The following is a 57,671-nucleotide window of genomic DNA, read 5'->3' as shown; positions in this document are numbered from 1 at the left end:
TTTGCCGAGGAGAAAAAACTGGCGCTGACGGTTCACACCGATATTCAAGCCAGCGTCCAGGGTGACCGCGACCTGCTGTTCGAGGCCATCGCCAATCTCGTCGACAATGCCGTGAAATACACGCCGGAAGGCGGCCGGATCGATGTCGCATTGGCATCAGAAGGCGGCCACACGGTCATCCGCGTGCGCGACACCGGGCCGGGCATTGCCGAAAACGAACGTGAACTGCTGGCCCAGCGTTTCTACCGCTCAGACCGCAGCCGCCACACCAAGGGACTTGGCCTCGGCCTGACGCTGGTGGCGGCAATCGTCAAGCTGCACGGTTTTCGTTTCGAGATTAAGTCGGGCGGAGGATTTGTCGCGGGGATCGTGGTGCCGCAGGATGGGGGTTGAGCGCGGAAACGGATGAGTTTTCTCTGCGCTCCCTTCGATCTCCCCCCATGTGGGGGAGATGTCACCGAAAGGTGACAGAGGGGGGTATGCGACGGCGCGGCATATGACAGAAAAGCGGTATTTGCGCCAGGATTATCCCCCTCTGCCCTGCCGGGCATCTCCCCCACATGGGGGGAGATCGGATGGGCGCACCCTTGATATTCCCACTTCAATTCTACCGCGAAAACTCCATCACCATCTCATGCCAGGCCAAGCCGCCATGGTCCGACTCCGATGGCTTCACATAACGATAGCCGAATTTTTCATAGAGCCCGACATGGCTGTCACGGCACATCAGATGAATGGTCTTCTTGCCCATCGCCCGCATGCGCGCGATGAACTCCCGCATCAGCAGCGTCGAATATCCCTGCCCCTGAAAAGCCGGATCTACCACCACCGACATGATCACCACATTTTCCGCATCCGGATCGTGCCCGACCAGTTCCTTGAACGCCTCATCCGCCATCACGACGTTGTCCGCGCCGCCGCTATTGATGAAACCGACGATGCGGCCACCGAGCTCCAGCACCAGAAACCCTTGCGGATATTCACCGATCCGCAACGCGATCTTGTCCAGCGTCGCCGCCTCGTCGCCCTCGTAAGCGGAAATCTCGATCTCGTAACAGCGCGCCGCATCCGCCGGCACGGCATCGCGAAACAGCGGTTCGGGCGTCATTTGCCGACCAGAATGCCGGCCTCGACGGCGGCGGCGACAAAGGCCTGACGCGCGTCCTCGTCCGGGCGCTTGCCCTTGGAGACATCGGCAAAGATCAAAAGCGCCTTGTCCAACGCCGGTTCGTCCTCGATCGGCCAGTCCTCGATCATCGCCCAGGAGGCCGCCTGTGTCGTGTCGATCGACGTTTCGACCGGCGGTTCGCCGATCATTACCACGACCGGTTTGCTCCAGGGTTTCTGCATCATCTCAAGTCCCGTTCTGAAAGTCGCCCCTCTTAGAGCCTTTCAGCGGAGAATGTAATCGGGAAACTCGGCGCTGATCACATCGATGATCGACAGCGTGCCGGACAGGTGTTTTCGAAGCGCCGCCGTCGCCACATCGGCCTTGCCGGAGCGAACGCCTTCGACGATCGCCTCGTGATCGGAAAGCACCGTCTGCATCTTGCCCGGCATCGGCAGGTTCAGCCGCCGCAAACGGTCGAGATGCACGCTCTGGCGCCGCACATTCGCCCATAGCTGCTCGATGCCCATGCGCTCAAAAAGATGCCGGTGGAATTCGCGGTCGATCTCGTCGAACCGGTCATAGGTTTCCGGCGTCGCCACGGCCCGCTGGCGCAACAGGATTTCGGAAAGTTCCGCCGCCGTTGCCTCCGGGCGATCCTCCGTCAGTCGCCGCACCGCCTCCAGTTCGATCGACAGCCGCAAGAACTGCGCCTGGCGCGCATGGCCGATATCGATCTTGGCGACCACGGTGGCATATTGCGGATAGACATCGACCATGCCCTCCTCCTGCAGCCGCATCAGCGCATCACGCACCGGCGTCTGGCTGACCCCGAATTCCATTTGCAGGCTGGAGCGCGACAGGACCGTGCCGGGCACCAATTCCACTTTCAGGATGCGCTCCCGCAGGATTTCATGCACCTGCAAGGCCACCTGCCGCGACCGATCCAGCTGCCCGCCCCTCACCATTCCACTCATGCTGTCGATCCACCCTTTCTCTAGTCACTTGCATTAAAACACAGTTTTCGGGTTGATGCACTGATGTTTTAGTGCTTCAATGCCGTTATTCGCTTTGGGAGAGGCGAGAACCGGGCCGGATCTTCATCCGCGTCCGCACCGTGGAGGAGGAACCATGCGACTGCTGATATGCGGCGTCAACACGCCAGTCACGACCGCCCACGCGCCCTAGCAGGCGCCCGCCATTCACCTTCCAGATCATTGTTAGACGGCCCCTCGAAGCGGGCCAAGCCGGAAAAGGCGCGGACCTTTCACGGCACCTAAAAAGGTCGATTGCCATGCCAGAAAGCCCCCTGCCCAAGACGAAAACGCCCGAAACCTTGAGAAGCGCCCGCTGGTTCGCGCCCGACGACCTGCGCTCTTTCGGCCACCGCTCGCGCATGATGCAGCTCGGTTATTCGGAGGAAGAGTTTCGCGACAAGCCGGTGATCGGCGTGCTCGACACATGGTCCGAACTCAACACCTGCCATGCGCATTTCAAGGAACGCGTGCAGGATGTGAAGCGCGGCGTGTTTCAGGCCGGCGGTTTTGCCGTGCAGATGCCGTCGCTGTCGCTGGATGAAAGCTCACTGAAACCCACATCGATGCTTTACCGCAACATGCTGGCCATGGAGACGGAAGAGATGATCCGCGCCCATCCGCTCGATGGCGTGGTGCTGATGGGCGGCTGCGACAAGACCACACCCGGCCTCGTCATGGGCGCGATCTCGGCCGGCGTGCCGATGATCTACCTGCCCGCCGGCCCGATGTTGCGCGGCAATTACGCCGGCAAGATTCTGGGCTCCGGTTCGGACGGCTGGAAATACTGGGACGAACGCCGCGCCGGCAATATTACCGACGAGGAATGGCTGGGCGTGCAGGGCGGTATCGCCCGCTCGGCCGGCACCTGCATGACCATGGGCACCGCCTCGACCATGACGGCGATTGCCGACGCCATGGGCCTGACGCTGCCCGGCGCGTCCTCCATTCCGGCCGTCGATGCCAACCACCAGCGCATGGGCGCCGATTGCGGCCGCCGCATCGTCGACATGGTCTGGGAAGACCTGACGCCGGATAAAATCGTCACCGACGCCGCCTGTCGCAATGCCGCGATCGTCGCCATGGCTACCGGCTGTTCCACCAATGCCGTTGTACATCTGATCGCCATGGCCCGCCGCGCCGGTGTTGACCTCACGCTCGACGATCTCGATGCGCTCGGCCGCGTCACGCCTTTGATCGCCAATGTCCGCCCGTCGGGCAAAGACTATCTGATGGAGGACTTTTTCTATGCCGGCGGGTTGCGGGCACTGATGAAACAGATGGAAGACCGGCTCGACCTATCGGTCATGACCGTCACGGGCCGCACCATGGGTGAAAATCTCGAAGGCGCAAAAGTCTATAACGACGACGTCATCCGGCCGCTCTCCAACCCGGTCTATCACGAAGGTTCGCTTGCGGTGGTGCGCGGCAATCTCTGCCCCAACGGCGGCGTCATCAAACCGGCCGCCTGCGACCCGAAATATCATGTGCATCAGGGCCCGGCCATGGTGTTCGACAGCTACCCGGAGATGAAGAAGGCGATCGACGACGAGAACCTCGATGTCACGCCCGACCATGTTCTGGTGCTGCGCAATGCCGGCCCGCTCGGCGGCCCCGGTTTTCCCGAATGGGGCATGCTGCCCATCCCCAAGGCACTGATCAAGAAGGGCCATCGCGACATGCTGCGCATTTCCGATGCCCGCATGTCCGGCACATCCTACGGCGCCTGCGTGCTGCATGTCTCGCCGGAAAGTTTTATCGGCGGGCCGCTGGCGCTCCTGAAAAACGGCGACATCATCCGTCTCGATCTGCCCAATCGCTCACTGGACATGCTGGTGAGCGACGAGGAACTGGCGCGCCGCAAGGCCGAATGGAAGGCGCCCGAACCGCGTTTCCAGCGCGGCTATGGCTGGATGTTCTCAAAACACGTCACCCAGGCCGATCAGGGCTGCGATTTCGATTTTCTGGAAACCGGCTTCGGCCAAAAGGCCGGCGAACCGGACATCTATTGAGGAGGAAAATTATGACCGATTACGTGCTGAGCGAAACAACACGCGAGAAATTCAAGAAGATTTCCACCGCATCACTGGCCACCGCCATGTTCAAGCGCGGCTTGCGCAACCAGTTCATCCAGGGTGTCGTGCCGGTTTCGCCGAAGACGGAAACCATGGTCGGACAGGCGTTTACGCTGCGCTACATCGTGGCGCGTGAGGACCGCAACCCTATCACCGTGTTCCGCAATGCCGACCATCCGCAGCGCGTCGCCATCGAAACCTGCCCGGCCGGCCAGGTGCTTGTCATGGACAGCCGCAAGGACGCCCGCGCCGCCACGGCCGGCTCGATCCTGATCACCCGGCTGGCGCTTCGCGGTGCCGCCGGTGTCGTCACCGATGGTGGTTTTCGCGATGCAGCCGGCATCGGCGCGCTCGACATGCCGTCCTATCACGCCCGCCCGTCGGCCCCGACCAACCTCACCCTGCACGAGGCGATCGACATCAACGTGCCGATCTCCTGCGGTGATGTCGCGGTGTTTCCGGGCGACGTTCTGGTCGGCGACAATGACGGCGTGATGGTCATCCCAGCGCATCTGGCCGAGGAACTGGCGGATGAATGCACGGCGATGGAAAGCTACGAGGCTTTCGTGCTCGAACAGGTCAATGCCGGCACGCCGATCATCGGGCTTTACCCGCAGACCAAGGACGAGTTCCGCGACAAATACGAGGCGTGGCGCAAGGCAAACGGCCGCTGACCACACCGCCTGCTCCGCGACACAGACGAGAAACGCATGGCCCTCCCGGCCATGCGCTTCTTGCGTTTCAGGCACCCGACAAACACCGGAACTCCCGAAAAAGCTGTAATTCCAACAGCCTCACACGTCCGTCCGAAATTGCGTATATGCAAACCGTAATTTGTCATACTGATCCGCACGGAATATTGACATCTAAGCGTTTTTTAGTGGTATAAAGATTACAACATAAAACTGGTACCATGACATGCTCGCCATTCTCGCAGACGATCTGACCGGCGCGCTGGACTCCGCGGCCCCCTTTGCCGGACGTGGTCTGCGCACCGAGGTGGCTTTGGCCCGCGAAGCGATTGCCGGCATCGTCGCGGATAGTCCCGACGTCATCTCCATCAATCTCAACACCCGCGAGATCGGCGCGGATGAAGCCCGCGAAACAACCGCTGCGGTGATCGCCCTGCTGCCGCCGGGCACGCGCCTGTTCAAGAAGGTCGATTCCCGCCTCAAGGGCAATATCGTCGCCGAACTCGACGCCACTCCGTTTTCGCGCGCGCTGGTCGCCCCCGCTATCCCGGAATTCGACCGGATCGTCGAAGGTGGTGCCGTTCGCGGTTTCGGCGTCGACACACCGATCGTCATCGCCGAAAAGCTCGGCCCCCATGCGGCCCACGCAACGACACCCGGCACAGGCACATCCGCCGACATGGATGCCGTGCTCGATGCCGCACAGACAGACGGCACCGACCTTTTGATCGGCGCACGTGGCCTTGCCGAAGCGCTGGCCCGCCGCATGACGCAAAAGCCCGAGGCAAAACCGGCAAACATCCCGACCGGCCGCGCCACCTTTGTCATCGGCTCGCGCGATCCGATCACGCTTGCCCAGATCGATGCATTGCGCGCCGGCCATGATCTTGATTACCGCGCGGCGCCGAATGGCCGGATCACCGACACACCGAATGCCGATGCGGCACTGACGCTGGTTCAGGCAACACCGGGCGCGAGCGACATCAATCCGGCGCTGGTCTCGGAAGCACTGGCCGAGGGCCTCAAGAACAGCCTTTCGGATTACAAGGGCACGCTGCTTCTTTCCGGTGGCGCCACCGCCGAAGCGGTCATGCGTGCGCTTGGCGTTACCCGTTTCACCCTGCATGGCGAATGCCTGCCAGGCCTTGGGCTTGCGTCGAACGAGGGACGCTGCATCATCGCCAAATCGGGAGGATTTGGCGGGCCGGAGACGTTGAAGAGGATTGCGGACATGGTCCTGGGGAGGGCAATTTGAAGATGGGACTGGAAACGGGAACCGCCCGCAAGGGCTTGGCCGATATCGTGTTCGAACGCATGCTGCGCGCCATCAAATCCGGCGCCTACAAGCCGGACGAACGCCTGCCGACCGAACATGATCTTGCCGCCGAATTCGAAGTATCGCGCCCGGTCATCCGCGAGGCGCTGAAACGCCTGCGCGACCAGAGCCTGATCTATTCCCGCCGTGGCGCCGGCAGCTTTGTGCGCTCCGTGGGCCTGCGCAATCCGCTCGGTTTCGGCCAGCTGGAAAACGTCGCCGATCTTTTGAACTGTTACGAGTTCCGCCTGACGCTGGAACCGGCCGCCGCCGCGGCCGCCGCCACCCGCCACGATGCCGACAGCCTGAAGGCGATCCGGCAGGCACTGGAACTGCTGCGCGACGCCACAAACCGCCAGTCACACCGCGAGGATGCCGACTTCAAGTTTCACCTCGCCATCGCCCGCGCTGCCCAGAACAACTATTTTTCGACCGCCATGGAAGCGCTGAAAGACCACATCGCCGTTGGCATGAAGTTTCACGGCGCCTCGATCAAGCGCGAGGCCTCCGGCCTGACGCGTGTGTTCGGCGAACACGAAGCGATTGCCGCAGCCATCGCCAACCGCGATGAGGATGAGGCGCGGCGCCTGATGCTGGAGCATTTGAAGGGGTCGCGCGAACGGCTGTTTCAGTCGTCGCATCAGTAGGATTGACCGGCGAACAAGGACCGCTAAAGCCCCTCCGCCGTCATCCCAGGGCTTGTCCCTGGGATCTAACCACAGCGCAACAAATTCAACGCGGCAGATGCTCGGGACAGGCCCGAGCATGACGACCATGGGTGGGTAGGCGCCTTTTCCCCCTCTCCCCAAAAACCAAAAAGGCGGCACGATCGCTCGCACCGCCTCCCTCCTCCAAACCAGCTCCTTAGAAGCTGGCCCGGTAAATCGCCAGAACGTCCTCGACGCTCATATCGGCAGGATTGTTGTCCATCAGCCGGCGGATGGCATGCGCATCGGCGGCAAAGCGTGGCAGGTCGGCTTCATCAGCACCATGTTTGGCAAGCGACATCTCGATGCCGAGATCGGCACAGAATGCATGTGCCGCACCACTGAGATCAGCCTGCGACAGGCCTTTTCCAAAACCAAGCGCTTCCGCCACTTCCGCCGTCTTGTCCGCCACGACCGGCTGATTGAAGGCCAGAACATGCGGAAAGACGATGGCGTTGGCCAGCCCATGCGGCAGATGTAGAAGCGTGCCGAGCGGATAGGCGATGGCATGGCCGGCCGCCGTATTCACCGGCCCAAGGCAGATGCCGCCGTAATAGGAGGCCAGCATCAGCCCTTCGCGCGCTTCCCGATCCGATCCATCCTTGACCGCGCGGGCCAAAAATTTGCCGACGAGCGAAAAACCCATACGGGCAAAACCGTCGATCATCGGATGCGCGCGTTTGCTGGTAAATGCCTCGACGCAATGCGCCATGGCGTCGACACCGGTTGCGGCCGTGACGGCCGGCGGAACCGAATAGGTGAGTTCCGGGTCGAGTACCGCAAGGTCAGCGATCAGATGCGGGCTTTCGACCGCGATCTTGTTGCCCTTGACCGGATCGGTGATCAGCGAGCGGATGCCTGCTTCCGAGCCGGTTCCGGCCGTGGTCGCCACCTGCGCCAGTCGCGTACTTCTCCCCGCCACCTTGTTGGGGCCGGCAACATCGGCCAGCGTCTGTTCGCCATCCCAAAGGGCGGCCACCAGCTTGGCGACATCCATGACCGAGCCGCCGCCGAGACCGACGACGAGATCCGGCTTCGCCGCCCGCGCCGCAGCCAAAGCCGCATCAAGCGTGGCGATTTCCGGCTCGCCAGGAATGGCGTCGAACAGGGTGACCTTGCCCGGCAGTTTCAGCCGATCGACAAATCCGGCGGTGATCGGCGTCGCAATCACCAGCGTCGAGGAAACCTCGCCGGCCCAGGGACCGACTTCACCGACCGTGCCGGCACCGACGATCAGCCGCTTGGGCTGATGCAGGATGATGACGGGGGCGCTGCTCATGCCTTGCCCCCCTTGCCGCCGGTTACCAGCTTGCGGGCATAGGCGATCGCTTCCAGCATGTTGCCATGGTTGGCGATGCCCTTGCCGGCAATGTCGAAGGCGGTGCCGTGGTCGACCGAGGTACGGTCGATCGGCAGGTCGACGGAGACGTTGACCGCCGTATCGAAGGCGACGAGCTTGATCGGGATATGCCCCTGATCGTGGTACTGCGCGACCACCAGATCGAAGGCGCCGGAATAGGCGCGGTGGAACACCGTGTCGGCCGAAATCGGACCATAGGCATCGATGCCTTCGGCACGGGCTGCGGCAACGGCCGGTGCGATCTGCTCGTCATCCTCGGTACCAAAAAGGCCGTTTTCGCCGCAATGCGGGTTGATGCCGGCAACCGCGATGCGGGGTGCTGCATAACCCGTGCGCTTCAGGTGGTCATTGCCGGCCTTGATCGTCGCCAGCACCCGCTCGGTGGTGGCGCGGCGGATGGCCTCCTGCAGCGAAACGTGCGTGGAAACATGGATGACCTTCAGTTTTTCCGAGGCCAGCAGCATGTAGGCCGCTGCCGATTTCGTCAGGCTGCGCAGCATGCCGGTATGGCCGTCGTAATGATGGCCGGCAAGGTTGAGCGCTTCCTTGTTGATCGGTGCCGTGACGACGCAGCCGATCACGCCGGCTTCGGCATCGCGCACCGCCTTTTCGATGAAACGGAAAGCCGCATCGCCGGCAACCGGCGACAGCGTGCCCCAGGGCAGCGGCGCGCCTTCGATCGGCAGATCGACGACGTAAGGTGTCAGATCGATATCGACGCCCAGCGCCTTGCGGGCCGCTTCCAGCGTCGGCAGGTTGCCGTAGATACGGGTTGCGGCGCGGTCCGCGTCGCCCATTTCGGCCAGCGCCCGCACCGTGATTTCCGGTCCGACGCCGCAGGGGTCACCCATGGTGATGCCGATGATATTGCTCATGATTATTCTCCCACTGCGGTACTGGCCCAGCCCGGAGCCAGACGAACATATTTAATAGCGCGCCTGTAATAGGTGTAGGCGATGTGAAGACTGCCGTCGGTGCCCTCCAGCAGCCACGGATAGGACATTTCCTTGTTGTGACCGTCGATGGAATTGTTCGACAGGCAGGTGCCCGGACCATCCTCGATGAGGATCCGCTGCGAAAAACTTTTTGCCCCGTCATCGGAAATGCAGACGGAAACCGGTGCGCGCGGCACGCCCCAGATCGGCACGCAGCCGCCATCCGGATTGGCATCCGGCCGGTCGTCATCCTCGCCCAGCTCATCGTAAAGCGAGGCGCGGCGATCGCTCGACATCTCGGCATTCACCGGGTTGCAGATCATCGCGATGCGGCCGTCCTTGAGGCGGGTCGCGGCAACGGAAGAATTGTTGTTGGGCACATCCGTCGCCTGCGGCACGGACCATGTGCGGCCACCATCGGTGCTTTCCGTGCGATAGACGAAATCGGCCTGACGGCGGCGGAACACGGCTGCCAGCCTGTTATCACCGAGCGACACCGGCCCCATGTGTACGCAGCCCGTCGATTGATCGAGATCTTCCAGCACCCAGCTCTTACCGCCATCCTGCGAAATGCCGACCGCGGCGCGGTCATGGCTGCCGTTCCACTTCTGGCCCGGCCGTTGGATGCAGCGAAAGATCGGCAACAGCCATGCGCCATCGTCGCGAATGGTCAGCGGCGCACGAACGAAACAGCCGCGCGGCAGATCGAGATACTCTCCCTCGCCTGCCGTCAGCTTGGTCGGGTCGGCGGCATCGCGCGAAATTTCGGCCATGCGGATGCGGCATTCATCCTGATTGCCGGAGGGCTGCGAGGTGTGGAACAGCACGAGCCTGCCATCGGGCGCGGCAAACAGAACCGGGTTCTGCTCGGAATGTTTTGGGTCAAAGCTCAGCCGCTGCGGTTCACCCCATTGCTCGGAGCCGCCGATCAGAACAGAGGCGAAGACGGAAATATCCGACTTTCCTTCGAGCGTGCCGCCGAACCAGGCGCAGATCAGTGCGCCATCCTCGGTCAGGTGCAGGAAGGATGCGTGGTTCTGGATCATCGGCGAGGCCAGCATGGCCTCATGTCGTCCGCGGCCAACGGCTTTCACCGCACCGGTCATCACGGTTGCAATCTCTTCAGGCGTCATCAGGGTCTCCTCTTACCCACATGAAAATCACCCAAATAACAAAGTTGTCAAGTTTGAAAAATTCGGCAATTTGCCATTGACGATCCAAACTTACGATACATGTACTTGAAATTAAATCGTTTTATGAAAGACAAATTTGTACAAATTGGCAGTTCCGAATATTTAATTTGACAAACTTGCCGAGACATCCGATGGTTTGCGCCAGCCCGCTCATGGCGACGTTAAGGACGGAGGCATCCCGACCGACGCACAGGGCTTTAGGAGGAATGCCTTCGAAATCGCGTGAGCCGAACAGGCCGGAGCGAGACGAACAGCAAGCGGTGCGACCCGCACCAAGAGGGAGGAGAATGACATGAAGACTTCGCATTTGCTTGGAGCCCTGCTGGGTTCTGTCCTCGCACTCGGCACCGGCATCAGCCCGGTTCATGCCGCATCGACGGATATCAAGATCGTTCTGCCGGAAGAGGCCGACCTGCTCGAGCCCTGCATGGCGACGCGCTCCAATATCGGCCGCGTCATCATGGAAAATGTCAGCGAAACGCTGACCGAACTCGACGTGCGCGATAAAAAGGGCGTCATGCCCCGCCTCGCCGAAAAGTGGGAACAGACAGCTGACGGCACATGGCGCTTCCACCTGCGTCAGGGCGTCAAATTTTCCGACGGCAAGGCGTTTGGCGCCAAGGATGTCAAATTCAGCTTTGACCGCATTTTCAGCGACAAGAACATCTGCGAATCCCGCCGTTATTTCGGCGGCATGAAATTCGACGTGAAGGTGGTTGACGAAAACACCATCGATTTCAAGGTCAATCCGGTCCAGCCGATCCTGCCGCTGCTGCTGTCGCTCGTCACCATCGTACCGGAAGGCACGCCGCTGGAATTCGTGCGCGAGCCGGTCGGCACCGGTCCTTACAAACTGTCCAACTGGACACCGGGCCAGCAGATCGTTCTCGATGCGCGTGACGATTATTGGGGCAAGAAGCCCGCCGTCACCAAGGCCACCTACCTGTTCCGCTCAGACCCGGCGGTTCGCGCCGCCATGGTTCAGGCCGGCGAAGCCGATCTTGCACCGTCGATCTCGCAGGTCGAAGCCACCAACGACAAGACCGACTTCTCATACCTCGACAGCGAAACCGTCTATCTGCGTATCGATGGCAATATCGCGCCGCTCAACGATGTCCGCGTCCGCAAGGCGCTGAACCTCGCGATCGACCGTCAGGCCTTCATCGGCACGCTGGTGCCGGAAGATGCCGTTCTCGCCACCGCGCTGGTGCCGCCAACGACGCTTGGCTGGAACCCGGATGTGAAGGTGTTCCCATACGATCCGGATCAGGCCAAGAAGCTGCTTGAAGAAGCCAAGGCTGCCGGCGTGCCGGTCGACACCCCGATCACCGTGGTTGCGCGTACGGCCAACTTCCCGAACGTCACGGAAATCATGGAAGCCGTCCAGGCACAGTTGCAGGATGTTGGTTTCAAGATCGACCTGAAATTCGTCGAAGTCGCCGAACACGAGGTCTACTATTCGAAGCCGTTTAAGGAAGGCCGTGGCCCGACGATTGTTGCTGCCATGCACGACAATTCCAAGGGTGATCCGTCCTTCACCATGTTCTTCAAGTATGACTCGAAGGGCACCCAGTCCGGTTACGCCGATCCCAAGGTCGATGATCTCATCGCCCGCGCTTCGGCCGCCACCGGTGACGAACGTGCAAAACTCTGGTCGCAGCTGATCGCCTATGTCCACGACGATCTCGTCGCCGACGTCGCGCTCTTCCACATGGTCGGTTATTCGCGCGTGTCCGAACGTCTGGACTTCAAGCCCAGCATCGCCACCAACTCCATGCTGCAGCTCTCCGAGATCGGCATCAAGAAGTAACCCACCCATAACCTTAGGGCGATCCTGCACCGACAGGGCCGGGATCGCCCCAATCGAAGCGAAATGGACGACGGTTTCGCGGCCGTCCATTCCAGCAAGATCGAGGTCACCATGCTCAGTTTTATCCGCAAGCGCGCCTTCGCCAGTCTCATCTCGCTCATCGGGCTGCTGGTCATGGTCTTCTTCCTGTCCCGTCTGACGGGCGACCCGGCATCGCTCTTCCTTCCCGTCGAAGCCTCCGCCGAAATGAAGGCAGAGTTCCGCGCCCTTCATGGCCTTGATCAGCCGCTTCTCGTGCAGTTCGGCCAGTATGTCGGCAATGTCGTCACCGGCGATCTCGGCGAGAGCCTGCGCAAGGCCCGCCCTGCCCTTGATGTCGTGCTCGAAGCCTTCACCTGGACGCTCTGGCTCGCCGTCATCACCATGACGCTGGTCACCGTCTGCGCCATCGTCGTCGGCTCGCTCGCCGCCTTCCGCACCGGCGGCTTCTTCGACCGCTTTTCCTCGATGGTCTCGCTGATCGGCGCCTCCGTGCCGGATTTCTGGCTCGCCATCGTCGCCATCGTCGTCTTCGCCATCCAGCTCTCCTGGCTGCCGACCTCCGGCACCGGCTCGCTGTCGCACTGGATCCTGCCGATCTGCGTGCTGTTCGTGCGCCCCTTCGGCATTATCGTTCAGGTGGTGCGCGGCTCGATGATCTCGGCCCTCTCCTCGGCCTACGTGAAGACGGCCCGCGCCAAGGGCGTCAAATCCGGCCCGATCATCTTCGTTCACGCGCTGCGCAACGCCATGCTGCCGGTCATCACCGTCATCGGCGACCAGGCGGCCAGCCTCTTGAACGGCGCCGTCGTCATCGAAACCATTTTTGGTTTCCCCGGCGTCGGCAAGCTGATGATCGACAGCATCCTGCAGCGTGACTTCAACGTCGTGCTGGCGGCGATCCTCGTCACCGCTTTCGCCATCTTCCTCATGAACCTCGTGATCGACATGGCCTATGCCCTGCTCGACCCGCGCATCCGCTACTGAGGATCGATATGACCATGGCCATTCAATCCACACCCACCGCCAAGGAAACCGTTGCCGAGGAGCCGAGCGCCGTCGTGCGCATGGCGCGGATGCTCTGGGCCGACAAGTTCGCCCTCTGTGCCGCCATCTTCCTCGTCTTCGTCATCATCATGGCCATCATCGGCCCCACCCTGCTCGATGATCTCGCCACCAAGCAGAACCTGCGCGGCCGCAACCTCGCGCCTTTCATGTTCGACCGCGAATGGTTCATGTGGCTCGGTGCCGATGCACTTGGCCGCCCGCTCTGGCCGCGCATCATCGTCGCCACCCAGAACACCATCATGGTTGCCGCCGGCGCCGTGCTGATCTCGGCTGTCATCGGCACCCTGCTCGGCCTGATCGCCGGCTTCGCGTCGGAACGCACCAGCCAGATCATCATGCGTCTCGCAGACGTCATCATGTCCTTCCCATCGCTGCTGGTCGCGGTGATCGTGCTTTATATCCTCGGCTCTTCCATCCTCAACCTGATGCTGGTCCTGTCGATCACCCGTATTCCGGTCTATCTGCGCACCACCCGAGCGGAAGTTCTGGAAATCAAGAGCCGCATGTTCGTACAGGCGGCCCGCGTCATGGGCGCATCGTCGAAACGCATCCTGTTCCGTCACATCCTGCCGGTGGTGTTGCCGACGCTGACGACGCTTGCCACGCTCGATTTTGCCTATGTCATGCTGGCCGAAAGTGCGCTTTCCTTCCTCGGCATCGGCATCCAGCCGCCGGAAATCACCTGGGGCCTGATGATCTCTCAGGGTCGCCAGTACCTCACAAACGCGTGGTGGCTATCCTTCTGGCCGGGCCTGGCCATCATTCTCACCACCCTCTCGCTCAACCTTCTGTCCAACTGGCTGCGTATCGCGCTCGACCCCGTCCAGCGCTGGCGCCTGGAAATGAAAGGACCGAAAAATGGCTGATCATCTTCTCGAAGTCCGCAACCTCTCGGTCGATTTTCACACCGCCACCGGCACCGTCCACGCCGTGCGCAACATCTCCTATCATCTCGACCGTGGCGAAACGCTCGCCATTCTCGGCGAGAGCGGCTCCGGCAAGTCGGTCTCGTCCTCGGCGATCATGAACCTGATCGACATGCCGCCCGGAAAAATCGCGTCGGGCGAAATCCTGCTCGACGGCAAGGATCTGTTCAAGATGAGCAGCGAGGCCCGTCGCGAGGTCAACGGCCGCCGCATCGCCATGATCTTTCAGGACCCGCTCAGCCACCTGAACCCGGTTTATACGGTCGGCTGGCAGATGCGCGAGGCATTGAAAACCCACGGCAAGGGCAATAGCGAAGCCCAGGCCGAAGCCCTGCGCCTGTTCAAGCGCGTCGCCCTGCCGGAGCCGGAAAAGGCGCTCGACAAATACCCGCACGAATTTTCCGGCGGCCAGCGCCAGCGTGTCATGATCGCCATGGCGCTTGCGCTCAAACCCGATCTGCTGATCGCCGACGAACCGACCACTGCGCTCGACGTGACGGTGCAGGCGGAAGTGCTGCTTCTCCTCAAGGAATTGCAGCGTGAAACCGGCATGGGCGTGCTGATCATCACCCACGATCTCGGCGTCGTTTCCGAAGTCGCCGACCGCGTCGTTGTGATGGAAAAGGGTCAGCTGGTCGAAAGCGGCACGGTGCGCGACGTCTATCGCAACCCGCAGCATGCCTATACCAAAAAGCTGATCGCCGCCGCCCCCGGCAAGGGCGACATGCACGAACCGGCGACGTCAGGCGAGCCCATCCTCAGCGTCAAGAATGCCAAGAAATTCTACGGCGGCTTCGAAGCTTTGAAAGGCGTCTCCTTCGACCTCAAGGCAGGCGAGACCGTTGCCGTCGTCGGTGAAAGCGGCTCGGGCAAATCCACCCTCGCCCGCATCCTCCTGCGCCTCGAGGAAGCCGATGGCGGCACCGCGGAATGGAAGGGCAAGGACCTTTTCACCATGTCGCCGGGCGATCTGTTCAAGCTGCGCCGCGACCTGCAGATGGTGTTTCAGGACCCCACCCAGTCGCTCAACCCGCGCATGACGGTTTACCAGCTGATTTCGGAGGCCTGGGTCATCCACCCGGAAATCCTGCCCAAGGCCAAGTGGCGCGTGCGTGCTGCCGAACTGCTCGATCAGGTCGGCCTGTCGCCGGAACATATGGGCCGTTACCCGCACCAGTTTTCCGGTGGCCAGCGCCAGCGTATCGCCATTGCCCGCGCACTGGCGCTCGAACCAAAGCTGATCGTCTGCGACGAGGCCGTCTCGGCGCTCGACGTTTCGGTACAGGCGCAGGTGATCAAGCTTCTCGACAAGCTGCGCAAGGAAATGGGCATCGCCTTCATCTTCATCGCCCACGACCTGCCGCTGGTGCGCGATTTCGCCGATTACGTGATGGTCATGCAGAAGGGCGAAGTGGTCGAATTCGGCACTGTTACGCAGGTCTTCGACAACCCGCAAAAACCCTATACCCAGGCGCTTCTCGCCGCCAGCCTTGATCCCGACCCGGACGTGCAGGCCGCAAACCGCAACGCCCGTCTGGCAACAGCATCCTGATTTGATTGATACCGGAGTAGAATGATGACCAAGAAAGCCTTTGTCGCGATCGTGACATGCTTCAACGACGACGAAACGATCAATTACGAAGCGACCCGCGCGCAGGTGCGCCGTCAGGTGGCGGCCGGCAACAACATCATGTGCGCCGGCACCAACGGCGATTTCTCCGCACTCACCTTTGGCGAAAAGGTCAAGCTTCTCGAGGAAGTTGTCGATGAAGTCGGCGGCAAGGTCGATGTCATCGTCAATGCCGGCATGCCCGCCACGTTCGAAACGCTGCAGCTGGCCAAGGAATTCGACCGTATCGGCGTCACCGGCATCGCCGTCATCACGCCCTTCTTCATCGCCTGCACGCAGGACGGCCTGATCCGCCATTTCTCCACCGTCGCAGACGCCGTCAAAACGCCGGTCTATCTCTACGACATCCCGGCCCGCACCCAGAACCACATCGAGCCGGAAACTGCGCGAAAACTGGCCACCCATGGCAACATCGCCGGCATCAAGGACTCGGGCGGCGCGCAGGAAACGCTTGCGGCCTACCTGCAGGTCTCGAAAGAGGTCGAAGGTTTCGAAGTCTATTCCGGCCCGGACCATCTGGTCCTGTGGTCGTTGCAGAACGGCGCTGCCGGCTGCATTTCCGGTCTCGGCAATGCCATGCCGGACGTCCTCGCCGGCATCGTCGGTGGCTTCAACTCGGGCAATATTGCTGAAGCCGAACGTCAGCAGGACATCTACACGGCCTTCCGCACCGACCTCTACCAGCACGGTTTCCCACCGGCCATGGTCAAGCGCGCGCTCTATCTGCAGGATAGTTCCGTCGGCGCCAGCCGCCAGCCGGCTTTGCTGCCGAATGCAGAGCAGGATGCGAAAATTGGCGAGACGCTGAAGAAGTTCGGTTTGTTGTAAGCAGCTAGACAAGACCCAATGAAAAAGGCGCTGCGGATGTCTCCGCAGCGCCTTTTTCAATATCTCATCTCTCTCGGTGGTCATCCTCGAGCCTGACCCGAGGATGACGACCCTGCATCAGGCAGCACTCGCCGCCTTCTTCGCGGCGACACGTGCCCGGATCGATTCCACATCAGCCTTCGGCGTCGCCTTGAACAGGGTCTGCGTGTATTCGTGCTTCGGCGCCGAAAACACCTCGTCGCGCGTGCCGTATTCGACCGCCTCGCCGAAATACATCACCATCACCTCGTCGGCGATGTAACGCACGACGGACAAGTCGTGGCTGATGAACACATAGGTGAGGTTGAACTCGTCCTGCAGGTCGGCCAGCAGGTTCAGAACCTGTGCCTGAACCGAAAGGTCGAGCGCCGAAACAGGCTCGTCCAGCACCAACAGCTTCGGGTTCATCATCAGCGCGCGCGCAATGGCGATGCGCTGGCGCTGACCGCCGGAGAACATGTGCGGATAACGGTTATAGTGTTCCGGGCCGAGGCCGACCTTGATCAGCATTTCGGTGGCGCGGTCACGGCGATCGTTTGCCGACATGTCGGTGTTGATCAGCAGCGGCTCGCCCAGAACATCGCCGATCTTCTGACGCGGGTTGAGCGAACCGTAAGGGTTCTGGAAGACGATCTGCACCTTCTGGCGCATTTCCGAGGTCAGATGACCCGGACGCGTGTCCATCTTCTGGCCGTCGATGATCAGGTCGCCCGCCGTCGGCTCGTCGATGAAGGTGATCATCCGCGCCAGCGTGGACTTGCCGCAGCCACTTTCGCCGACGATTGCCAGCGTCTTGCCGCGCTCCAGCTTGAAGGAAACGCCCTTCACCGCATGGATGGTCTTTTTCGGCTTCATGAAGCCGCCCGGCAGTTCGTAATCGCGCTTGATGTCGCGCACTTCGAGCATGGTATCGGTGCTCATGCATTCACTCCCGTCGCACTGGCAGTAGGTGCCGGTTCCGGATTGCCGTCGAAGAAGTCGGAAACCGTGGTCAGGCGGTCGCCAGTGGCATTTTCAGGCAGGGCAGCCAGCAGCGCCTTGGTATAATTGCTCTGCGGGTTTTCGAAGAGGGAAAGCACGTCGGCCTCCTCCATCTTGCGGCCCTTGTACTGCACGACCACACGGTCGGCGGTCTCGGCCACAACGCCCATGTCATGGGTGATCATGATCAGGCCCATGCCGGTGCGTGCCTGCAGGTCCATGATCAGGTCGAGGATCTGCTTCTGGATGGTCACGTCGAGCGCGGTGGTCGGCTCGTCGGCGATCAGCAGTTTCGGGTCGCAAGCGATCGCGATGGCGATCATCACGCGCTGGCACTGGCCACCGGACATCTGGTGCGGATAGGCGTTGAGGCGCTCTTCCGGGTTAGGCAGGCCAACCAGCTTGAACAGCTCGATGGCGCGGGCGCGGCGGGCCTTTTTGTCCAGCCCGAGGTGAATGCGCAGCACTTCCTCGATCTGGAAACCCACCGTGAAGCACGGGTTGAGGCTGGCAACGGGCTCCTGGAAGATCATTGCGATATCCTTGCCGATCAGCTTGCGGCGTTCGGAGCCGCTAAGCTTCTGGATATCCTGCCCTTCGAACAGCATGCGGTCGGCGGTGATCTTGGCCGTTGCCGGCAGAAGACCCATCACGGCCAGCATCGAAACAGACTTGCCGGAGCCGGATTCACCGACGATGGCAAGCACTTCGGCATTGTCGACGGAAACCGAAACGCCATCGACGGCGCGGAACCAGCCGGTCGAGGTTTCGAATTCGACGGTGAGATTGTCGATTTGTAAGAGCGACATGATCAGGACCTCTTCAGCTTCGGATCAAGCGCATCGCGCAGGCCGTCGCCCATCAGGTTGATGGCAAGAACGGTGATGAGGATTGCAAGGCCCGGGAAGGTGACGACCCACCAGGCGCGCAGGATGAATTCGCGAGCTTCGGCCAGCATCGTGCCCCATTCGGGAGACGGCGGCTGCACGCCCATGCCGAGGAAGCCGAGAGCGGCCAGATCGAGGATGGCATTGGAGAACGACATCGTTGCCTGAACGATCAGCGGTGCGGTGCAGTTCGGCAGGATGGTGCGGAACATCAGACGCAGCGGGCTTGCACCGGCGATGCGGGCGGCGGTCACGTAGTCACGCGACTTTTCGGCCATCACGGCGGCACGGGTCAGGCGCACGAAATGCGGCTGCAGGGTCACCGCGATGGCGATCATCGCGCTGTTGAGACCGGCACCGAGAATGGTGACGAGCACCAGCGCCAGCAGCAGCGACGGGATGGCCAAGATCATGTCCATCAGGCGCATGATGACGGTATCGACCCAACCGCGATAATAACCGGCGATGACGCCGACGACGATACCGGCAACCAGCGACAGCGTGGTGACGACGAGGCCGACGAACAGCGAATACTGGGCGCCGTAGATCAGGCGCGAAAGAATGTCGCGACCGATCGGATCGGTGCCGAGAACATAGGTCCAGCTACCGCCTGCAACCCATGCCGGCGGCTTCAGCACGGCATCACGATACTGTTCGAACGGCGAATGGGGTGCCAGCACCGAAGCGAAGACCGCAACGAAAACCAGCGCGACGAAAACGTAGAGGCCGATGACGGCACCGCGGTTTTCGGAAAAATAGAACCAGAACTCCTTGAGCATCTGGCGGCGCATCTGGGCGGTGGAGACGGGCTCCGCAGCCTTCTGTGTAATGGTGGCGTCGGCCATGGGATTTTGCTCCTTCTTAGTGGCGAATGCGCGGGTTGAGGAGACCGTAGAGAAGGTCGACGATCAGGTTCACCGTCATGATGATCGCAGCGATCAGCAGCAGGCCTCCCTGGATAACGGCATAGTCGCGACGGAAGACGCTATCGAGGATCCACTTGCCGATGCCCGGCCAGGAAAAGATCGTCTCGGTCAGGATGGCGCCGGCCAGCATGACACCAACCTGCAGGCCGACCGTGGTGACGACCGGGATCATCGCATTGCGCAGCGCATGAACACCGATGACGCGGAACGGCGACAGACCTTTTGCGCGGGCGGTGCGGACGTAATCTTCGGACAGAACTTCCAGCATGGCAGACCGCGTCTGGCGGGCGATGACGGCCAACGGAATGGTGGACAGCACGATCGACGGCAGCGCCAGATGGCTGAGCGCCGAGGCAAATGCGCCCTTCTGGCCGGAGATCAGGCTATCGATCAGCATGAAGCCGGTGACCTGCGGGAAATAGAACATCAGCGAGATGCGGCCCGTCACCGGGAACCATTGCAGGATGCCGGAGAACAGGATGATCAGCAGCAGGCCCCACCAGAAGATCGGCATCGAATAACCGACCAGCGCGATGCCCATCAGGCCCTGGTCGAAGATCGACCCGCGCTTGACGGCGGCAATGATGCCGGCCGGAATGCCCAGTGCGATGGCGATGATGATGGCGCAGAAGGAAAGCTCGACCGTCGCTGGAAACAGCGTCAGGAACTGGTCGAGCACCGGCTTCTTGGAAACGATCGAGGTGCCGAAGTCACCGGTCAGAACGCCGCCGAGATAATCGAAATACTGGATGACCATCGGCCGGTCCATGCCGAGCTGCGCGGAAATCTGCGCATGGCGCTCCGGCGACATGACGCGTTCGCCCGAAAGCAGCGCGACCGGATCGCCCGGAAGAAGACGGATGAACGAGAACGCGATGATGGAGACCCCGATGAACGTCGGGATCAGGACGGCGAGGCGCCGCAGAAGGAAGCCAAACATTTTAAGCCTTTGCGGAAAAGGGGCGGGCCAGATTCATGATTTTTGTCAAGCCATGCATCAGACCAATTCGGCGTCACCGCCGTATTTTTGGGCATCTCATAAGAAAATGCCGCAGGAAACGCAATGTCTCCTGCGGCAAAAAGTTGTGATGCTGTCCGATTACTCGGCGATATCGACTGCTTCGAAGGTGAAGTCGCCGAGCGGGCTCTGGGTGAAGCCGGTCACGCCCTTGCGCATCGGAACGACGGCCAGCGAGTGGTCGATCGTGCCCCAGGGTGCATCCTTTTTGAAGATGACCTGTGCCTGCTCATAAAGCTTGCTGCGCTCTTCCTGGTCGGACGTCGACTTGGCCTTCTTCACGAGGGCGTCGAATTCCTGGTTGCACCACTGCGCGCGGTTGTTGCCGCCGACGGCATCGCAGCCGAGCAGGGTGTCGAGGAAGTTGTCCGGATCGCCGTTGTCGCCGGTCCAGCCCATGATGGCAGCGCCGTCACGGTTCTTGTCCTTCGAACGCGACAGGTATTCTGCCCATTCGTAGGAAACGATCTCGACCTTGACGCCGATCTTGGCAAAGTCGTCCTGGATGATTTCAGCGGCGCGACGTGCATTCAGCATGTACGGACGCGAAACCGGCATCGCCCAGACCTTCATGGACAGGTCCTTGACGCCGGCGTCAGCCAGCATCTTCTTGGCGGCGTCGAGGTCGTACGTGTCGTCCTTGATATCGTTATTGTAGGACCACATGGTCGGCGGGATCGGGTTGGTGGCAGGTGTTGCCATGCCCTGGAAGACGGCATCAACGATTGCCGGCTTGTTGATCGCCTTGTTGAGAGCGATACGAACTTCCGGCTTGTCGAACGGAGCCTGGGTCGTGTTGTAGGCGAGGTAGGCGATATTGAGGCCTTCCTGCTCCAGAACCTGCAGGTTCTCGTCAGCCTTCATGGCCTGCACGTCGGCAGCGTTCGGGTAAGGCATCAGGTGGCATTCGCCGGCCTTGAGCTTCTGATAACGAACGGCAGCGTCGGTGGTGATCGCGAAGACGAGATCATCGATCTTCGGAGCGGTGCCCCAGAAATCGGCATTCTTCTTGTAGCGGATGATGGCATCCTGCTGGTAGGCGACGAAGGAGAACGGGCCGGTGCCGACCGGGTTCTGGTTCAGCTGTTCCTTGGTGCCGGCCTTTTCGAGGCTGTCGGCGTATTCCTTGGACAGGATCGACGCGAACGGCATGGCAAGGTTGGCCAGGAACGGTGCTTCCGAACGGGTCAGCGTGACCTTGACGGTCAGGTCATCGACCTTTTCGATCGACTTGATCAGCTTGGGGAAGCCCATGCCATCGGCATATTCCCAGGTGCCGCCGGTGACATACTTGTTCCAGGCGTTCTTTTCGTCGATCTGGCGACCGATGGAGAAGAGGACGTCGTCGGCATTCAGTTCACGCGTCGGCGTGAAGAATTCGGTGGTCTGGAACTTTACGCCCTTGCGGAGCTTGAACGTGTAGACCGTACCATCTGCGGAAATTTCCCAGCTCTCGGCGAGAGCGGCTTCCGGCTGCGTCGTGCCGGGCTTGAACTCGAGAAGGCGGTTGTAGATCGGATGCGCCGATGCGTCGAAGGTCGTGCCGGCGGTGTAGAGACCCGGATCGAAACCTTCCGGCGAACCTTCCGAGCAGAATACGAAGGTCTTGGCGGCAGCGACGGTCGGAAGCATTGGCAATGCAGCCAGTGCGAGTGCGGCGATAAGCGCGCGTTTCATTGGAAAACTCCCCTTTGTGACTTCTTGCCTCTGAGGCACCCCAGAGACAAACACCCGGATTGAACCCGCGGTGTGTCCTCTTACCTTCCCCTGGTGCCAGTGCGAGTCGGTGCGACAGATACAGAACGGCAGGCGGGGGTTGTCAACACACAATATCGGAGTCGGCACCGCCAAGCCAAGATTTACGTTAATGTATCATATCATTTGTTAAAGCAGATGGCGGTTTCGTTGCTCCGCGCAACACAAACGCCTTCATCGGCTCTACTTGAGAGCAAACTTTATAAGAAATACAACAGATCGGAACAGCAGTGTTCAGCACCTGCCGATCCACCTCCCATCACCGGACAACATCCGCAAATAAGCCATCGAACGCAGCCGGCGGGCCGCCTGCGTTTTAGAAGCTTTCGGCCGTTGCCTCGACGGAAACCAACCGCCCGCCCTCGACCTTGTAGATACCCAGCCGGCGCTCGATCGCCCCGTTCGGCGTCAGCCGGAACAGTCCGGTCACGCCACGAAAGCCGGTCTTGCTGGTCAGTGCTTCCGAGGTGATCACCGCCGAACCGGCACTCCTGACGATGCCTGCCGTCATGGCGATACTGTCATAACCCAAAGCGGCATGGATGGAGAACGGCCGTTTATAGGCCGCCTCGTAACGTGCGCCGACCGTGCGCATGGCATCCGGATCGGCGGTGGCGATGAGGACATTCGCGGCAGACGGATCGCCATAGACGCTGGTCGGCCAATGGCTGGTGCCGACGACAGGCAGCGAGGCGGATGTCGCCCGCAAAGCCCGCAGCACGGCACCGACCGCATTGCCGTCACCCATCACCACAGCGGCATTGGCGGCATCGAGCATCGGCTTGCTGCGCGCCAGCAGATCGGAAACAGCACCCGCATCATAACGGATCACACCCGTCACCGTCCCGCCGGCCTGACCGATCGCGGATTTCAGACCCGCCTCTTCCGAAACACCCAGATTGGCCGGCGCCAGTACCACGATCTTCTTCTGGCCGCCCGCGATCACCCGGCGCACGCCTCTGGCAGCGCTGGAAACCTCGTCGAAGCCGAAATTGAAAACCTTTGCCCCCGAAACAGCCGGACCGAGATTGACCAGCGGCGGACGCTGGTCGGGCGCCGATGCGGCAATCGCCGAGATCGTCGCCTGCGGCGCAAAGGAAAGCAGCAGACCGGAACTACGGCTGTTGGCGGCAGAAATCGCAGCCGGCACGGATGAAGGACCGGCAGCCACATCCACCACCTTGATCTTCATCGCTCCGGCTTCATCGAGTTCGCGGATCGCCAGCGCCGCACCGTCGCGGATATCCTTTGAAACGCCCTCGTAATAACCGCTCTGGGACTTGGCCAGCAGCAGGGTAATCTCGGTCGATCCGCGCCCGAATGTCTCTTCCACCGCCGTCGGCGGCGGCTTCAGCGCCTTGTCATTGGCCATCTTGGCGCCAATCGTTTCCGTCTCGCAGGACGAAAGCGCCATCACGCCGGCAACCAGCGCACCGACCTTCAGAAGCCGGACAACGGACACGATCGGGAATGGCCTGCAGATTGCAGAAACCGGACCACGCGAAAGAAAAGGGAGACTGATGAAACGCATCTGTACCGGACCGGCATGGCCTTGTTGGCTGCAACTTACACATGCTAGCGCAGGTAAAACCGCTTAACAAGCAACAATATAAATACGAAAAATTTTACGCAATTTCTCGCAATAATGTTGCACCATTAGTATCCACGCTTACGAACCAGAAATTCAGAGCCGATTGCTAGTCTTATTCCAACAGGAGAGACAACAATGGCTCATAACAATAATAAAAAAATGGCCTTTATTGCTTGCGCAATGGTGTCGACTTTGATCACATCGCAAGCTTATGCCGCAGATTCGCAAGTATCTCCGAAGACATTCCCGCCAATCTCCTTTCTGACGGAGAGCGCGCAAAATTACTTCCCGCAATCGCTTGCCGTCTTCGCCTCCGTGGCAAGGCTGACAACCGATTTCGCCTCCGCCATTGCCGCACAGAACACCGCAGCCGCAAAAATTCCGGCACCGGTCGATACTGCCCCGGTCATGCAGGTGGCGATCAAGCCGGCCAACCTTCCGGCACAAACCCGCAGCGGCCCGACTGCTGCCGCCTTCGAAACGGTTGCCGTTCCATTCAAACGCCTGGCGGCGCTGAAAAAGCTCAGCCCCTCGCTGGACGAGATGGAGAAGGGCACCGCCATCACCTGCCGCGGTAAGACCTGCGCACCGGCGCTCGCCACCATCCAGCAGGCAAGCGCGGCTCAAGGCTCACTGCGCGACAAGCTCAACGCCGTCAACGCCGCCGTCAACACGGCGATCACCTATCGCTCCGACATGGAAACCAATGGTGTTGCCGACCACTGGGCGACGCCAAGCGAGACGCTGTCCCGCGGCCAGGGCGATTGCGAGGATTTTGCCATCCTGAAAATGGCGGCCCTGCGCGCGGAAGGGTTCGATCCGGCGGCGATGAGCATCGTGGCACTGTTCGACCAGAAGCGCCGCCTCTATCACGCCGTCCTGTCGGTGGAAGTGTCCGGTCGCCACTTCATCCTCGACAATGTCCGCAATCAGGTTCTGCAGGACACCCAGCTGCCGGATTACGTGGCGCTCTATTCGATCCGCGATGGCAAGGGATTTCTGCACGGCTCGCAGCGCCAGAAGCAGATCGCCAGCGCCATCACCTCGATGGAAAAGATCGCGCCGGGCGCGGGCGTGAACTGATCAGCAAGACGCTATCCTTCCGGTCATTTACAGAGGGCGAGAAGGCAGTTATTCCATCCGGCGCTTGAGGTGACTATCGATGGTTCAGGTACTCTGGAAAATATTCGCAGTCATGACGATCGCTGCAACATTTGGTGGCATGGCCATAACGCAATCGGAGCCAGCTTCGTTCTGGAAATCTCTCAACACCACGATCACCATAATCTCTTGCGGCGCGATCTTTGGTTATGCTTTCAAAAAACAGCTGCTTCCGAAACAGTTTGCGACAGTATTTTCATGGATATTCAGCGCTTATGTCGTCTGGATAAGTGCGCAGTCAATCAGCAATCTATATTCATATTACGCCGAGGGAAAAGCCTCGGCCGCGATCGCCATAACGGCCTTTTCCTTCCTTGGAATCTTGAACTTTCTGGAATGGCTCGCTGTCTGGCGATACGGAAACAACCCCGATGTCCGCGCCTCTATGCAAGATATGGCAAAGCCAGAATAAACCCTCCGCCCTTTAGTTCGGGACACCATCGTGTTGCAAAATCAGAAGCGCGAGATATAGCCCACCAGCATCGGCTTTTCATGCGCCGGTGCCAGCGCCAGGTTGATCTGGCCGGTAATGCTCTGCTTGCCGCAGGAGATCGAAAAGCCGGTATTCAGCGTCTTGCCGCGCTTGGCCTGCAGCGTTTCCATGGCGTCGTCGATATGGGTATCGACAGAGAACTTGAGGGTCTTCATCAGCTGCGCGAATTCGTCGATCACCAGCCGCTGCCGCAGCATGGAGAGAAACGCCTCGTTGAACAGATGGATGCGCTTGTCGCGCGTCAGCACGACGGTGGGCGAAGGCGAGGCCTGTACCAGCGCATTGAGATTGTCCATCGAGGAAATGTCTTCCACCGAGGCCAGACGTCCGAGCGCCCATTTCAGGCTCATCACCCGCAAGAGCGAGGTCAGGTTGCCGGGCTGCGGCAATTGCACGGCGGTATATTCGACGAGATCACCGGTGGTGACCTTGCCCGCCGCCGACATGCGGCTCAGGCCTTCCCAGTATATCTGCTCCAGCCGGATACCCCGCCGCTCGCCATTGCGGGCAACGACGGCGCGAAAGCGCGGCTCCACCTCGGCCTGATCGATGATCGGCAGCGCGTCGCCGGCTGGCGAAAGGGCCGGCTCCAGCGATGGCGTCAGGTTACCGGATTTCATGCACCCTCCCTCAGCGTTCGCTCAGCGCTTCGGAGCGCGCGCGGTTGATCGGCTTCATCAGGTAGCTCAGCACGGTCTTGCGGCCGGTCATGATCTCGGCCGACGCAATCATGCCCGGAATGATCGGATAGGATTTGCCGTTGCGCTCCAGCTCGGACCTGTCGGTCTTCACCTGCACGACGTAATAGGTCTCACCCTTTTCCTTCTCGACGATACTGTCGGCGGACACATTGGTGACCTCGCCGTCCAGCCCGCCAAAAATGGCAAAGTCGTAAGCGGTGATCTTGACGATCGCTTTCTGGCCGCGACGCACGAAGGCGACGTCGCGCGGCGAGATGCGTGCCTCGATCAAAAGCGTATCGGCCGTCGGCACGATGCCGGCCACGACCCGGCCGGGATCGACATAGGCGCCGAGCGTATTGACTTCGAGCGTGTTGACGATGCCATCGACGGGTGAACGGATGTCGGTGCGCTTGACGCGATCGGACGCACCGCGAATGGTCTCGTCGATCACCGATTGTTCGGCCAGCGCCTGCGCCTTTTCGGTCAGCGCCTGCTGACGCAGCGCCAGTGCAATTTCGCCCACCTGCAGCCGCGCTTCCTCGATGGCGCCACGCAACCGGTCCATGCTTTCGCGATAGACTTTCAGCTGGCCCTGCTGATCGGTCAGCTGGCTTTCCACCTGCAGAAGCTGGGTCTGCGCCACCAGCCCCTTTTTGGCGAGCGGTCCATAAAGATCATGCTGGCGGTTGGAAGCGGCAATGTTCTGCACCAGACGGTCGATATTGGCATCCGCCTCGCTCATCTCGTTCTGGCGCTGCTTCATGCGCTCCTGCAACACGCCGAGCTTGTTTTCATAAGCCGCCTTGTTGGCCGAAAACAGCCGCGTCTCGTTTTCGCAGACACTCTGCGCAACGGCCATCACCTCCGGCGGGCACTTGTAATCGTGGCTGTAATCGCCCCGTTCCTCAAGCTCGAGGCGCTTGATCTTGGCGCCCAGCGCCCGCGCCTTGGCAACCACTTCGCCCAGCGTCGATTCCGTCGTGGTATTGTTGAGCTGCACGATCAGGTCGCCCTTGCGCACGATCTGGCCCAGCTTGACGGCGATGTCCTGCACGACGCCGGCTTCCGACGACTGCACGATCTGCGTCTTCGAGACGGGAATGACCTTGCCTTCGCCGCGGGCGATCTCGTCGATCTCGGCCAATGCCGCCCAGGCCACGAAGGCGACGATGCAGCCGCCAACCAGCAGAACGAGGATGCGCGCGAAAAATGGCGGGTTGTCGTGCACCTGGTTGTTCACTGCGACGCCCCCTTGCGCTGCATCGCGGCGATCACCGAGGCCTTTGGCCCATCAGCGACGATACGGCCCTTGTCGACGACCACGAGGCGATCGACCAGATCCAGCATGCTGAACCGGTGTGTGGCGATGATCAGTGTCGTTTCGCGGCTGAAGGCGGTCGAAAGACGGTTCAGCAGATGCCGTTCGCTGGCCAGATCCATCGCGCCCGACGGTTCGTCGAGGAACACGATCTTTGGCTTCGTCAACAGCAGCCGGGCAATCGTCAGCGCCTGTTTCTGGCCGCTCGAAAGATTGCTGCCGCGCTCGCCCACCGGCATGTCGAAACCGCGCGGATGGTTGGCGACGAACTCCTCGACGCCGGTCATCTTCGCGACCTCGAGCAACTCGTCGTCCCTCGCGTCCGGCCGGCCGATCAGCAGGTTTTCCTTCACCGTGCCGGAAAACAGATCGGACGACTGGCCGGCAATGGCAACGGCCGAGCGCACTTCCGCCATGTGATACTGGCGGATATCGACACCATCGATCAGTACCCGGCCTTCGGACGGCAGATAGAGGCCGTCGAGCAGACGCCCGATCGTGGTCTTGCCCGAACCGATGCGGCCGATGATCCCCACCCGCTCACCCGGAGCAACCGTGATCGACAGCTTGTTGATGACGCCGTAATCCGAGCCCGGATAGGCAAACGACACGTCCTGGAAGGAAAAGCCGCCATGCTTGATCTGGCGGTTGACGAAACCGACGGTCGACGGCCGGTCCTCCGGCTGTTCCATCACCTTGTCGAGAATGCGCAGCGACATCATTGCCTGGCGGAAGCGGGCAAGCGCCATGGCGATCTGACCGAGCGGCGCACCGGCGCGGCTCGACAGCATCACGGTGGCGATGATCGCACCCATGGCCAGCCGCCCCTCGGAAAACTCGTAGGTGCCGGCGATGACGATCAGCACGGCAACCATCTGCTGCACGAAGGCCGTGTAGTTCACCGCATTCGAGGAGACCTGCTTGATATCCTCGCTGGTGCGGCTGGAAAGCTTCATCAGCTCCTGCCAGCGGCGCAGCATGCCGGATTCAGCGCGCAGGCTTTTCACCGTCTCGATTGTCGAAATCGTTTCGATCAGCAGCGCCTGGCGGCGCGAGGCCTCATTGGTGGCGGCCGCCATCTTCTGGCCGATCTTGGCCTGTGCATGCAGGCCGATCAGCACGGAGAGAATGAGCGCCACTGCCGGAATGACGACGAGCCAGCCGGCAATCAGATAGATGACGATCAGAAAAATGAACACGAAGGCCGTGTCGATCATCAGGCCGACCGTGTTCGACGTGAAGAACTCACGCACGAATTCGTATTGCGTCACCCGGTTGGCATATTCGCCGGTAGACAGCGGCCGCGATGCCATGGTCGAGTTCAGAACCTTGTCGAAGATCATCTGCGACAGCCGTAGGTCGGCATTGCGCCCCGCATGGTCGATCAATGCAGAACGGGCGGTTTTCAGAAGAAGATCGAAAGTATAGGCAAGCGTTATACCGACAGCCAGAACCCAGAGCGTCGGAAATGCCTTGTTGGGCAATACCCGGTCATAGACGTTCATAGTGAAAAGCGGCGATGCCAGCGCAATCACGTTGATGAAGAACGCCGCCATGATGACGCGCAGATAGGTGCGCCAGTAAGGAACCAGCGCCCGCACCAGCCAGTGCCGCTTTTCGATTTCGGCAGCCGTGCCGACAAGGCTGTCTTCCGACGCATTCTGGTAGAACAGCGTGAAGGCGAACCCGAACTTTGGCCGCAGCGCCGCGATGTCCTGAAAACTGAAGATCGTTTCCGGGCCGGCATTGGCGGCGACATCGGTCACATAATGACCGGCCTCGTTGATCTCCAAAAGCGGCAGAACGCCGCCACTTTCGAAAACGAGGATGGCGGGACAATCGAAATTGCCTTCGCGGCAATCGCGCTCACCATGGCGGATGACGTCGAGACCGATGCGATGCGCAAGGTGTTCGACATCATCGGCTTCCAGCGATTCCACGATCTCGTCGGGAATGCCGGAATAGAGCACGACATCCGAGGCCGGACGACCATAGAAGGTCGCCACGGAGCGGAACGCCGTCTTGAAGGTCTTCAACTCCATCGTATCTGATGTGTCGACCCTGACGTTGAGCATTTTTCTGGCCGATCGGCTTTAGCGGACCGGCGCCAGCAGATCCAACGGCATGCCAGCCTTCTGACGGGACTCGATTTTGGCATAACCGGGATCAACAGCGCCGCCGCCCGGGACAACGAACTCTTTCCGGGCATAGGCCTCAACCTGGGCTACAGGCTTGAGGCTCATGGCATTCAGCAGGCTGCCGGAGGCAGCCAGGATCTTGTATTCGGCAAACAGTGCCGCAAACCGCGCGGTTTCGGCCAGAATGCCGGTGTTGAAGCGGGTGTTCTGCGCATCGAGCACGTCGAGCAGCGAACGCTGGTTCACCTTGAACTGCTCACGATAGGACGACACGAGGCTGGCATTGGTGGACGACTGGCGGCCGAGAATGGCGGAGATTTCGCCACGGCTCTTGCGTTCGTTCCAGGCGGAACGCACCGACTCCTCGACTTCGCGATGGGCATAGGCCAGCGCATAACGCTGCTCGCTGGCGCGGCGGATCTGTTCCTGTTCGCGCGCCTTGTCGATACCGCCGCGATAGAGGTTCCAGCGTGCCACGACACGCACCGACAGGTCGTTGGTATTGCCGTCGTCGCCGTTGATATCGTCGCCGACCTGGGCAACGCCCTGCATGTCGACCTTCGGCAGATAATTGGCGCGGGCGCCACGAACGCCGGCATCGGCCGCATCCACATCCGCATTGGCGGCATGAACGCCCGGATTGTTCTGCTGGGCAACGAGGATCGCGTCGTTGACGGTCTTCGGAATATAGCGGGCCAGCGAAGCCGGCATCTTGACATTGGCGCCGATCGGCTCGCCGACCGTCTTGAGGAAACGGATCTTGGTCGCTTCCAGCTCTTCCTGGGCTTCGCGCAGGCGGGCTTTTGCCGCTTCCATGCGCTCGCGGCCCTGCAAGCGGTCGGCATCCGTCAGCGCGCCGCCGCGGATGCTTTCGGAAATATCACCGACCAGCGCCGTGTGAACGGAAACGTTCTGCTGCGCGATGCCGACGATCTTGGTCTGCAGGATGTATTCGAGATAATCCTGCGTGGCCTGCAAGGCCAGCGATTCCGAACGCTCCAATACGCGGAACGAGGCACCATCGACACGCGAGGCCTGCTGCTCCACCTGCGAGCGACGGCTGCCGCCATCGAACAGTGTCTGGGTGATTGTCAGGCTGGTATCGCCCGGAGAATAGACGTCGTGATCGCGCGTCAGCGTGCCGGACGAGCTATTGGAAAGACGGCGACGACCGACGCCCGCTTCAAGATCCACCGACGGCAGGTAGAGACCGCGTGCCTGACGAAGCTCGAATTCCACGGCCTCGCGGTTTTCCACGGCCTGCATGATCTGCGGGTTTGTCTTGAGAGTCTTTCCAACCGCTTCTTCGAGGCTCATGGCGAAGGACGGTGAAACGAATGCGGCCATCATTGCTGCACTTGCACCGAGAGATGCAATTATTCTTTTATGATTGCTCACCTGAAGTCCCCTACCCTGAATTCCCATTGTGAAAATTCTTATAGAGAGCGCGGATCGAATGGAAGTACTTACCCATAAGATTAGATGGCTTTAGAGAACTTGGTAAATTTCAGAAAATACAGGAAAGACCCAATAATGATAAATCTACAACTATGATTCAAAAGGATAATTGGCGAATTTTAACAACACAACAACTCAACTAAACTTTTTTTGGTAGAGAAAACCGCAGAGATTCATTCCGGATGTGGCAAGGCAACAACAACGCCAAATACATCACTTGATCACAATGAGAATCACTCGGATTCATTGCCGGCGAGCAAATAATGAAAATTAGCAATTAATAAAACAAACAGAAAGAGGCGCTCGTGGCGCCTCCTTCCTATTTTGCCAACGGATCAGCCCATCAATGATGGGAAACGTCGATCGTGTGCTTGTCATCGAACAGGATCTTGACGGCTTCCGTATGGTTCTGCAGCACGGCCACATCCTTCCAGCTGTCGTCCACATGCACGCTGACCGTCATGTCATTGCCGGCAATGGTGGTCTTGATGCTGGCAGCCACGCTCTCTGCCGTCACCGGCGTATCGCCCAGCATGCTGTCGAGCAGCTTGGAGACATCGAGCACATCGCCTTCACCAGCCTTGTAGTCGGTGACCACATCGGCCATGTCGAGCGACTGCAAAGCGGCCGGATCGAGCACGAACGTATCGGCACCCGCGCCGCCGGTGAACTGGGTGAAGCCGGGGCCTCCCACCAGAATATCATCACCGTCACCACCGATCGCCAAGTGATCCGGCTGTCCACCGAACAGCGTATCGAAGCCAACCTCGAGGAAATCGCCGTTGGAACCATCGGCCAGGGTAAAGTGCCCCTGCGAAAGCACCACCTGCCCGTCTTCGGTCGCCTCGGTCGAGGTCGTGTCGAGCGAAATGCTCTTGATCGAATGGTCGAGAAGACCGCTCAACTCGCCATCGTCGCTGACACCGTTATGGTTGGCATCGACCCAGATGGAGAGTTTCGAGAAGGCATCGTCCTCGGCATCGATCTTGCCATCACCATTGCTGTCGAGCGTGGCAAGGGCAGCGATACCGCTGGCATGACCACCACCATTGAAGCTCGGCGTGAAAACTTCCGAACCGTTATCGATTTTGCCATTGCCGTCGAGGTCGTAGGCAAGGATGCCGTCTGCCGAAGTCCAGGCAACCTGATCCTTGTGACCATCGGCATTGATGTCGAACGAGACACCGGTGTCGAGTGAGGAGAAGGCAAAACCGTTATGGTCTAGGTCGAGGATGATGGGGTCGACACCCGACACCCAGCTGCCGCTACCGATGTTGTGGTCCGCATTGCCATAGTAAACGTTGACGGCGGCTACACCGGCGGCTCCGACGAGACGATAGGCCTCGACATAACTATTGCCGCCGCCATTGGTGTCGAGCTTGACCACGAGGTCGCCGTTCTCGACAACGACCCGCACAGAACCGTTCAATGGAGCATTGGCAGCAAGCAGTGCCGAAACATCCAGACGTTCACCGCTCTGGTAATCGGTGATCCGGTCCGCATTGGCTTCCGAAGGTGCCACGCCGGACTGCCAGCGGAAGGTGTCCAGTCCACCCCCACCCGACAGAATGTCCTTGCCGGCACCGCCGATCAGGATATCGGCAGCGGAACTGCCCAGAAGAATGTCGTCGCCGGCATAACCGTTGAGAGTAATACCGCCATCCGAAGCGATCGCGATGGTCTGCACCGTCATCGTCTGGTTGGAAGGCGCGGTTGCGGCAGTAACGCTGGAAGACGCAGTCTCATACGTCTGCTGTCCAAGATAGGCCCGCCCGCTCGCACTGGTAAGCGTTGGCCCCGAGATGGTGAAGGTGTTGCTATTGCTGTTGTAACTCACGTCATATGCCGTGATGCCCGCAGCGAGGTTTGTAGCCGCCCTGTCGAAGGTGTTGTTGGTGTTGCCATTACCCTGGATGACGTAGGCTGTTCCATTGAGGGTAAGAGACAGCGTTGTGTTCGATGCCCAATACACGTTTCCGCTGAAATCGACCGTAGCCGTGCCTTCGGTGCCGACATCGTTCGAGTTATCGACCGAGGCAGCCACCACAAACGCATTGGCGGCACCGTCATTACCGGAAAGCGTCACGGTATTTCCGGTCAGATCGGCCGGCCACGAAACGCCCTTCGCCGTCAGGCTGTTCGCAAGAGAAACACTCTGGAACGTCTTCGATTTCAGCGCATCGTAAACCGCTTCAGGAGACGTTCCGCCATTCACGACCGTATGCGAATACGTCTTTCCATCAACCGTGATCGATACGACATCGCCGATATCGTATTTGCTGGCGAAAGTGATGGTCGTTTCTTGACCTGTCGGCTTCGCGACCGCGACCAGAATATTATTCTGGGCATTGCCATCGAGATCGCCGCTCGTATCCTGCGTCACCGAGACATTCGCAGCAGCAGAAGATAGCTGACCGTCGAAGGCACGATACGTGAAGCTGCCGCCGGCATTGCCGGTATCGGTCACTGTCACATTGCCGGAAGACAACTGCGCGCTGACACCGCTGGTCGTGGAGATGGAACCGACACTGAGCGATGAACTATCGACATCCGTATCGTTGTTGAGCAGAGACCAGCCGGCCACAGTGAACGCATTACCGACACCGGCATTTGTAAAGATGGCGTCACTGGCGGCCACCGGCGCTTCGTTGACATTTGTCACGGCGATCGTGAACGTCTGCGATGCGGTCAGATTGCCGTCGGATGCGCGCACCGTGATCTGGTGAGACGTGGCACTTTCGTAATCCAGCCTCGAGCCGTCCGCCACGGTCACGACACCGGTCGTGGCATTGATGGCAAAGCGGCCGCCCGCGCTGTCCGTCAGGCTGTAGGTAACTGCGCCACCGCTGACATCCATCGAACTTGCGGTAATACCCACCAGGGTACCATTCTGCGCGTTTTCCTCGACGCTGTTCGCGCTACCATTGCCATCCACCGGCAGCGTCGGCGCGACATTGGTCACCGCGATTGTAAATGTCTGCGTCGTGAAGGCGCCACTGGTATCCGCCGCCTTCACCGTGATCTGGTGCGATTGCGCGCTCTCATAGTTCAGGCTGGCACCGTTTGCCACTGTCACCACGCCGGTCGCGGCATTGATCGCGAAGCGACCACCGGCAGTGTCCGTCAGCGAATAGGTGAGAACATCGCCATCGACGTCGGTGCCGCGGGCGCTGATACCGACGACAGTGCCGTTCGCGGCACCTTCGGCAACGGTGTTTGCAGCAGCATTCGTGTCGCTGATCGCCGTCGGCGCGTCATTGACCCCATTCAACGTCACCACGACATTCTGTGTCGTGATGCCGCCATGACCGTCGTTGACGGTCACGACATAGGTCTGCTGCAACGCTTGTCCCCCGGCCAGGAACTGAAGATCGGCATTGCTGGCGACGAAGTTCCACGACACAGAGCCGCTGCCATTGGCCTCGTTGACCGATCCCAGCGTGAATGCGCCGACATAACCGATCCCACCGCCGAGCGCGGCAAAGCTGACGGTGTGGCTGTCGGTTGCTTCGACATCCGCGAAGGACACGACACCATTGGCCGTCTGGTTCTGCGGAACGACCGACCCGGTGCCGGCGACGCTGATGTCGTCAACATAGAAAAAGCTCGGTGCATTCTGGAAGTTGAACTGCAGCACAGTCGATGCTGCGGTCGCGGTGAATTGATAGCTGAATTGCGTGTACTCGAAACCCTGAGCATCGACAGAATGCGCAAGCTCGACGCCGCCGACCTTCAGAGCAAACTCGTTGTCATTACCGCTCAGTTTCATCCAGAAGGACAGGCTGTAGCTCATCCCTGCAATTGTCTGAATCGTCTGACTCATGCTCGGGAAACCCGAAGTTGGGCCCGTTTCGAGCGCCCAGTTTCCGCTGTGAACGGACGACTGATTGCCGGTGGTGCCTGTCCAATTTGCGGCCCCCCACGTCCATCCCGCCAAAGTGCCGGTCTCGAAGCCGCCATTGACGACCAGTTCACCGGTCGAGAAGGCGATAGACGCATCTTCCGTGACGCCGCCATTGGTGGCCGTGACGACGGGCGCATCGTTGATCGGCGTAACATTGATCGTGAAGTCGCGCCCGACGGTCACCAGACCATCGGAAACGTCCAGTCGTGCATCGAGCGGGCCGTTGACGTTCAATCCCGGCTGGAAGCTGAAGCCACCCTGCGGGATAGAGCCACCGGTGAATTGGGACACCAACTGGTTGCCGACATAGACCTTGAACACAAGATCTGCCTTCGGCGTATCGAAATCCGATACCGACCCGTCGATGTAACCCTGGATCACATCACGGCTGACAACCCACGGCGTATCTTCATCGATGACGAATGTCGCGATTTCTCCCAGCACCGGCGCATCGTTGGTGCCGGTGATATTAATGACAACAGCAGTCTCAGTTCCATCAGCCGACTTTACCGTAAACGTTTCGCTATAGGTTTTTTCAGCTTTGAACTCGTTGTGCGCAGACGCAGCGGAATAGGTCCAGACACCATTCTCGGTGATGGAGAATTTGCCGTACTGACCGGCAACATCGGTCTGCACGACAAATTTTGCGACGCTGTCGACATCGCTGACAGTCAGCTGACCGCTGGTGCTGATGGCCGCAGCGGTATTGCCTTCGGTCAGGGAAACCGTCGCCGATGACAGCACGGCCGCATCATTGGTTCCGGTGACATTGATGGTCAGGGATGCCGTCGATGTCGCGCCATGGAAATCCTTGATCGTGTAGGAAAACACGTCCTTGCCAATGACACCCTGCGCCAGTGCCTGCGTGTCGGCGTCGGCATTGTTCAGTTCGTAGCGATAATCACCATTCGCCCGCACGATGAGCGTGCCGTAGATGCCAGCGATGGCTATCGCACGAACGCCGGAAAAATCCTTGTCGCCGACACTGACCAGTGTCCTGGTATCGACGCTCGTGCCGTTCAGGTTGGTATTGCCGTCCGTATCGTCACCGGTCAGCGAACCGCTGGCTGTCGCGGTACCGGGAGTGGCATTGTTGACGCCACCCGCTTCGACCACCGAACCGGTATTATCCACGGCGATAGGCGCCACATTCACCAGCTTGTCGACAGCAACCGTATAAACGGCCGCCGTGCCATTGCCGGTGAAAGCGAATTGTTCGACGCTCTCGGACGTCGCGATAACCGTGCCGCCCTTCGATACGCTGTAGACGCCATCCGCGAGCGTGAAGACGTAATCGGTCCACAGGCCCGACAGCTTTATCGTATCGCTGCCGCCATTGCCGGCGATTTCCACCTTGGTGCCCACCAGGCCCGTCAGGTCGATCACATCGTCGCCGGAGCCACCGTTGATGACGACGGTCGTCGGCATGATCGCCGTCCCCGTCAGGTCACCGACACTGACCGTATCGCCGGCAGTGCCAAGGTTGAACACCACCCGCTCGATCTCGTCGGCGCGTACAGAGCCGCCGTCATAGCTTACCAGAATGTCGGCCTTGTTTTCCGATGCGGGCGCGATCTCGCTACCGCCCGACACCTTGCCGAGAGTGAACTCGGTTCTCGAGGCTCCGCCATTGATCGTCAGCACATCATAATCAGGATTGCTGGTACCGGTCTCGCTGCCGCCATCGACGATATCGTTGCCGTCACCGACAGTGTGGATGAACGTGTCGTTGCCGTCTTCGCCATAAAGCGTGTCGTTGCCGCCATTGCCCTCGATATAATCGTTGCCGCCACCACCGAAGATGGTGTCGTCGCCGGCATCCCGATCCGGATCGCCGTCATCCTCGCCGTACAGCCAGTCGCCGTCATTGCCACCAAAAATCAGGTCGCTGCCGCCGCCGCCCTTGGCGGTGCCTCCGCCATTGCCGAGGATGAGAATGTCGTCGCCGGCACCACCGCCCAGCCAGTCGCCCACATTGTCGTCACCACCGATCAGGAGGTCGTTGCCGGCCCCGCCGATCAACGTGTCGGATCCGGCTCCGCCGATCAGGATATTGGCGCCATCATCGCCGACCAGAATGTCGTTGCCGGCGCCGCCGGTCAGGTTTTCGATGCCGTTCAACGTGTCTGTGCCGACAGCCGTTCCGCCGTTCGCACGATCGGTCGCCGTTCCGGGCGCAATCGATGCCGGCCAGTCGGGATTGGTGTTGCCGATATTGGCAAAGACACCGGTCGTCACATCGGAATAGTCGGCAGTGTCACCGCCCTTGGCAGAGGCGATGATCGACGCAGCCGCATTGGAGGCAACAGTCCGGTTGAAGCTGACAGCCGAATTTGTACCGCCAACCAGTGTGTCGTTGCCACGGCCACCACGCAGCGTGTCATCGCCGTTGCCGCCATCGAGACGATCGTCTCCAAGACCGCCGATCAGCGTGTCGTTGCCGTCTTCGCCGTAAAGCGTGTCGTTGCCGGCGCCACCCTCGATCCAGTCACCGCCTTCGCCGCCCTTGATGACATTGTCGCCATCGCTGCCGTTGATGATGTCGGCAAATTTGGAGCCGGTCACGTTCTCGACGCTGTAAAGCTTGTCGTTATCGACCGTGTCGGCAGCAACAGCCGCTGATACGGATGCATAACCGGCATTCGCTGCCGTGCGCGACGTTGCCCAACCCGAACCGAGCTGTACGTATATCCCTTCGGCATTGCCGGAATAATCGACGGTATCGGTTCCATTGCCGCCGTAGATCTTGTTCTTGCCCGCGCCGCCAACCAGCGTGTCGTCACCATCATCGCCGTAAAGCAGATCGTCGCCGGCGCCACCGTCGATATAATCGTCGTCGCCACCGCCATAAATCGTGTCATTGCCGGCATTGCCGTAGAGCTTGTCCTTGCCCCAGTCGCCGTTGATGCGGTCATTGCCATCGCCACCATAAATGGTGTCCGCGCCGTTGCCGCCGCTGATGAAATCATCGCCGCCGAGGCCGGAGATCAAGTCATCGCCGTCTTCGCCATAAAGGTCGTCGCCCTTGTCGGAACCACCGATGACATCCTTGCCAGCACCGCCCTGAATGGTGATCTTGCCACCATCAGCCACCGTGTTGGCGGCCAGAAGAATGACGTCATCGCCATTCGTTCCGACGATTTTCTCGACGCCGGAAATATAGTCGGGAGCCGAGCGATAGTCGGCCACGAAACCGGCCTTGTCACCGCGTTGCAATTCGATCGTATCATTGCCGGAACCGCCGATCACCTTGTCCGACGTGCCGGCCAGACCCTCGATGCTGACTTCTTGCAGCACGCCGTTGATCTCGATGAAACGTTTGCCCGAACCGGTAACGTCGGCACGCAGGATGAACGTATCATCACCCGCGCCGCCATCGAGAACATCGGCACCGAGGCCGCCGTCGAGATAGTCGTTACCGGCATTGCCAGTCAGCGTATTGGCCTCGCTGCCGCCAATCAGGATATCATTGCCCGAACCGCCCTTGGCATCATTGACGCCCACCATGCCATCGATACCGACGACCTTTGCCGTGACCGATGCCAGATCCGTCGCCGTATCACCGGCAACGGCCTTCCCGTCGAACACGACCTGAGATGAAGACAGGTTGACGATGACGCCGGTGGTCAGCTTCGAATAATCGATCGAACCGATCTCGCCCGCAGCATCGACCTTGACGGTGAAGTTTGCCGTCGCCCTGTCACCATCGGCGTCCGTGGCGACCGCCTGGAAGGTCAGCGCCAGATATTGCTCGCCATTGGTCGGCGAAACATGATCGAGCGGCTGAAGCAGGTTGAACGTATAGGCACCGGTCGCGACATTGACTGCGACGGTGAAGACCACCACGCTGTTCGTGTCATATGTCTGCGTTCCCGTGAAGCCGGTCAGCACCCCGTTGACCATCGCCAGACGGATCTCGGCGCCGTTGGAGGTGATCTTGTCGAGAACGGTGCCGGCCTGCGTCTTGGCATTGATCATGCCGCCGACGGTCAGCGTCTTCAGCGAACCGATATCGCTCTTCCAGTCGATACCGAGGCTTTCGGTTTTCGTCTTGTCACCATCCTCGAACACGGTGGAATTCACCGGTGCCAGAGACGACGCCGTGTCGGTCACGGTGATGTTGAGCTTGCCGGACAGCGCGACGGTGTCGCCGTCGCCATCGGAAACGGTCACCGCAGTGGAAAGGTCCAGCGTCAGTGTGGTCCCGCCAACCGAAGAGAAAGGTGGCTTGTTTTCGATCTTGACGGCGGGGGTATTCGCGACACCCTGGAGATCGAATTCCATACCATTGGCGACCTTGCCGACATTGATATAAACGGATTTGTCGCTGGCGATCGACAGATCGTATTCGCTGCCGCCATTTGTATTGTAAAGCGTCCAGTTGACGGCGTTGCGTCCGTCATTGGTGACCCGAATGATCACGTCGCCATCGTCCGTGCGGCCGATATAGGTGAGACGCGGTCCGGAGACCTCGTTGACAGTGACCCTTTCACCCGCATCGTTGATCGAATTGGCAGCAATCGGCTGGCGGTCAATGGTGTAAGTCTTATTGTGGTCGATCGGGCCCTGCTGCTCGAACGTGTAAGCGCCAGTCGTGGCATCGACCTTGAAGGTGAAGATCGCCGCCGCACCAGCCTTAGCATAAAGCGTATCGCCGACGACGCTGTAGGTGATGGCGACGCCGTTCGATGTCAGCGAGGTCAGCGACGAGGACAACCTGTCCATCTCGACAGTATATGTGCCGGGGCCGTCGGCACCGAACTTCACCAGGTTTGCCAGGTTGCCCACCGCCGTCGGGAAGGCGGCATCGGCATCGCTGAGACCAGCCTCGTTCATTGACTGGCTAATGCTCTGGCCGGATGCTACCGGGACGTCATCGATGATGCGAACGTTGAACTGGCCGGTAACGGTATCGCCGTCGCCGTCCGTCGCCGTGAATTTGACGCCGATATTCAGCGTGTTTTCGCCATTGTCGCCCGGACCGTGGAACGTGTTTTCCAGCAGCGTGAACGTATACCGGCCGTCAGCAGCAACGGTGATCTTCCACGCGCCGCCTTCATCCGTGAGCGTGCTGTCAGCTTTGCTCCAGATCGCATTGGCGGCTTCCAGCTTATATGTGCCACCATCTGCACCAAAGGAGACATTAAGATCGCCGGAGGTGCTAAGGTTTTCCGGCCGCGTGTCATTACCATTTGGCCGCAGGTCGTCTTCGTCCAGCGTCAGGTTGGTCGTCGGCCTTTCAGCCTGGATCGGGCTGTCATCGATGACGTTGACGGCAAAATTGCCGGTGACCTTGTCGCCATCACCGTCACGGGCCGTGTAGGTGAAAGTGAAACTCAATACGTCCTCGTTGGACGCACCAGAATCCTTGACCGGGTGGTCGAGCACGCCTTTCAGCTCGAACGCATAGGAACCCTTGTCCAGATCCGACAGCGTCACGATGAAGATCGTCTTGCCTCCGGCCGTCGCCGTCAGCTTGGTGCCGTTATCGGTCAGCGTATAAGTCAGGCTCTGGCCGCCGGATGTCAGGTCCTTGAGCGCGATGACGTTATCACCGCTTTTAACTGTCAGGAACTGGGCGACGTCCGCGGCCGCGACCGGCGTGATTGCGGCAGCGCTCGAACGCAGCGGTGTTGCAATGTCTCTGGTGAACTCGAACACGATCGAACGGTCACCGGCAACCTGCGTGCCGTTATACCCGCCGTTTCTGTTCTTGTTGCCGTCGTCGCTACCCCATTTGATGTTCAGCGATGCGCCGGCCTCGTCGGTAATCGGGCGGAAGCCGTTGGCAACCACGCCGTCCCATTCGACACCGACAGGGCTGAGGTCCTCGTTACCGCCACGAAGTGCCTCTTCCTCGACATAGCGATCGCCGGCATTGCCGGCGATCGGCACGTCGTCCATGACGCTGACGGTGAACGTATTGGCCGCCGTATCGCCGTCGGAATCCGTCGCCGTATAGCCGAAGGTCAATGTCAGCACGTTCTCGCCGCCACCGACGGCATGATCGAGCGGCTGAACCAGCGTGAAGGAATAGGATCCCACACCATCGTCCGACAGGGTCACACGGAAGACGATATTGTTAGCCGATGGCCTGTTGCCGGTATGGCCGATCAACTCGCCATTGACGAGCGTTGTCGTCACGGCCAGACCATGCGAGGTCAGTGCCGTACCGGTCGCATTCCAGACCTGCACATCCTTGGTCGTGAAGGTGACCGAACGATTGCCTGGGCCGGAAGTGATCGTTTCGACATCCGCCCGATCCGCACCCCATTCGATATTGAGCAGGACATTCTCGACCTTGGCGGAAAGGTTGGGTTCAGCTTCGTTATTGCCGCGGTTGACCGCCTCATCCTCAACGATCGAGGACGTGCCGGTGTATGCAACCGGGCTGTCGTCGATGACTTTGACAGTAAAATCGTTGACGGCGATATCGCCGTCGCCATCACGGGCCGTGAACTTGAAGGTGAAGGACAGGACATCCTCATTGGCCGCACCCGATCCCTTGATGGGATGGTCGAGAACGCCATCGAGGTCAAAGCTGTAGGAGCCGCTACCGGTATCCGACAGCTTGACCGTGAACACGACATCACCGTTCGCAGTGCCTGCACGGGCTGTCAGCGTCGTGCCGTTATCCGACAGCGTGAACACCAGTGCCTTACCGGCCGAGGTCAGCGTCGAAAGATCGAGCGTGTTGTTGCCGCTCTTGACCGTCAGGAATTGGCCCGCAGCCTGCGCCGTGATGATCGTTGCCGCAACGCTGTTCGAGGTAGCGAACACGACCGACCGGTCGCCGGCCACCTGCGTGCCGGTGAAACCGCCGTCGACGCTGGCATTGCCATCATCACCGCCCCAGGCGATGTTGAGCGGACCACCTGCCTTGTCGGTGGTCAGGTTCCGGTGCCCGACGAAAGGATAGTTCCCGTCAGCATCGGGCGCGATCACGCCCGGCACGTCATCCTCGTTGCCGCCGAAAAGTTCTTCTTCCTCGACATAACGGTCGAGGATCGTGCCGATCGCGATCGGCGTATCATCGATAACACGGACATCGAAGCTGGCTGCGTCCGTCACATCACCATCGCTATCGGTTGCCGTGAACCCGAAGCTCAGCACAAGGCTATCTTCACCCTGCACGGAACCCTGATGATCAAGCGTGTTGAACAGCGTGAATGTGTAAGAACCGTCGCCGCGATCGGACAGCGTGACCGAGAATACGATATTCGCGGAATTTGCATTGGATGGCGGCGCAGTCGGCGCGACCGTTCCGGTATAATAGGCAACCAGAGTCGGCTGGCCGCCGACGGTGATGGTCGTGTAGCTTATCGCCTTGCCGTCCGATGTCAGGTTCTGCGCCTTCAGAGCCTCGATACCGGCCGTTGTGAACGCAACCGAACGATCGCCCGGCTGCCCGTCCGTGTCATTGGCACTGTCGGCACCCCAGTAGATCGCCAGCGTGCCGGTCGCAACATGGGTCGTCGCGTCATCGCGACGGGTGTCCTGATCCCCCTCGCCATCACGGTCCTCATTACCGATTCCGGCAACCTGCTGCTGCTCTTCTTCGACCGTGCCATCAGCGTAAGGCGTACCGATCGTCGCGACATCATCGGCGACGGAAACGATGAACTGGCCGGTAATGGCGTCGCCATCCGAATCCGTGGCCTTGTAATCGAAAGTCAGGGACAAGGAATCCGCACCATTGCCCTTGTCATGGTCGAGCGGCTGAAACAGTTCGAACTTGTAGGAACCGGTGTCGTCGTCTGAGAGCGTCACCGTAAAGACGATCGCCTCCTGAGGTGTTCCCTTGCCAACATAGGCGGTCAGAGTGGCACCGGAGAAAGAGGTCGTGACCTCTCTGCCGAGCGAGGTCAAAGCCGCACCGTGATAGGCACCGGCAACAGTCACTCCCGCACCGTCGAACACGACGGAGCGGTTGCCCGGACCCGACGTGATGTCTTCGTTATCGGCGGCATCCGAACCCCAGCGAATGTTCAACTCGCCTTCCGCGATGGCTGCCGACTCTGGTCCGCCATCCAGCCCATCATCGCTGGCGGAGCCCGGAACTTCCTCGCCGCGAACAGGCGCATCGTCGTTGACATTTACAGAGAAGCGTCCATCGGCACTGTCACCATCGGAATCCGTTGCCCGGAAATCGAAGCTCAGTTCGATATCATCCTCGGAACCGGCTGTGGCATGATCGATCGCCTTGAGCAGGGTGAACGTGTATTCGCCCGTTTTAACCGTATCGTCGAGCGTTACCGTAAAGACCCAGCTTTTCTCTTCCAGCGGATCGGCACCGGTAAAGCCCACCAGTGTCGGCACGCCCTCGATTTCAGTCGCGTAATAGAAAACCGCCTGCCCTGCGGCGGTCAGCGGAGCCGTACCGACCATAACGCTTCTGTAAACCGGTTCGCCTTCCTCGCCGTTGGTCTGGGCACCATAACCGATGAAGGACAACGAGCGCTGTGCGTCACCGGTGTTGTTATCGTCCGCGCCCCAGGAAACGCCGAGCGAACCGATAACGGAACCGGCGCCGGTGATACGGCCACCAGCACCTTCGTTCGGCTCGTAAGTATCGCCGGCATTGCCTTTGAGACCCGGAACATCTTCCTCGTCAATATCCGTCGTCTCCGGCGTACCGATGACCGGGACGTCGTCCACCACCGTCACAGTGAAGGAGGAACCGCCGACATCCCCATCGGAATCGCGGGCGGTGAAGTCGAAACGGATGCCGAAGGAATCGTCACCCAGACGCGGTGTGTGGTCGAGATTGCCCTGCAGTTCGAACGTGAAGGAACCGTTCTCGCCTTCATCGGAAAGCCTGACGGTGAACACGGCTTCGCCCGTGGCGCTGCCCTTGTGAGCGGTCAGCACCGCACCATTGTCGGAAAGCACGTAGACAAGGTCGATACCGTCGGACGTCAGACCCTGATCATAGAGGCCATCGAGATCGTCGTCCGTGAAACCGACGCCACGATCATTCGTACCGTCTTCGCTCAGGCCGGCATTGCCCTGCGCATTGCCGTCGTCGGCGCCCCAGTGAATGCCGAGGCTGCCACCGGTGGTCGTATTTTCCGAGGATACGGCCAGAAGCCGCAACGGAATGATATCGTCATCGCTCGGACCGCCCTCTTCAGGGTTTTCGTTCGTCGGTTCGCCCTCATCGACATCGCCCGTAAGCTTGTCTTCCGAGATCGTCACGCCTTCCTGTGGATCGAAAAATGTCAGCGTGTCGTCCGCAACACGCACGGTAAAGCTGCTGGAGGCGCTGTCACCGTCCGAATCCGTCGCGGTATAACCAAATGTCAGGCTCAGCGAGGCTTCGCCGGTCGCGCCGTTACCGGCCGCATGATCGAGCGGCTTGACCAGTGTGAAGGAATAGCTGCCATTGCCGGCATCCGACAGCGTCGCATAAAAGACGACGTTACCGGCATCGATCGACGATGGCGCAGCACCGGTATACCCAACCAGTGTACCGTTGGTGAGCACGATCGTGCTGACAGCAGCGCCAAGCGATGTGAGGCCGGCGCCATAGGCACCCACAGCCGTCATTGTCGCATCGGTAAAGGCAACAGAGCGGTCATTGCTGCCGCCGATATTGGCATTGTCCGAACCCCAGCTGATGTTCAGCGAGTCGCCGGATGTGGCCGAAAGATTGTCGTCCGTCTCGTTATTGCCGTCTTCCGTTTCAGGATCTCCATCGACGACAGCTTCGTCCTCGACAGTCGCTTCCGCACCGACATTGGCGATCGGTGCATCATCGACGATGCCGACCGTGAAGCTGTTACCAGCGCTATCGCCGTCGGAATCTGTCGCGGTGTAATTGAAGGTCAGCGTCAACGTGTTCTGGCCATTACCGGCAGCATGGTCGAGCGGCTTGACCACCGTGAAGGAATAGGAACCGCTGGCGGCATCGGACAGCGTGGCGTGGAAAACCACGCTGGCGTCTGTTACGGCGCCGGGAACAGTGGTGCCGGTATAGCCGATCAAGGTGCCGTTGACGACCGCAGTGCTGACGGTTGCGCCGAGCGATGTCAGCCCCGCGCCATAGGCGTTGGATGCGCTGACATTCGCATTTGTGAAGGTGACCGTCCGGTCGTTGGTGCCACCGGCATTGGCGGAATCCGCGCCCCAGTCGATGTTCAGCGAGATGCCGGTCACGGATGCCGTCGAGGTGACGCTGTCGACATTGCCGCCGGACAGTGCTTCGTCGTGCACGACGGAAGCATTGCCGGTGATGGCGGTCGGGCCGTCATCGGCGATGTTTATGGTGAAGGAGCCTTCAACCGCCGGGCCGTCCTTGTCCTGAACCGAATAGGTGAACGGCAGGCTGAGCACGTCTGCGGCGCCGATATTGCCGATGCCCGAATGATCGAGCGGCTGCATCAATGTGAAGGTGAATGCACCGGTCTTGACGTCCGTCACGACCAGCGTGAACACGGTCACGCCATTTTCCGCCGTGCCGGTCAGTGTCACCACCGGTTCAGCCGATGTGCCGCCGGTGACCAGCGTTGTGCTGACCAGCAGGCCGCCGGACCGCAGGACATAGGGCAAGGCCGATGCACTGTCTGCAAGTGCGACCGAGACGACGATACCGAACTGGTTACCCTGAGTGAAATTCAGCTGGCCTTGGAGAATGACGGTTTCGAATGCGCCGTCGGCCGTCGTTGCTTCGGCGGCACCCAGCTGGAACGTCGTGCCTGATGTTGTCGGCTGATCCTCGCCGGTCTCGTTCTCGTTGGCCAGAGCAGCGTCATCAAAGGATGTGTCGCCGAGAAGATCGGCAAGCTGGATAGGACCATTCTGGCTTGCGTTGATCGAATCCTCGAAATTGCCGCCCGAGCTGCCCGGCGCCGAACTTGCGGAATAGGATCCGTCGGGACCGGCCGCCACGTTGATGCCGTTGCCTTCCAGCGCCGCAATGAAGGTCTGCTGCGGCAGCTCGACATCGCCCAGAAGAATGGTCGGCACCTTTGTCGCGCCATTGACGATGACGATCTCGGTGCCATCCGCCTGGACGAGAACGAGATTTGCACCCTCGATGCGGATGTCGTCGATGGAAACAGTTGCTGCCAGCCGCACGATATTGGCGGCATCCGGGGTAACCTGCGTGACGGGAGGCGTGACACCCGTCGGCTGCGTCGCCGGCGCCGCGGGCACTGTCGGAAGGCGCTCACCCGTCGGGGTCGCCTGTGCAAGCTCCACTCCGGGGCCCGCCTCGCTTCCATCGTTTTGCGACAGCGCAATCTCCTCGGCGAGGTCGGAACGGAAGTGGTCGGCAGCAGTCTCTTCGGTTGCGGCAGATACGCGCAGATCTTCGATGGACATGGATGAACCCCCAGAATGAATTTGGGACAAGGAGCGCCAATGCCGTCAGAAACGCAATATTTCGTTAACCTTTGGGATATACTCGGTTATGCGGGTGCATCTGTTTATTTAAAGACAGTTAATTTCGCCGGGAAAAATGCTGCCGAAAACCGTTATTGCTTAACGCAACGGTAAGAACGGCAACAGGCGGGCAATCATCCGATGTGCCGACGACAAAAACTTCACGATGTCTTGTGAAAACGCCCAGCGATCGGTTCAATTCGCTTACGATCGCCGGGTTTGCTTTGTCGCGCTGCGACCTGGCGAAACCAACCGAGCTTAAAAATCCGAAACTTACCGTTCTGCGGCATGTGTCAGGTTGGCGGTGAGGCGGTTGATCGTCATCAGCATATCCGCGCCTTCGCTGCGGTCCACCGCCACGGCCTGCGCGATGCACCGCATGACCGCTTCGGACTTCTGTTGCAGAGCAAGCCCCTCGTCGGTCAGAAAGATATCGACACGGCGTTCGTCATCCACACGTCTGACCTTTTTCACCAGCCCCATCGAGGTCAACCGCTTGAGCAATGGCGTTACGGTCCCGGAATCAAGCCCCAGCCGTTCGGATATCTCACCGACCGACAGGCTCCCCTCGTTCCACAACAGGCGCATCGTCAGAAACTGCGGGTAGGTGAGCCCCAGTGGCTCCAAAGCCTGGCGATAGACACGATTAAACGCCTGCTCCGCCTTGTACACGGCAAAACAGAGCATCTGGTCCAGACCGATCGGAGCGGCATTTTCTGCGGGCGTCTTCATGACAAAAAGATAAATCGCGCACAATCGAATTGCAAGTCATTGACATAAGTCGTTTCGCAACTCATATTGCGCACAACACAATTGCTCAAAATAAATAACGACCCAAAACGAGTTCACCCAACCAAGGAGAAGACCTATGTCTGTTGATGCAAAATACAAGACGAGCGCAACGGCCCACGGTGGCGGCCGCGACGGCAAGACGGCGCTTGATGACGGCAGCCTGTCGCTGCAGCTGGTTGTGCCCAAGGAACTCGGTGGTCCGGGCGGTGATGGCGCCAACCCGGAAAAACTCTTTGCGCTCGGTTATTCGGCCTGCTTCCTCGGTGCCCTGCGCGTCGGTGCCCAGCAGCTGAAGACCAAAGTACCGGAAGGTTCGACCGTCGGCGCCACTATCGGCATCGGCCCGCGTTCTGAAGGTGGTTTCGGCATCACCGCAGCCCTCGACGTCTATCTACCGGGTCTGTCGGAAGAAGACGCCCAGAAGCTGGTCGACGTCACGCATGACATTTGCCCCTATTCTAACGCCATCAAGGCCAGCGTCGACGTCGGCTTTACAGTGCGCACCTGAGCCGAAATTTCGCGTCGCCGACACGGCGTGCGAAAACTGCCGGCCCTCTCCCGCCGAGAGGGTCGGCATTTTTATGGGCACTTTTCTGATGAACACCCACACGCAACGGCGCAAACGAGCCTGACAAGGACGACACGGTCCTTGGGCGCGGTCGCCTTCAGCGTTTGATCGGCAATGACTGCGCCCAGGCATGAAGGCAGCCCATCGCAACCAGTACCGTGTACCAGATCGGATTGCTTCGATTGAACAGAATGGCTTCCAGCGATGCGTTCATCATGCCGAAGAGCCACACATTGACCAGAAAACCAGCCAGCGCGGATTCTGTGCCATTGCGAATATAGGGCCGGATGCGATGGATATGCCGCAGCGGCAAGACGACGGTCCAGACCAGCACGAAAAACAACCCGATCAGCCCGACGGACAGGATCACATCGAGAAAGGCGTTATGGGCGTGGTCGAAATTGCCGATCACCGAGGCTGCGACCGCCATGTTATGCGCCATGCCGAGGTCCCAGAAGATCACGTAGCCGTAACCGACCAGCGGTGACTGCCCGATCGCTTCCAGCGCGATCTTCCATGCATCCGTACGGCCGGTGAACGACGGATCCGGCAATATCCCTTCAAAAACCGTCGCCAGATCGGCAGACAGAACCCCACCGAGCGTAAAGAACACGATGGTCACGATCAGGCCGCAGGCCAGCAGCGTGGTCAGGACCATCGATCGCATATGGACGATCAGCAATCCGAAAAACAGCGCGGGGATTGTCAGAAGAGTGGCCGTTTTTCCTTCCGACATGATCAGAAGCACGACGGATGCCAGAACAATTGCAATGCCCCACACACGGCTGTTGGTGCGGGCGACGAGAATGCCGAGAAAGACAAACAGCGCCGCCATCGAGGACAGATCGTTCTTGTGGCCGAAAATGCCGCGCCAGTTTCCGGCCAGGGTCTGCTCGGTCACGTCGCGAACCGCATGAATGGCAAGATCCGGTAAAAACAGCACGCCGAGATAGGATGCGGTGATCAGAATGGTCGCGCACAGGCCAAGCGCATCGATCAACCGCGATGCATCACGAAACAGAAACGGTACGGCATAGGCGACCTGCACCGCAATTGCCGCCAGAACCAGACGGTTCAGGGCGAGTGACGGATTGGCCGATATCAGGCAGGTCAACAGCGCCCAGCCGAACACGGCAACGATGACGGGCGAGCGTGCGACATCGAAAATGCGGCGACCATTTCCGTCAGCCCACAGAAACAGCATGAACAAGCCGGAAATGATCAGTGTCGTGTATTTGCGCAGTTCGTTCGATTGGGTCGTATCCTGAACGGCGCTATAGTCCTGAAGACTTCGGAATGGCTGCATCTGCGTCCAGAATGCCAGCGTTGCAAGGACGCACAGGACAAAACCGAGAACAACGATGGCGTCCGCCTGCGCAAAATTCGCAAGCGGCGACTTCCGTCGGGTCTGGGAATGCTCGATCACGACATGGCCTCAAAAGGAAAAGTGGCGATAACGACGACATGTGACGTCAGATGGGACGATGCTTTCGTCGGACCCTCTCGCCTCAGGAGGCGCGACGCATCGGCCGCTCTTCCATATCCAGCAGAGATGCCGGCGCATCGTTGTCTTCGGCGCGACGTCCACCGCGAACCTGTTGCCGCAAACCGTCATAACCGACACCAAGAGCAAGGCCGAGGCTGCCGCCGAGAGCGACGGAGACCATCAGCAGCAGAGACAGAGAGGGTGGGGATCTCCGGCGAATGGGCGTGGAGGCGCGCGACACGACCTGCGCATTCAGCGTCGTCATCAGGCCCTGTTCACGTGTTTCGCGTGAGCGTGTCAGTGCCTCTTCGTAAACGGCGCGGGCGCTGTCGGCATCACGCTGCAACTGTCGCCACTGAATGCGTGCCGCATCGATCTTCTGGACTTCCGATACCAGCGGATCCATCGATTTTTGCGCCACCGCATATTCGGATCGCGCACGTTCGTAATCGATATCGGCATTCTCGGCGAGACGGACCATTTCCGCATTGATCGACCGCCTGACCGCAGCAAGTCGGGTCGACGCGGTCACGACGCGCGGATGCCGCTGGCCCAATGTCGCCTGAAGAACCGAAAGCTCCGCCTCTGAACGCTCCAGCTCTCCCCTCAACCGCAGGAAATCGGCGGAAGCGGTGGCAACCGGAGACGACAGAAACCTTTCGGGAGAAGACAGCAGTTCGCGCAGCTGGTCGCGCTCCACACGTCTTTTATTGAGGAGATCTTCGGAGGTCGAAACGACGGTATTGTTCTGGTTGAGGCGGCTTTCGGCGAGAAAGATGCCATTGGCGTCGACGATATTGTTGTCGACCTTGAACTTGGCAACCGCGTCCTCGCGCTCCTTCAAGGCAGCCTGCAAGGCAACCAGACGACCTTCGAGTGCGCCGGTCGCGACACTTGCCACTTCCGTCCGGTGCCCGTCGCGTACCTGAAGATATCCGTCGACCACCGCATTGGCAATCTCCGCGGCGCGCGTCGGCGAGTGGCTTCTGGCGTAAACGGAAATCATGTAGGTGCGGTCCTCGCGAACCACATTGACGTTTTTCGACAGACGCTCGATGGCCACCTGCACAGGATCGACATCCGACTGGCCGGATGAACCGAAGGACAGCCGGGATTCTGACGGGCCGCCAAATTCCTCGTCGCCGACCAGACCGAGCTTTTCGACAACAAGCTTCAGAACGGAAGCGGACTGCATGATCCGCACTTGGCTTTCAGCGATCAGGACACCTGAATCACCGCCGGACAGCGCCGGGGTCAGGTCATTTTGCAGAACCTGCAGATTTTGCGGGTCGATGTAGATCTGCGCGCTTGCCTCATAAACCGGCTTGATGAATGGCGTGATCGCAAGGCACAGCACAGCCAGCAGAACGGCACCACCCACGGCCCAGAAACGCGCCGACCAGAACTTTTCGACAAGATCACCGATCGTGATCCGCGGCTTGCGCGGATCTGTCTGCATGTCGTCGCGGGGAAAACTGTTGGCAGATTGAAATATCATGGCCGTTCTCGCGGTAAAATCTTGGGCGCAGGATGTCTGAAACTATGTGTCTGACTGGCAGGACGGCTTGGCCGAGGACTTGTGGCGGGAACTGTAGGGGAAAGTCGTAACCGCGACCTTAAGATCTGACAGCCGAACGGAAAGCCATCCACCGGATTGGCGCGGGGTCAGACGCACCCTTGCGCGTGACGATTTTGGCGAAGCCCCTCCCCTCACACCATCCCCGCCCTTTCATGCTTTTCAGCCCGGAAATGCAAAAAGCTCCTCGGCCTGAAGGCGGAGGAGCTTTGAAGGGGTGACCCTGGGGCCGCAATCTTTCAGCAGTGAACGAGCCATCCGATGCTGACGATGAAGGCCAAAGCGGCTCCCATAGAAATCTGGAATCCTGAAAATGCCATCTTAATCCCTTTCACGAGCGCGCACCCGAGACATCAGTGCACCACCTGTCTGATGAGATTGAGCCCATAGTGCGTCACGACCGCGTATAGACAGACGATCGACCCGTAGTTGACGAAGAATTGAAGCGTGCTCTCGTTAAAATCCCACATGTCGAGCGAGTAGGTCAGCATCAGCTTCGCCCCTAGCGCCATTTCGAATGAGCTTTTCACGCCGCAGGCTGCGATGCCCAGGGCCGACGCCCGAAGAGCCATGGTGCGCAATGGACTCGGCGAAGCGAGACCCAGGGTCGACCGGGCAGTTTTCATGACGACGGTCCAGCGCGTTCCCAGATGGATCGCAATAATGACTAGCGTCCAAGAGCCCGCAAACATATGAATTTCCCGAACCGCGAACGCGCCGTCCAGCGCCATGAACGAGAAGAGATCGCGCGATATCAGCAGGCTCGTCGCCAGCATCACAAGCATCGCGACCGCCAGACAGACGATCGTGAAGATGTTGAAGAGCCGGACGGCGTCGCGCCTGCCTTTTGCGATGTTCCCGTACCATCGTCTGTTGAAGACGTTATGGCCGATCACCAGCGCAAACAGCACTGTGCCGAGAACCTCATGAAACAGGTTGTCGAGCCACCAATAGGCGAGACAGGCGATGATCAGCGCAACAGTCAGAAAATCAAGGAGGAGGCGAACGCGAAATACAGTGGTCATTCGAATTCGAACCGGCGCATTTCGTTGAATGTATACAGGAAATCCCGGTCTGACCGAGACGTATGGCAGCGCTGACAGCGGGCGGTGTTCTCGTCCATGTTGATCGTGCCATCCGGCTTGAACCACTGGAACTGCCAGTCGGCCGTCCGGCGGTTCTCGTCGTAGTCCTGACCCCAGTTTTCGCCCTTCTCCATGATGAAGTAGCGGAAGACCTTGCCGTCGCGATAGTCGACAAGGGCGACATGGGTGCCGTTCGGAATAGGCTGCCCGGCTTTCACCGCCTCGATCGCCTCACGGGTCGTCATGATGTGTTCCGTGACCTCACCACGGTTGACCGTCGTATAGTGGACGAGCTTGTCGATGTCGGGCATCGTCGCCCGTGTCGGCTCGGCATGAACCTGCATGCCGACCATGAGGACGGTGGTGGCGACGAACGCAGCGGCACCGAAGGTTTTGAGGATATTATTCACCGACATCCCCGCGCTTCTGCCCATATTGTTCGTCGCTGACATGCTCCATCCACTCGACGGTCTTGCCGTCCAGGGATTCGGCAATGGCGATATGCGACATGCCGCTGTCGGGGGTGGCACCATGCCAATGCTTGACGCCCGGTGGTATCCAGACGACGTCGCCGGGACCGATCTCCTGCAGCTCGCCTTCCCAGTGCTGGACCAGTCCTGCCCCTTCCGTCACGATCAGCGTCTGACCGAGCGGATGGGTATGCCAGACGGTGCGCGCAGTGGGTTCGAAGGAAACGAGACCTCCGCCGACACGGGCTGGCGCATTCGCCTGGAAGCGGGACTGCACTTTCACGGAACCGGTAAAATATTCCGGTGCGCCGGCGGTCGCCACCTGCGAGGACGCACGCGTTACAGACACCTCACGATCGGGTTCGGCAAAGGCTGTGGTCGCGCCGAACGCCATGGCGGCGGTGATGATGGACTTGGGCGTCATGGCTCAGTTCTCCGCGAACACGTCTTTGGCGATGGCGACGGCCGAAACAGCACTCGGCCAGCCCGAATAGAAGGCCATGTGCGTGATGGTCTCGACGAGCTGCTCCTCGGTCAGGCCATTCGCCTTTGCGCGAACGAGATGCGACCTGAGCTGATCCGGACGATTGAGTGCGATCAGAGCACTGACGGTCACCAGACTGCGGTCACGTTGGGAAAGCTGCGGTCGCTCCCAGACATCGGCGTAAAGAACGTCGTCGGTCAGCTCCGCCAGTTTCGGCGCGATGTCGCCCATCAGTTGCTGCGTCCGGGATTTTGCGGACTCAAGGTTAGATGCGGGTTCCTGTGCCATGGTTGTCTCCAATCCGGATGCAAAGACGATGCCTGCGCCAACAATTCCCGAGATGATTTTCTTCAATGCATTTTCCTCTGTATGTTGTGCCCCTCCGAGGTCTGCCGATCCGGGAGGCCGCGGGCGCCGCTGCGCCCGTCCGAAATGATCGTCAGGCCGAAGCGAGGTGGCGGTCGAAGAACGGCTTCAGCTTCGACAAAGCCGCATCGACATATTCGGGGACCCAGTAGGTCTCGATGTGCTTGGCACCTTCGATCCTGAAGAGTTCCTTGTCCTTGGTGCCGGTGGCCTTCGGGAAAGCGTCCTCGGTCATGTAAAGGGTGTCGGCTTCGCTGCCTGCAATCATCAGCAGCGGCACATCGATCAGCGCGATCTCATCGGTCGCGTCCCAGCGCATCAGGTCCATCAGGCTGCTCGTCGTGTACCGGAAGGTCGAGCCGGGATGGGCATGGGTGCGCCAGTAATATTCATAGCCTTCGCGATAGAGATCGAAGGGCAGTGCCGCGATCTGCGCGTCGGTCAGGTTCGCGTCACCCGAATAGAGCACTTCACCACCGGCCGCTTCCTGAGCACGCGCGGCAGATGCCTGCTGCAGGCGCTGCTGGATCGTGTCCATCTGGCTATCCTGAAAACCGTTGCGACGAACGCGTCCGGAGTTGAACATGCTGAGCGTTGCCAGCGCCTTGAAGCGCTTGTCGGTCTTGGCAACCGCCAGAGAGTAACCGCCGCCGCCGCAGATGCCGAACAGGCCGAGACGCGCGGTATCGACACCAGGGAAGCCGCTGACAAAGTCAGCCATGCCATGGATGTCCTCGATGCGATATTGCGGCTTGTCGGTGCTGCGCGGCGCACCGCCGCTTCCGCCCTGATAGGCGGCATCGGCCGTGATCGTGATAAACCCCTGTTCCGCCAACCGCTGGGCGTAAAGGCCTGTGGTCTGCTCCTTCACACCACCGTTGGGATGCGCGAGCACGATCGTTGGATATTTCTGGGCCGGATCGTAGTTCGCCGGTGTGTAGACATTGGCAACGATGTCGAGGCCATTGAGCTTGTATTTTACCGGATGGATGTTGACCTTGCCCGGTTCATTGCTGGTGATCGCCCCATCATAAACGAGGGTGAAGGGGTTCTGCTTGTAGTCGGCAGCGACGGCTTTCGTCGGCATCGTGGATACTCCTAAAATCGCACCGGAGACGACGAGAGCAGATGCTCCCAGAAATTCACGTCTGTTTGCGTTGATGATATCGGTGGCCATTGTCTGGCTCCTTCTCTGTTCGGGTAACGGCGGTGGAGCTCTTTTTCGCGCCTGCGGCGGTGGATCAGTCGAGCTTCTTGTCGGCGAGGAATTTGGAGATCTGGTCGGCGATCTCGACATTGTTCAGGTCCGACATCAGGAAGTGAGTGCCGCCTTTGATACCGACGTCAGGCAGATGGACGAGCGTCGCATCGCCGCCATGCTTGTTGACCGCTTCTACCCAGAGTCTGGCCATTGCCAGCCGCACACGCCAATTGTCCTGGCCGCGCTCGGTGGTCGGCTCGATCGGGAAATTGTCTCCGTAGTAGATGACGATCGGCAGCTTGGTCAGCTTCTCGAAATCGGCGACGGGCACGGCTTCGCCCTTGAGCGTGCCGGCCGCACTCGGCATGTCGGCCGGAACCTCGCCTTCCGGGAAGATGAAGCCACTGCCGGGCTCAAGCGCCACGATGCCCTTGACGTTGGTGTTTTTGATCGCTGTCAGCCAACCCGGCCCACCTGCCTGCGAATGGGTGAACAGGATACCGGGTCCGGTCTTGTCGAACAGCGCCGACATCGCATCGGAGATCACGTTGGCATCGTAAGGCCCGGTATTCGGAGTGACCGAGCGGAGGAACTGGTCGAGAGCTTCAGGGCTACGGTCGAACTGGACGTTCTGGAAATAGTCGGGCCATTTTCCAAGCCGGAACTGGTCGAAGAAAAGCTGGTCGTAAGGTGTCGGCTCGATCGTGGCAGCCACGGTGGAATTGCCAGCCCGGCCACGTCGCGGCTGATCGACGAGATAGGTGGAGAAGCCCTTGCGAAGGAAGAGGTTCTGGAAACCTTCGCGACCATCCGGTGTCGTCTCCCAGCTTCGCGCCGACTGGAAGGCGCCATGCAGCATGACGATCGGCAGAGGTTTTGGATTTTGGGGGACCTGATAAAAGACATAGGCATGGTCGCCATGCAGTGTCTGGCCTGCAGCGGTCGGCGCATTGTTGTCATAGGTGCCGGGCGTGGCCGATACCCTGCCGCCAACCGCAAAGCTTCCCTGCTCCTGAATTTTCAGGGGCTCCGGCTTTGAAGGCATCTGAGCGTAGGCTGCCCCTGATGTGAGGACCAGCGTGGAAGCCGCAACAGCGGAAAGGGTTTTGGTGAACATGCTCGGAATGCCTGCCTTGCAACATGACGTTGGACAAAGGCTACGCGAGCGTCATTCAGGTGATTAGATACTTATTTCCGATTGAAGGTATTAGCCTGCCTTATCAATCACGTTCCGTTGATTACCCTGTCACCCCCGATACCGCAGCGCGTCCACCACCAGGGCGAAGGCTGGCGAGGCGTGGCGGCGGTTCGGGTAATAGAGGTGATAGCCGGAAAACGGCGCGCACCAATCCTCAAGCACCCGGATCAGTTTTCCCTGCGCGATATCGTCCGCCACGAGATCGTCCGGCATATAGGCAAGGCCGAGACCGCGTCTCGCCGCATCGAGACGCATCGCGATGTTGTTGAACACCATCTGCCCCTCGACCCGCACCTTGAGCTCGTGCCCGTCCTTCTCGAATTCCCATGCAAGGATATTGCCGTAGGTCGGCATCCTGATCTGGATACAGTTATGGTCTGTCAGGTCTTCGGGCACTTCCGGCCAGGGGTGCTGGTGAAAATAGGACGGAGCGCCGACCACGGCCATCCGCATCTCCGGCCCGATCCTGACCGCGATCATGTCCTTGGCAAGTTGCTCCCCCAGACGAACGCCGGCATCGTAACGTTCGGCGACGATATCGGTCAGGCCGTAATCGACGGTGATTTCCACGTTGAGGTCGGGGTTGTCCGGCAGGACCTTGTCGAGTGCGGGCGCCAGAACCGAAATTGCTGCATGTTCGCCAGCCGTGATCCTGACCGTCCCCGCCGGTTTGTCCCGCATCTCGCTGAGCGCCGCAAGCTCGGCCTGAATTTCCTCGAAACGCGGACCTGCCGTCTGGAGAAGACGTTCGCCGGCAACCGTCGGGGATACCCGGCGCGTCGTCCGGGTCAGCAGCCGAAGCCCAAGGCGCTCTTCGAGACCGCGAACCGTCTGGCTAAGCGCGGACTGCGACACACCGAGCTTCACGGCTGCCCGCGTAAAGCTCTCCTCGCGCGCGACAGTGACGAACGCGACCAGATCGTTGAAATTCTCCTGCGCCATTCATTAGGCATCCTTATAGCTTCATCCCGATTACTGCCCCTAATCGACATGGTCGACAAGAGCTATCTTCCGGTCATCACAATGCAGCCTCACCGTGGAGGACGGCCAGGGCCAGCCAAGTCATCAGGATTACAATGCCTCACGAAAACACTGCCACGTCGCCACCGAACAAAGCCGCTATCCTGGCGATCATCCTCATCAGCTACGTGATGATCGTGCTCGACATCTCGGTCGTCCTCACCGGCCTGCCGAAAATCCATACCGAACTCGGTTTCTCCGATGCCGGGCTTGCGTGGGTGCAGAGCGCCTACACATTGACCTTCGGAGGGTTCCTCCTGCTCGGAGCAAGGGCCGGAGACATTCTTGGTCGTCGCCGGATGTTCATCATCGGCATGACGATCTTTACCGTTGCATCCGTTGCCATCGGTGCGTCACAGTCTTCGGCATGGATGCTGTCCTGGCGTGCTGTCCAGGGATTGGGTTCTGCCATCCTCGCGCCCACAACCCTCGCTCTCCTGCAGACCAGTTTTGACGAAGGCGAGGAACGTGTGCGGGCGGTCTCGCTCTACAGTGCGGCGGCGGGCGTATCGGCAACCGTCGGTCTGGTCGTCGGCGGCCTCCTTGCCGACTGGCTCTCATGGCGCATCGGTTTTCTGATCAATCTGCCGATCGGCATCGCCATTGTCATTGCGGCACGCATCTACATTTATGAAACAGACAAACGCCCAGGCACGTTCGACCTGCCCGGCGCAGTAACCTCGACACTGGGCATGGGTGCCTTCGTCTACGGCTTCATCCGGTCCGCGCAGGCAGGCTGGGACACGACGACTTTCGCCACCATTGCCGCAGCCATCATCATGCTTTGTGCGTTTGTGTTGATCGAGCGCCGTGCCAGTCAGCCCATTCTTCCGCTTCGCCTGTTTTCCGACATGGAACGCTCGGGAGCCTATGAGAGGTGGCTCGGTTTGTCTGAACAGCTTCGGGCGTTTCGTTAAGTGGATTTCCGCCTCGATTATGCCGCCACCATCATCGGTGCCAGCGCGTTG

41 protein-coding genes (1 of these 41 running past the window's edge) are annotated in these 57,671 nt (G+C 60.1%); 14 read left to right on the top strand and 27 right to left on the bottom strand.

Annotation, left to right across the window (positions count from 1 at the left end):
• A protein-coding gene (locus EDF70_RS00210) for an ATP-binding protein (protein WP_245518971.1) crosses the window boundary here: on the top strand, window positions 1-393 show its 3' portion. 981 nt of this gene lie to the left of the window's left edge; 393 of the gene's 1,374 nt are visible here — the last part of the coding sequence; its start codon lies off the left edge, out of view; the stop codon is at window positions 391-393.
• A gap of 214 nt (window positions 394-607) precedes the next feature.
• Here the strand turns inward: EDF70_RS00210 and EDF70_RS00205 are convergent, their stop codons facing one another.
• From EDF70_RS00205 to EDF70_RS00195, 3 genes are read right to left on the bottom strand one after another with little or no spacing between them, the layout of a single operon-like run.
• On the bottom strand, window positions 608-1,108 hold the full coding sequence (locus EDF70_RS00205) for a GNAT family N-acetyltransferase (protein ID WP_132271252.1): 501 nt from the start codon (window positions 1,106-1,108) through the stop codon (window positions 608-610).
• Window positions 1,105-1,350 (bottom strand): DUF982 domain-containing protein, encoded by a 246-nt coding sequence (locus EDF70_RS00200; RefSeq protein WP_132272501.1) that lies wholly within the window; start codon window positions 1,348-1,350, stop codon window positions 1,105-1,107. Before EDF70_RS00200 ends, EDF70_RS00205 begins: the two co-directional genes overlap by 4 nt.
• A gap of 42 nt (window positions 1,351-1,392) precedes the next feature.
• The gene (locus EDF70_RS00195) at window positions 1,393-2,085 is read right to left on the bottom strand and encodes a GntR family transcriptional regulator (RefSeq protein ID WP_132271251.1); all 693 of its coding nucleotides are present in this window, start codon (window positions 2,083-2,085) and stop codon (window positions 1,393-1,395) included.
• Between the two features lie 317 nt (window positions 2,086-2,402).
• Here EDF70_RS00195 and araD point away from each other — a divergent pair, with 317 nt between their 5' ends.
• From araD to EDF70_RS00175, 4 genes are all read left to right on the top strand, one after another.
• Complete coding sequence (gene araD / locus EDF70_RS00190) at window positions 2,403-4,154, top strand: L-arabinonate dehydratase (RefSeq protein ID WP_132271250.1); 1,752 nt, start codon at window positions 2,403-2,405, stop codon at window positions 4,152-4,154.
• Between the two features lie 11 nt (window positions 4,155-4,165).
• Window positions 4,166-4,891, top strand: coding sequence for a ribonuclease activity regulator RraA (locus tag EDF70_RS00185; RefSeq protein WP_132271249.1), 726 nt, complete (start codon window positions 4,166-4,168; stop codon window positions 4,889-4,891).
• Between the two features lie 244 nt (window positions 4,892-5,135).
• On the top strand, window positions 5,136-6,164 hold the full coding sequence (locus tag EDF70_RS00180; protein ID WP_132271248.1) for a four-carbon acid sugar kinase family protein: 1,029 nt from the start codon (window positions 5,136-5,138) through the stop codon (window positions 6,162-6,164).
• 2 nt (window positions 6,165-6,166) lie between these two features.
• Window positions 6,167-6,871, top strand: coding sequence for a FadR/GntR family transcriptional regulator (locus EDF70_RS00175; protein ID WP_132272500.1), 705 nt, complete (start codon window positions 6,167-6,169; stop codon window positions 6,869-6,871).
• A gap of 217 nt (window positions 6,872-7,088) precedes the next feature.
• On the opposite strand, the gene EDF70_RS00170 is transcribed toward EDF70_RS00175, so the two are convergent.
• From EDF70_RS00170 to EDF70_RS00160, 3 genes are read right to left on the bottom strand one after another with little or no spacing between them, the layout of a single operon-like run.
• A complete protein-coding gene (locus EDF70_RS00170) occupies window positions 7,089-8,210 on the bottom strand; it encodes an iron-containing alcohol dehydrogenase (protein ID WP_132271247.1) in 1,122 nt (373 codons plus the stop codon).
• Window positions 8,207-9,166: a 4-hydroxythreonine-4-phosphate dehydrogenase PdxA gene (pdxA, locus tag EDF70_RS00165; protein WP_132271246.1), complete on the bottom strand. Its 960-nt coding sequence runs from the start codon at window positions 9,164-9,166 to the stop codon at window positions 8,207-8,209. The genes EDF70_RS00170 and pdxA overlap by 4 nt, the downstream gene beginning before the upstream one ends.
• Window positions 9,167-9,168: 2 nt before the next feature.
• Entirely contained in the window at window positions 9,169-10,359 is a 1,191-nt protein-coding gene (locus tag EDF70_RS00160) for an exo-alpha-sialidase (protein WP_132271245.1), read from the bottom strand.
• A gap of 352 nt (window positions 10,360-10,711) precedes the next feature.
• Here EDF70_RS00160 and EDF70_RS00155 point away from each other — a divergent pair, with 352 nt between their 5' ends.
• The 5 genes from EDF70_RS00155 to EDF70_RS00135 all read left to right on the top strand — a co-directional run bounded on the left by EDF70_RS00155 (window position 10,712) and on the right by EDF70_RS00135 (window position 16,720).
• Entirely contained in the window at window positions 10,712-12,229 is a 1,518-nt protein-coding gene (locus EDF70_RS00155; protein ID WP_132271244.1) for an ABC transporter substrate-binding protein, read from the top strand.
• A gap of 111 nt (window positions 12,230-12,340) precedes the next feature.
• The gene (locus EDF70_RS00150) at window positions 12,341-13,255 is read left to right on the top strand and encodes an ABC transporter permease (protein ID WP_132272499.1); all 915 of its coding nucleotides are present in this window, start codon (window positions 12,341-12,343) and stop codon (window positions 13,253-13,255) included.
• 14 nt (window positions 13,256-13,269) lie between these two features.
• Entirely contained in the window at window positions 13,270-14,202 is a 933-nt protein-coding gene (locus tag EDF70_RS00145) for an ABC transporter permease (RefSeq protein WP_132271243.1), read from the top strand.
• Window positions 14,195-15,814, top strand: coding sequence for an ABC transporter ATP-binding protein (locus EDF70_RS00140; protein WP_132271242.1), 1,620 nt, complete (start codon window positions 14,195-14,197; stop codon window positions 15,812-15,814). Before EDF70_RS00145 ends, EDF70_RS00140 begins: the two co-directional genes overlap by 8 nt.
• A 24-nt stretch (window positions 15,815-15,838) precedes the next feature.
• Complete coding sequence (locus EDF70_RS00135) at window positions 15,839-16,720, top strand: dihydrodipicolinate synthase family protein (RefSeq protein WP_132271241.1); 882 nt, start codon at window positions 15,839-15,841, stop codon at window positions 16,718-16,720.
• A gap of 117 nt (window positions 16,721-16,837) precedes the next feature.
• Here EDF70_RS00135 and EDF70_RS00130 read toward each other — a convergent pair whose 3' ends face one another.
• From EDF70_RS00130 to EDF70_RS00105, 6 genes are all read right to left on the bottom strand, one after another.
• A complete protein-coding gene (locus EDF70_RS00130) occupies window positions 16,838-17,680 on the bottom strand; it encodes a dipeptide ABC transporter ATP-binding protein (protein ID WP_132271240.1) in 843 nt (280 codons plus the stop codon).
• Entirely contained in the window at window positions 17,677-18,549 is an 873-nt protein-coding gene (locus EDF70_RS00125; protein WP_132271239.1) for an ABC transporter ATP-binding protein, read from the bottom strand. The genes EDF70_RS00130 and EDF70_RS00125 overlap by 4 nt, the downstream gene beginning before the upstream one ends.
• 2 nt (window positions 18,550-18,551) lie before the next feature.
• Window positions 18,552-19,472 carry an ABC transporter permease subunit gene (locus tag EDF70_RS00120; RefSeq protein WP_132271238.1) on the bottom strand — a complete coding sequence of 307 codons (921 nt, stop codon included), beginning with the start codon at window positions 19,470-19,472 and terminating at the stop codon, window positions 18,552-18,554.
• A 16-nt stretch (window positions 19,473-19,488) separates the two neighbouring features.
• Window positions 19,489-20,493 (bottom strand): ABC transporter permease subunit, encoded by a 1,005-nt coding sequence (locus tag EDF70_RS00115; protein WP_132271237.1) that lies wholly within the window; start codon window positions 20,491-20,493, stop codon window positions 19,489-19,491.
• Between the two features lie 159 nt (window positions 20,494-20,652).
• Window positions 20,653-22,248 (bottom strand): ABC transporter substrate-binding protein, encoded by a 1,596-nt coding sequence (locus EDF70_RS00110; protein WP_132271236.1) that lies wholly within the window; start codon window positions 22,246-22,248, stop codon window positions 20,653-20,655.
• 394 nt (window positions 22,249-22,642) lie between these two features.
• Window positions 22,643-23,788 (bottom strand): hypothetical protein, encoded by a 1,146-nt coding sequence (locus tag EDF70_RS00105; protein ID WP_132271235.1) that lies wholly within the window; start codon window positions 23,786-23,788, stop codon window positions 22,643-22,645.
• A 321-nt stretch (window positions 23,789-24,109) separates the two neighbouring features.
• Between EDF70_RS00105 and EDF70_RS00100 the strand changes: the two genes are divergently transcribed.
• Both EDF70_RS00100 and EDF70_RS00095 read left to right on the top strand, forming a co-directional pair.
• Complete coding sequence (locus EDF70_RS00100) at window positions 24,110-25,000, top strand: transglutaminase-like cysteine peptidase (RefSeq protein ID WP_245518964.1); 891 nt, start codon at window positions 24,110-24,112, stop codon at window positions 24,998-25,000.
• Window positions 25,001-25,079: 79 nt separating this feature from the next.
• Entirely contained in the window at window positions 25,080-25,490 is a 411-nt protein-coding gene (locus EDF70_RS00095; RefSeq protein WP_132271233.1) for a hypothetical protein, read from the top strand.
• 41 nt (window positions 25,491-25,531) lie between these two features.
• Here EDF70_RS00095 and EDF70_RS00090 read toward each other — a convergent pair whose 3' ends face one another.
• The 6 genes from EDF70_RS00090 to EDF70_RS00065 form a co-directional block, all read right to left on the bottom strand.
• Entirely contained in the window at window positions 25,532-26,191 is a 660-nt protein-coding gene (locus EDF70_RS00090) for a ribbon-helix-helix domain-containing protein (RefSeq protein ID WP_132271232.1), read from the bottom strand.
• Window positions 26,192-26,201: 10 nt separating this feature from the next.
• Window positions 26,202-27,494, bottom strand: coding sequence for an HlyD family type I secretion periplasmic adaptor subunit (locus EDF70_RS00085; protein WP_132271231.1), 1,293 nt, complete (start codon window positions 27,492-27,494; stop codon window positions 26,202-26,204).
• Window positions 27,491-29,647, bottom strand: a complete 2,157-nt coding sequence (locus EDF70_RS00080) for a type I secretion system permease/ATPase (protein WP_132271230.1) — start codon at window positions 29,645-29,647, stop codon at window positions 27,491-27,493. The genes EDF70_RS00085 and EDF70_RS00080 overlap by 4 nt, the downstream gene beginning before the upstream one ends.
• An 18-nt stretch (window positions 29,648-29,665) precedes the next feature.
• Window positions 29,666-31,108, bottom strand: coding sequence for a TolC family outer membrane protein (locus EDF70_RS00075; RefSeq protein WP_245518963.1), 1,443 nt, complete (start codon window positions 31,106-31,108; stop codon window positions 29,666-29,668).
• A gap of 403 nt (window positions 31,109-31,511) precedes the next feature.
• On the bottom strand, window positions 31,512-46,397 hold the full coding sequence (locus EDF70_RS00070) for a VCBS domain-containing protein (protein ID WP_132271229.1): 14,886 nt from the start codon (window positions 46,395-46,397) through the stop codon (window positions 31,512-31,514).
• 333 nt (window positions 46,398-46,730) lie between these two features.
• Entirely contained in the window at window positions 46,731-47,189 is a 459-nt protein-coding gene (locus EDF70_RS00065) for a MarR family transcriptional regulator (RefSeq protein WP_132271228.1), read from the bottom strand.
• Between the two features lie 136 nt (window positions 47,190-47,325).
• Between EDF70_RS00065 and EDF70_RS00060 the strand changes: the two genes are divergently transcribed.
• Window positions 47,326-47,757, top strand: coding sequence for an organic hydroperoxide resistance protein (locus tag EDF70_RS00060; RefSeq protein ID WP_132271227.1), 432 nt, complete (start codon window positions 47,326-47,328; stop codon window positions 47,755-47,757).
• Window positions 47,758-47,914: 157 nt separating this feature from the next.
• Here EDF70_RS00060 and EDF70_RS00055 read toward each other — a convergent pair whose 3' ends face one another.
• The 9 genes from EDF70_RS00055 to EDF70_RS00015 form a co-directional block, all read right to left on the bottom strand.
• A complete protein-coding gene (locus EDF70_RS00055) occupies window positions 47,915-49,243 on the bottom strand; it encodes an O-antigen ligase (RefSeq protein ID WP_132271226.1) in 1,329 nt (442 codons plus the stop codon).
• 82 nt (window positions 49,244-49,325) lie between these two features.
• Window positions 49,326-50,801 carry a GumC family protein gene (locus EDF70_RS00050; RefSeq protein WP_132271225.1) on the bottom strand — a complete coding sequence of 492 codons (1,476 nt, stop codon included), beginning with the start codon at window positions 50,799-50,801 and terminating at the stop codon, window positions 49,326-49,328.
• 431 nt (window positions 50,802-51,232) lie between these two features.
• Entirely contained in the window at window positions 51,233-51,904 is a 672-nt protein-coding gene (locus EDF70_RS00045) for a DUF4405 domain-containing protein (protein WP_132271224.1), read from the bottom strand.
• Window positions 51,901-52,380 (bottom strand): cytochrome P460 family protein, encoded by a 480-nt coding sequence (locus tag EDF70_RS00040; protein ID WP_132271223.1) that lies wholly within the window; start codon window positions 52,378-52,380, stop codon window positions 51,901-51,903. Before EDF70_RS00040 ends, EDF70_RS00045 begins: the two co-directional genes overlap by 4 nt.
• The gene (locus EDF70_RS00035; RefSeq protein ID WP_132271222.1) at window positions 52,367-52,858 is read right to left on the bottom strand and encodes a cupin domain-containing protein; all 492 of its coding nucleotides are present in this window, start codon (window positions 52,856-52,858) and stop codon (window positions 52,367-52,369) included. Before EDF70_RS00035 ends, EDF70_RS00040 begins: the two co-directional genes overlap by 14 nt.
• Before the next feature lie 3 nt (window positions 52,859-52,861).
• Window positions 52,862-53,206, bottom strand: coding sequence for a carboxymuconolactone decarboxylase family protein (locus EDF70_RS00030; protein ID WP_245519059.1), 345 nt, complete (start codon window positions 53,204-53,206; stop codon window positions 52,862-52,864).
• A 151-nt stretch (window positions 53,207-53,357) separates the two neighbouring features.
• Window positions 53,358-54,461 carry an alpha/beta hydrolase gene (locus EDF70_RS00025; RefSeq protein WP_132271221.1) on the bottom strand — a complete coding sequence of 368 codons (1,104 nt, stop codon included), beginning with the start codon at window positions 54,459-54,461 and terminating at the stop codon, window positions 53,358-53,360.
• 64 nt (window positions 54,462-54,525) lie between these two features.
• Entirely contained in the window at window positions 54,526-55,602 is a 1,077-nt protein-coding gene (locus EDF70_RS00020) for an alpha/beta fold hydrolase (RefSeq protein ID WP_132271220.1), read from the bottom strand.
• 129 nt (window positions 55,603-55,731) lie between these two features.
• On the bottom strand, window positions 55,732-56,625 hold the full coding sequence (locus tag EDF70_RS00015) for a LysR family transcriptional regulator (RefSeq protein ID WP_132271219.1): 894 nt from the start codon (window positions 56,623-56,625) through the stop codon (window positions 55,732-55,734).
• 134 nt (window positions 56,626-56,759) lie between these two features.
• Between EDF70_RS00015 and EDF70_RS00010 the strand changes: the two genes are divergently transcribed.
• Window positions 56,760-57,620, top strand: a complete 861-nt coding sequence (locus EDF70_RS00010; protein WP_245518961.1) for an MFS transporter — start codon at window positions 56,760-56,762, stop codon at window positions 57,618-57,620.
• The last annotated feature ends 51 nt before the right edge of the window (window positions 57,621-57,671 follow it).

This window comes from Neorhizobium sp. JUb45 (genome assembly GCF_004343585.1).
GTDB lineage: Bacteria > Pseudomonadota > Alphaproteobacteria > Rhizobiales > Rhizobiaceae > Neorhizobium.
Note: the sequence above shows the minus strand (reverse complement) of the source record. Positions and strands in the feature narration are given on the sequence as shown.

Coding starts and splice junctions, on each gene's coding strand:
- araD (WP_132271250.1), top strand. CDS start 2,403: ATGCCAGAAAGCCCCCTGCCCAAGACGAAAACGCCCGAAACCTTGAGA.
- EDF70_RS00200 (WP_132272501.1), bottom strand. CDS start 1,350: ATGCAGAAACCCTGGAGCAAACCGGTCGTGGTAATGATCGGCGAACCG.
- EDF70_RS00145 (WP_132271243.1), top strand. CDS start 13,270: ATGGCCATTCAATCCACACCCACCGCCAAGGAAACCGTTGCCGAGGAG.
- EDF70_RS00180 (WP_132271248.1), top strand. CDS start 5,136: ATGCTCGCCATTCTCGCAGACGATCTGACCGGCGCGCTGGACTCCGCG.
- EDF70_RS00205 (WP_132271252.1), bottom strand. CDS start 1,108: ATGACGCCCGAACCGCTGTTTCGCGATGCCGTGCCGGCGGATGCGGCG.
- pdxA (WP_132271246.1), bottom strand. CDS start 9,166: ATGAGCAATATCATCGGCATCACCATGGGTGACCCCTGCGGCGTCGGA.
- EDF70_RS00025 (WP_132271221.1), bottom strand. CDS start 54,461: ATGGCCACCGATATCATCAACGCAAACAGACGTGAATTTCTGGGAGCA.
- EDF70_RS00110 (WP_132271236.1), bottom strand. CDS start 22,248: ATGAAACGCGCGCTTATCGCCGCACTCGCACTGGCTGCATTGCCAATG.
- EDF70_RS00135 (WP_132271241.1), top strand. CDS start 15,839: ATGACCAAGAAAGCCTTTGTCGCGATCGTGACATGCTTCAACGACGAC.
- EDF70_RS00080 (WP_132271230.1), bottom strand. CDS start 29,647: ATGCTCAACGTCAGGGTCGACACATCAGATACGATGGAGTTGAAGACC.
- EDF70_RS00065 (WP_132271228.1), bottom strand. CDS start 47,189: ATGAAGACGCCCGCAGAAAATGCCGCTCCGATCGGTCTGGACCAGATG.
- EDF70_RS00125 (WP_132271239.1), bottom strand. CDS start 18,549: ATGTCGCTCTTACAAATCGACAATCTCACCGTCGAATTCGAAACCTCG.
- EDF70_RS00175 (WP_132272500.1), top strand. CDS start 6,167: ATGGGACTGGAAACGGGAACCGCCCGCAAGGGCTTGGCCGATATCGTG.
- EDF70_RS00045 (WP_132271224.1), bottom strand. CDS start 51,904: ATGACCACTGTATTTCGCGTTCGCCTCCTCCTTGATTTTCTGACTGTT.
- EDF70_RS00050 (WP_132271225.1), bottom strand. CDS start 50,801: ATGATATTTCAATCTGCCAACAGTTTTCCCCGCGACGACATGCAGACA.
- EDF70_RS00070 (WP_132271229.1), bottom strand. CDS start 46,397: ATGTCCATCGAAGATCTGCGCGTATCTGCCGCAACCGAAGAGACTGCT.
- EDF70_RS00030 (WP_245519059.1), bottom strand. CDS start 53,206: ATGGCACAGGAACCCGCATCTAACCTTGAGTCCGCAAAATCCCGGACG.
- EDF70_RS00060 (WP_132271227.1), top strand. CDS start 47,326: ATGTCTGTTGATGCAAAATACAAGACGAGCGCAACGGCCCACGGTGGC.
- EDF70_RS00090 (WP_132271232.1), bottom strand. CDS start 26,191: ATGAAATCCGGTAACCTGACGCCATCGCTGGAGCCGGCCCTTTCGCCA.
- EDF70_RS00015 (WP_132271219.1), bottom strand. CDS start 56,625: ATGGCGCAGGAGAATTTCAACGATCTGGTCGCGTTCGTCACTGTCGCG.
- EDF70_RS00115 (WP_132271237.1), bottom strand. CDS start 20,493: ATGTTTGGCTTCCTTCTGCGGCGCCTCGCCGTCCTGATCCCGACGTTC.
- EDF70_RS00170 (WP_132271247.1), bottom strand. CDS start 8,210: ATGAGCAGCGCCCCCGTCATCATCCTGCATCAGCCCAAGCGGCTGATC.
- EDF70_RS00185 (WP_132271249.1), top strand. CDS start 4,166: ATGACCGATTACGTGCTGAGCGAAACAACACGCGAGAAATTCAAGAAG.
- EDF70_RS00035 (WP_132271222.1), bottom strand. CDS start 52,858: ATGACGCCCAAGTCCATCATCACCGCCGCCATGGCGTTCGGCGCGACC.
- EDF70_RS00195 (WP_132271251.1), bottom strand. CDS start 2,085: ATGAGTGGAATGGTGAGGGGCGGGCAGCTGGATCGGTCGCGGCAGGTG.
- EDF70_RS00040 (WP_132271223.1), bottom strand. CDS start 52,380: ATGTCGGTGAATAATATCCTCAAAACCTTCGGTGCCGCTGCGTTCGTC.
- EDF70_RS00130 (WP_132271240.1), bottom strand. CDS start 17,680: ATGAGCACCGATACCATGCTCGAAGTGCGCGACATCAAGCGCGATTAC.
- EDF70_RS00155 (WP_132271244.1), top strand. CDS start 10,712: ATGAAGACTTCGCATTTGCTTGGAGCCCTGCTGGGTTCTGTCCTCGCA.
- EDF70_RS00120 (WP_132271238.1), bottom strand. CDS start 19,472: ATGGCCGACGCCACCATTACACAGAAGGCTGCGGAGCCCGTCTCCACC.
- EDF70_RS00160 (WP_132271245.1), bottom strand. CDS start 10,359: ATGACGCCTGAAGAGATTGCAACCGTGATGACCGGTGCGGTGAAAGCC.
- EDF70_RS00140 (WP_132271242.1), top strand. CDS start 14,195: ATGGCTGATCATCTTCTCGAAGTCCGCAACCTCTCGGTCGATTTTCAC.
- EDF70_RS00095 (WP_132271233.1), top strand. CDS start 25,080: ATGGTTCAGGTACTCTGGAAAATATTCGCAGTCATGACGATCGCTGCA.
- EDF70_RS00010 (WP_245518961.1), top strand. CDS start 56,760: ATGCCTCACGAAAACACTGCCACGTCGCCACCGAACAAAGCCGCTATC.
- EDF70_RS00150 (WP_132272499.1), top strand. CDS start 12,341: ATGCTCAGTTTTATCCGCAAGCGCGCCTTCGCCAGTCTCATCTCGCTC.
- EDF70_RS00020 (WP_132271220.1), bottom strand. CDS start 55,602: ATGTTCACCAAAACCCTTTCCGCTGTTGCGGCTTCCACGCTGGTCCTC.